57 protein-coding genes and 2 pseudogenes (2 of these 59 only partly in view) are annotated in these 56,427 nt (G+C 67.5%); 35 read left to right on the top strand and 24 right to left on the bottom strand.

What is annotated here, in order from left to right; genetic code table 11:
* A protein-coding gene (hrpB, locus tag AB0E63_RS03655) for an ATP-dependent helicase HrpB (protein WP_360360776.1) crosses the window boundary here: on the top strand, positions 1–261 show its final stretch. It extends 2,292 nt beyond the left edge of the window; 261 of the gene's 2,553 nt are visible here — the last part of the coding sequence; the start codon falls outside the window, past its left edge; the stop codon is at positions 259–261.
* Positions 262–492: 231 nt separating this feature from the next.
* Here hrpB and AB0E63_RS03650 read toward each other — a convergent pair whose 3' ends face one another.
* The 4 genes and pseudogenes from AB0E63_RS03650 to AB0E63_RS03635 all read right to left on the bottom strand — a co-directional run bounded on the left by AB0E63_RS03650 (position 493) and on the right by AB0E63_RS03635 (position 3,806).
* Positions 493–999, bottom strand: a complete 507-nt coding sequence (locus tag AB0E63_RS03650) for an aminotransferase class V-fold PLP-dependent enzyme (protein ID WP_360360774.1) — start codon at positions 997–999, stop codon at positions 493–495.
* 19 nt (positions 1,000–1,018) lie between these two features.
* A pseudogene (locus AB0E63_RS03645) lies at positions 1,019–1,228 on the bottom strand (aminotransferase class V-fold PLP-dependent enzyme); the annotation flags it as partial.
* A complete protein-coding gene (locus AB0E63_RS03640) occupies positions 1,225–2,460 on the bottom strand; it encodes an MFS transporter (protein ID WP_360360771.1) in 1,236 nt (411 codons plus the stop codon). The pseudogene AB0E63_RS03645 and the gene AB0E63_RS03640, both read right to left, overlap by 4 nt.
* Complete coding sequence (locus AB0E63_RS03635) at positions 2,457–3,806, bottom strand: MBL fold metallo-hydrolase (RefSeq protein WP_360360768.1); 1,350 nt, start codon at positions 3,804–3,806, stop codon at positions 2,457–2,459. Before AB0E63_RS03635 ends, AB0E63_RS03640 begins: the two co-directional genes overlap by 4 nt.
* Positions 3,807–3,842: 36 nt before the next feature.
* Between AB0E63_RS03635 and AB0E63_RS03630 the strand changes: the two genes are divergently transcribed.
* Both AB0E63_RS03630 and AB0E63_RS03625 read left to right on the top strand, forming a co-directional pair.
* Positions 3,843–4,499, top strand: a complete 657-nt coding sequence (locus AB0E63_RS03630; RefSeq protein WP_360360765.1) for a metalloregulator ArsR/SmtB family transcription factor — start codon at positions 3,843–3,845, stop codon at positions 4,497–4,499.
* A 129-nt stretch (positions 4,500–4,628) separates the two neighbouring features.
* Positions 4,629–4,868: a hypothetical protein gene (locus AB0E63_RS03625; RefSeq protein WP_360360762.1), complete on the top strand. Its 240-nt coding sequence runs from the start codon at positions 4,629–4,631 to the stop codon at positions 4,866–4,868.
* Between the two features lie 83 nt (positions 4,869–4,951).
* Here the strand turns inward: AB0E63_RS03625 and AB0E63_RS03620 are convergent, their stop codons facing one another.
* From AB0E63_RS03620 to AB0E63_RS03605, 4 genes are read right to left on the bottom strand one after another with little or no spacing between them, the layout of a single operon-like run.
* Positions 4,952–6,046, bottom strand: coding sequence for an ABC transporter ATP-binding protein (locus tag AB0E63_RS03620; protein ID WP_360360759.1), 1,095 nt, complete (start codon positions 6,044–6,046; stop codon positions 4,952–4,954).
* Positions 6,043–7,647 carry an iron ABC transporter permease gene (locus AB0E63_RS03615; RefSeq protein WP_360360757.1) on the bottom strand — a complete coding sequence of 535 codons (1,605 nt, stop codon included), beginning with the start codon at positions 7,645–7,647 and terminating at the stop codon, positions 6,043–6,045. Before AB0E63_RS03615 ends, AB0E63_RS03620 begins: the two co-directional genes overlap by 4 nt.
* Positions 7,631–8,659 carry an iron ABC transporter substrate-binding protein gene (locus AB0E63_RS03610; protein WP_360360754.1) on the bottom strand — a complete coding sequence of 343 codons (1,029 nt, stop codon included), beginning with the start codon at positions 8,657–8,659 and terminating at the stop codon, positions 7,631–7,633. Before AB0E63_RS03610 ends, AB0E63_RS03615 begins: the two co-directional genes overlap by 17 nt.
* 3 nt (positions 8,660–8,662) lie before the next feature.
* Positions 8,663–11,152 carry an AMP-binding protein gene (locus tag AB0E63_RS03605; RefSeq protein ID WP_360360751.1) on the bottom strand — a complete coding sequence of 830 codons (2,490 nt, stop codon included), beginning with the start codon at positions 11,150–11,152 and terminating at the stop codon, positions 8,663–8,665.
* Between the two features lie 24 nt (positions 11,153–11,176).
* Here AB0E63_RS03605 and AB0E63_RS03600 point away from each other — a divergent pair, with 24 nt between their 5' ends.
* A complete protein-coding gene (locus tag AB0E63_RS03600; RefSeq protein WP_360360748.1) occupies positions 11,177–11,743 on the top strand; it encodes a hypothetical protein in 567 nt (188 codons plus the stop codon).
* A 280-nt stretch (positions 11,744–12,023) separates the two neighbouring features.
* Here AB0E63_RS03600 and AB0E63_RS03595 read toward each other — a convergent pair whose 3' ends face one another.
* Positions 12,024–12,380, bottom strand: a complete 357-nt coding sequence (locus tag AB0E63_RS03595; protein WP_360360745.1) for a hypothetical protein — start codon at positions 12,378–12,380, stop codon at positions 12,024–12,026.
* 28 nt (positions 12,381–12,408) lie between these two features.
* On the opposite strand from AB0E63_RS03595, the gene AB0E63_RS03590 reads away from it, so the two are divergent.
* Complete coding sequence (locus tag AB0E63_RS03590; protein ID WP_360360742.1) at positions 12,409–12,882, top strand: hypothetical protein; 474 nt, start codon at positions 12,409–12,411, stop codon at positions 12,880–12,882.
* Positions 12,883–12,970: 88 nt separating this feature from the next.
* On the top strand, positions 12,971–13,240 hold the full coding sequence (locus AB0E63_RS03585; RefSeq protein WP_360360739.1) for a hypothetical protein: 270 nt from the start codon (positions 12,971–12,973) through the stop codon (positions 13,238–13,240).
* A gap of 265 nt (positions 13,241–13,505) precedes the next feature.
* Here AB0E63_RS03585 and AB0E63_RS03580 read toward each other — a convergent pair whose 3' ends face one another.
* Positions 13,506–15,155: a hypothetical protein gene (locus AB0E63_RS03580; protein WP_360360736.1), complete on the bottom strand. Its 1,650-nt coding sequence runs from the start codon at positions 15,153–15,155 to the stop codon at positions 13,506–13,508.
* Positions 15,156–15,485: 330 nt separating this feature from the next.
* Positions 15,486–16,073, bottom strand: coding sequence for a substrate-binding domain-containing protein (locus AB0E63_RS03575; protein ID WP_360360733.1), 588 nt, complete (start codon positions 16,071–16,073; stop codon positions 15,486–15,488).
* A 29-nt stretch (positions 16,074–16,102) separates the two neighbouring features.
* Here AB0E63_RS03575 and AB0E63_RS03570 point away from each other — a divergent pair, with 29 nt between their 5' ends.
* Together AB0E63_RS03570 and gtfA are read left to right on the top strand one after the other, a co-directional pair.
* Positions 16,103–16,369 carry a universal stress protein gene (locus tag AB0E63_RS03570; protein ID WP_360360730.1) on the top strand — a complete coding sequence of 89 codons (267 nt, stop codon included), beginning with the start codon at positions 16,103–16,105 and terminating at the stop codon, positions 16,367–16,369.
* 12 nt (positions 16,370–16,381) lie between these two features.
* Positions 16,382–17,857, top strand: a complete 1,476-nt coding sequence (gtfA, locus tag AB0E63_RS03565; protein WP_360360727.1) for a sucrose phosphorylase — start codon at positions 16,382–16,384, stop codon at positions 17,855–17,857.
* A gap of 253 nt (positions 17,858–18,110) precedes the next feature.
* On the opposite strand, the gene AB0E63_RS03560 is transcribed toward gtfA, so the two are convergent.
* On the bottom strand, positions 18,111–18,917 hold the full coding sequence (locus tag AB0E63_RS03560; RefSeq protein ID WP_360360724.1) for a hypothetical protein: 807 nt from the start codon (positions 18,915–18,917) through the stop codon (positions 18,111–18,113).
* Positions 18,918–19,094: 177 nt separating this feature from the next.
* Positions 19,095–19,601, bottom strand: coding sequence for a MarR family transcriptional regulator (locus AB0E63_RS03555; RefSeq protein ID WP_360360721.1), 507 nt, complete (start codon positions 19,599–19,601; stop codon positions 19,095–19,097).
* A 91-nt stretch (positions 19,602–19,692) separates the two neighbouring features.
* On the opposite strand from AB0E63_RS03555, the gene AB0E63_RS03550 reads away from it, so the two are divergent.
* Genes AB0E63_RS03550 through AB0E63_RS03525 form a run of 6 tightly spaced genes read left to right on the top strand, consistent with a single transcriptional unit; the run spans position 19,693 to position 27,008 of the window.
* Positions 19,693–21,162: an MFS transporter gene (locus AB0E63_RS03550; protein WP_360360717.1), complete on the top strand. Its 1,470-nt coding sequence runs from the start codon at positions 19,693–19,695 to the stop codon at positions 21,160–21,162.
* A 13-nt stretch (positions 21,163–21,175) separates the two neighbouring features.
* On the top strand, positions 21,176–22,552 hold the full coding sequence (locus AB0E63_RS03545; protein ID WP_360360714.1) for a cytochrome ubiquinol oxidase subunit I: 1,377 nt from the start codon (positions 21,176–21,178) through the stop codon (positions 22,550–22,552).
* Positions 22,552–23,562 (top strand): cytochrome d ubiquinol oxidase subunit II, encoded by a 1,011-nt coding sequence (locus AB0E63_RS03540; RefSeq protein WP_360360711.1) that lies wholly within the window; start codon positions 22,552–22,554, stop codon positions 23,560–23,562. The genes AB0E63_RS03545 and AB0E63_RS03540 overlap by 1 nt, the downstream gene beginning before the upstream one ends.
* Positions 23,559–23,792, top strand: coding sequence for a hypothetical protein (locus AB0E63_RS03535; RefSeq protein ID WP_360360708.1), 234 nt, complete (start codon positions 23,559–23,561; stop codon positions 23,790–23,792). The genes AB0E63_RS03540 and AB0E63_RS03535 overlap by 4 nt, the downstream gene beginning before the upstream one ends.
* On the top strand, positions 23,782–25,488 hold the full coding sequence (locus tag AB0E63_RS03530) for an ATP-binding cassette domain-containing protein (protein ID WP_360360705.1): 1,707 nt from the start codon (positions 23,782–23,784) through the stop codon (positions 25,486–25,488). The genes AB0E63_RS03535 and AB0E63_RS03530 overlap by 11 nt, the downstream gene beginning before the upstream one ends.
* Positions 25,485–27,008 carry an ATP-binding cassette domain-containing protein gene (locus AB0E63_RS03525; RefSeq protein WP_360360702.1) on the top strand — a complete coding sequence of 508 codons (1,524 nt, stop codon included), beginning with the start codon at positions 25,485–25,487 and terminating at the stop codon, positions 27,006–27,008. The genes AB0E63_RS03530 and AB0E63_RS03525 overlap by 4 nt, the downstream gene beginning before the upstream one ends.
* 24 nt (positions 27,009–27,032) lie before the next feature.
* On the opposite strand, the gene AB0E63_RS03520 is transcribed toward AB0E63_RS03525, so the two are convergent.
* Positions 27,033–27,992 carry a LysR family transcriptional regulator gene (locus tag AB0E63_RS03520; protein WP_360360699.1) on the bottom strand — a complete coding sequence of 320 codons (960 nt, stop codon included), beginning with the start codon at positions 27,990–27,992 and terminating at the stop codon, positions 27,033–27,035.
* Positions 27,993–28,087: 95 nt separating this feature from the next.
* Here AB0E63_RS03520 and AB0E63_RS03515 point away from each other — a divergent pair, with 95 nt between their 5' ends.
* From AB0E63_RS03515 to AB0E63_RS03490, 6 genes are all read left to right on the top strand, one after another.
* A complete protein-coding gene (locus AB0E63_RS03515; protein ID WP_360360696.1) occupies positions 28,088–28,834 on the top strand; it encodes a hypothetical protein in 747 nt (248 codons plus the stop codon).
* Positions 28,835–28,838: 4 nt separating this feature from the next.
* The gene (locus tag AB0E63_RS03510; protein WP_360360693.1) at positions 28,839–29,843 is read left to right on the top strand and encodes a D-2-hydroxyacid dehydrogenase family protein; all 1,005 of its coding nucleotides are present in this window, start codon (positions 28,839–28,841) and stop codon (positions 29,841–29,843) included.
* On the top strand, positions 29,840–30,628 hold the full coding sequence (locus AB0E63_RS03505) for an SDR family oxidoreductase (protein ID WP_360360690.1): 789 nt from the start codon (positions 29,840–29,842) through the stop codon (positions 30,626–30,628). The genes AB0E63_RS03510 and AB0E63_RS03505 overlap by 4 nt, the downstream gene beginning before the upstream one ends.
* Before the next feature lie 39 nt (positions 30,629–30,667).
* Positions 30,668–31,987, top strand: coding sequence for an MFS transporter (locus AB0E63_RS03500; RefSeq protein WP_360360687.1), 1,320 nt, complete (start codon positions 30,668–30,670; stop codon positions 31,985–31,987).
* Positions 31,988–32,001: 14 nt separating this feature from the next.
* Complete coding sequence (locus AB0E63_RS03495; protein WP_360360684.1) at positions 32,002–32,376, top strand: RidA family protein; 375 nt, start codon at positions 32,002–32,004, stop codon at positions 32,374–32,376.
* Between the two features lie 181 nt (positions 32,377–32,557).
* On the top strand, positions 32,558–34,066 hold the full coding sequence (locus AB0E63_RS03490; protein ID WP_360360681.1) for a CoA-acylating methylmalonate-semialdehyde dehydrogenase: 1,509 nt from the start codon (positions 32,558–32,560) through the stop codon (positions 34,064–34,066).
* 671 nt (positions 34,067–34,737) lie between these two features.
* Here AB0E63_RS03490 and AB0E63_RS03485 read toward each other — a convergent pair.
* Positions 34,738–35,403: a response regulator gene (locus AB0E63_RS03485; RefSeq protein WP_360360678.1), complete on the bottom strand. Its 666-nt coding sequence runs from the start codon at positions 35,401–35,403 to the stop codon at positions 34,738–34,740.
* Positions 35,400–35,666: an ATP-binding protein gene (locus AB0E63_RS03480; RefSeq protein WP_360360675.1), complete on the bottom strand. Its 267-nt coding sequence runs from the start codon at positions 35,664–35,666 to the stop codon at positions 35,400–35,402. The genes AB0E63_RS03485 and AB0E63_RS03480 overlap by 4 nt, the downstream gene beginning before the upstream one ends.
* Positions 35,667–35,714: 48 nt before the next feature.
* Here AB0E63_RS03480 and AB0E63_RS03475 point away from each other — a divergent pair, with 48 nt between their 5' ends.
* The 4 genes from AB0E63_RS03475 (at position 35,715) to AB0E63_RS03460 (ending at position 38,487) form a co-directional block, all read left to right on the top strand.
* Positions 35,715–35,873 carry a hypothetical protein gene (locus AB0E63_RS03475; protein WP_360360672.1) on the top strand — a complete coding sequence of 53 codons (159 nt, stop codon included), beginning with the start codon at positions 35,715–35,717 and terminating at the stop codon, positions 35,871–35,873.
* A 75-nt stretch (positions 35,874–35,948) separates the two neighbouring features.
* Positions 35,949–36,278 (top strand): hypothetical protein, encoded by a 330-nt coding sequence (locus AB0E63_RS03470; RefSeq protein ID WP_360360669.1) that lies wholly within the window; start codon positions 35,949–35,951, stop codon positions 36,276–36,278.
* A gap of 407 nt (positions 36,279–36,685) precedes the next feature.
* Entirely contained in the window at positions 36,686–37,891 is a 1,206-nt protein-coding gene (locus tag AB0E63_RS03465) for a hypothetical protein (protein ID WP_360360667.1), read from the top strand.
* 65 nt (positions 37,892–37,956) lie between these two features.
* Complete coding sequence (locus AB0E63_RS03460) at positions 37,957–38,487, top strand: transposase (RefSeq protein WP_360360664.1); 531 nt, start codon at positions 37,957–37,959, stop codon at positions 38,485–38,487.
* A gap of 456 nt (positions 38,488–38,943) precedes the next feature.
* Here AB0E63_RS03460 and AB0E63_RS03455 read toward each other — a convergent pair whose 3' ends face one another.
* The 3 genes from AB0E63_RS03455 to AB0E63_RS03445 all read right to left on the bottom strand — a co-directional run bounded on the left by AB0E63_RS03455 (position 38,944) and on the right by AB0E63_RS03445 (position 40,200).
* Complete coding sequence (locus tag AB0E63_RS03455) at positions 38,944–39,441, bottom strand: OsmC family protein (RefSeq protein ID WP_360360661.1); 498 nt, start codon at positions 39,439–39,441, stop codon at positions 38,944–38,946.
* A gap of 323 nt (positions 39,442–39,764) precedes the next feature.
* A complete protein-coding gene (locus tag AB0E63_RS03450) occupies positions 39,765–39,914 on the bottom strand; it encodes a hypothetical protein (protein ID WP_360360658.1) in 150 nt (49 codons plus the stop codon).
* On the bottom strand, positions 39,901–40,200 hold the full coding sequence (locus tag AB0E63_RS03445) for a hypothetical protein (RefSeq protein WP_360360655.1): 300 nt from the start codon (positions 40,198–40,200) through the stop codon (positions 39,901–39,903). The genes AB0E63_RS03450 and AB0E63_RS03445 overlap by 14 nt, the downstream gene beginning before the upstream one ends.
* Positions 40,201–40,296: 96 nt before the next feature.
* Here AB0E63_RS03445 and AB0E63_RS03440 point away from each other — a divergent pair, with 96 nt between their 5' ends.
* Both AB0E63_RS03440 and AB0E63_RS03435 read left to right on the top strand, forming a co-directional pair.
* Positions 40,297–43,029 (top strand): BTAD domain-containing putative transcriptional regulator, encoded by a 2,733-nt coding sequence (locus AB0E63_RS03440; RefSeq protein ID WP_360360652.1) that lies wholly within the window; start codon positions 40,297–40,299, stop codon positions 43,027–43,029.
* 286 nt (positions 43,030–43,315) lie between these two features.
* A pseudogene (locus AB0E63_RS03435) lies at positions 43,316–43,408 on the top strand (ATP-binding cassette domain-containing protein); the annotation flags it as partial.
* Positions 43,409–44,115: 707 nt separating this feature from the next.
* Here AB0E63_RS03435 and AB0E63_RS03430 read toward each other — a convergent pair.
* Positions 44,116–46,251: an MMPL family transporter gene (locus AB0E63_RS03430; protein ID WP_360360649.1), complete on the bottom strand. Its 2,136-nt coding sequence runs from the start codon at positions 46,249–46,251 to the stop codon at positions 44,116–44,118.
* Between the two features lie 539 nt (positions 46,252–46,790).
* Here AB0E63_RS03430 and AB0E63_RS03425 point away from each other — a divergent pair.
* Together AB0E63_RS03425 and AB0E63_RS03420 are read left to right on the top strand one after the other, a co-directional pair.
* A complete protein-coding gene (locus AB0E63_RS03425; RefSeq protein WP_360360646.1) occupies positions 46,791–47,123 on the top strand; it encodes a YnfA family protein in 333 nt (110 codons plus the stop codon).
* 28 nt (positions 47,124–47,151) lie between these two features.
* Positions 47,152–47,544: an ester cyclase gene (locus AB0E63_RS03420; RefSeq protein WP_360360643.1), complete on the top strand. Its 393-nt coding sequence runs from the start codon at positions 47,152–47,154 to the stop codon at positions 47,542–47,544.
* A 17-nt stretch (positions 47,545–47,561) separates the two neighbouring features.
* Here AB0E63_RS03420 and AB0E63_RS03415 read toward each other — a convergent pair whose 3' ends face one another.
* A complete protein-coding gene (locus tag AB0E63_RS03415) occupies positions 47,562–48,383 on the bottom strand; it encodes an ABC transporter permease (RefSeq protein WP_360360640.1) in 822 nt (273 codons plus the stop codon).
* Complete coding sequence (locus AB0E63_RS03410; protein ID WP_360360637.1) at positions 48,380–49,357, bottom strand: ATP-binding cassette domain-containing protein; 978 nt, start codon at positions 49,355–49,357, stop codon at positions 48,380–48,382. The genes AB0E63_RS03415 and AB0E63_RS03410 overlap by 4 nt, the downstream gene beginning before the upstream one ends.
* 57 nt (positions 49,358–49,414) lie before the next feature.
* Here AB0E63_RS03410 and AB0E63_RS03405 point away from each other — a divergent pair, with 57 nt between their 5' ends.
* From AB0E63_RS03405 to AB0E63_RS03385, 5 genes are all read left to right on the top strand, one after another.
* Positions 49,415–49,846, top strand: a complete 432-nt coding sequence (locus AB0E63_RS03405) for a helix-turn-helix transcriptional regulator (RefSeq protein ID WP_360360634.1) — start codon at positions 49,415–49,417, stop codon at positions 49,844–49,846.
* Complete coding sequence (locus AB0E63_RS03400; RefSeq protein WP_360360631.1) at positions 49,740–50,312, top strand: permease prefix domain 1-containing protein; 573 nt, start codon at positions 49,740–49,742, stop codon at positions 50,310–50,312. The genes AB0E63_RS03405 and AB0E63_RS03400 overlap by 107 nt, the downstream gene beginning before the upstream one ends.
* A 123-nt stretch (positions 50,313–50,435) precedes the next feature.
* Entirely contained in the window at positions 50,436–50,750 is a 315-nt protein-coding gene (locus tag AB0E63_RS03395; protein ID WP_360360628.1) for an MFS transporter, read from the top strand.
* Between the two features lie 36 nt (positions 50,751–50,786).
* The gene (locus AB0E63_RS03390; protein ID WP_360360625.1) at positions 50,787–51,494 is read left to right on the top strand and encodes a hypothetical protein; all 708 of its coding nucleotides are present in this window, start codon (positions 50,787–50,789) and stop codon (positions 51,492–51,494) included.
* Between the two features lie 479 nt (positions 51,495–51,973).
* On the top strand, positions 51,974–52,177 hold the full coding sequence (locus AB0E63_RS03385) for a hypothetical protein (RefSeq protein WP_360360622.1): 204 nt from the start codon (positions 51,974–51,976) through the stop codon (positions 52,175–52,177).
* Between the two features lie 178 nt (positions 52,178–52,355).
* On the opposite strand, the gene AB0E63_RS03380 is transcribed toward AB0E63_RS03385, so the two are convergent.
* The gene (locus tag AB0E63_RS03380) at positions 52,356–53,099 is read right to left on the bottom strand and encodes a GAF and ANTAR domain-containing protein (protein WP_360360619.1); all 744 of its coding nucleotides are present in this window, start codon (positions 53,097–53,099) and stop codon (positions 52,356–52,358) included.
* 437 nt (positions 53,100–53,536) lie between these two features.
* Positions 53,537–53,764, bottom strand: a complete 228-nt coding sequence (locus AB0E63_RS03375) for a hypothetical protein (RefSeq protein WP_360360616.1) — start codon at positions 53,762–53,764, stop codon at positions 53,537–53,539.
* Between the two features lie 570 nt (positions 53,765–54,334).
* Here AB0E63_RS03375 and AB0E63_RS03370 point away from each other — a divergent pair.
* A complete protein-coding gene (locus AB0E63_RS03370) occupies positions 54,335–56,116 on the top strand; it encodes an ABC transporter substrate-binding protein (protein WP_360360613.1) in 1,782 nt (593 codons plus the stop codon).
* Between the two features lie 6 nt (positions 56,117–56,122).
* On the top strand, positions 56,123–56,427 hold the 5' portion of the coding sequence (locus AB0E63_RS03365; RefSeq protein WP_360360610.1) for an ABC transporter ATP-binding protein. It continues 715 nt past the right edge of the window; 305 of the gene's 1,020 nt are visible here — the first part of the coding sequence; the start codon lies at positions 56,123–56,125; its stop codon lies off the right edge, out of view.

The following is a 56,427-nucleotide window of genomic DNA, read 5'->3' as shown; positions in this document are numbered from 1 at the left end:
CCGCCGGTGCTCGCCGTGAAGCTGCAGGAGGTATTCGGCTGGACTGCCACTCCGGCCGTCGCGGACGGTCGTGTCCCGGTCGTCCTGCACCTACTGTCGCCCGCACGGCGCCCGGTCGCGATCACGAGCGACCTCGCCTCTTTCTGGAAGCAGGGCTATCCCCAGGTCCGAGCCGACCTGCGAGCGCGCTACCCCCGCCATCCCTGGCCGGAAGATCCACTCACTGCCATCCCGACCAAGCGACTAAAACCTCGCCAGTGAATCGAGCTGCCCTGGGCAGTGTGTCTGTACTGTCTGCGCCGTTACGGGGACTCGACAATGTTGGACCACGGCATCAACGTCGACGAAGTACCGAAGGGCGCACCGCCTCGCGGAACGTGGGTGGTAGCGGGTCGGGCTTGGTCCAGTTTCGCCTCAGATTCCAGCGCAAACCGGGTGCGGGCTGATGGCCTCGCCGGTGCCGGAAGCAGCCGTCCGTCGACGGCCCGGTCCTCACCACCATGCTCCGGCGAACCCGTTCTGCATCACGGTCCGGCGTGTCACGGTGCAGAACCGTGGTGTAGGGCGGGCTGGGGTTCGCTGGCTGTGTGAGATGTCCTTCTCCTGTCGTCCTGGCGCTGGTGGGCTGGGGAGGTTGACCATGTGGTGGTGACCTCCTCGCCCCGCCCGCCGCACGTCGGTGGCCGACCGGATCCGATAGCCGGGACTAGCGCGTTGAATCCCGAACCGTAAGGCGTGCCGAACCGTCGCGCTGGTTGCGTCGGTGTGCAGCAGTGCGTCGTGGCGGTGGGCGATCGCGGCGAGCTCGGAGATCGACTGCAGGGTGCCGGTCTCGCTGTTGGCGGTCATGATCGAAACGAGCACGGTTCGGTCGGTGATGGCTGCCTCGATGACGGCGGGATGCTCGGTGACCTGGGTGATGACGTGGTCGCGCCGCCCCCTGACCGTGAGCGGCAACCGCGGCGCCGCGGATGGCGAGGGTGTCAGCCTCGGACCCACCGCCGGTGAAGATGACTTCCGCCGAGCCGGCGCCGAGCAGGTCCGCGACCTGGCCGCGAGCTTCGGTGATAGCGGCGCGCGGTTGCTTCGCGTAGGCATGGCTGCTGGACGGATTGCCGAAGTGGCGTGTGAGGTAAGGGAGCGCGGCGTCGACGACGCGGGGATCTGTGGGGGTGGTTGCGTTGTAATCGAGGTAGATCGGGCCATCGGCGAGCCCTGGATGGGTCATCGGGTGCTCCTGGGGTGGGTTTCGTACATTCGGGCGGCGACAACGAGTCCGGAGGCGGCGGTGAGGGCAGCGACGACCCAGATGGCGGTGGGGATGCCCCACAGGTCCGCGACCGCGCCGGCCAGGAGAGCGCCAACGGCGAATCCTCCGTCCCGCCAGAGCCGGTAGACGCCGACGGCGCGTGCGCGCCAGGTGGGCTGGGCGACGTCGCCGATGGCCGCCAGGAGAGTCGGGTACACCATGGCGGTGCCGAGGCCGAGCAGAGTCACTGCGACGGCCCAGGCCGCGAAGTCGGTGCCGACGGCAACTAGTGCGAGGGCGACCGCCTGGAGGAACATGCCGCCGGCGATGAGCCATTTGCGCCCGATCCGATCCGAGAGTGTGCCGGTGGCGAGTTGGGTGAAGCCCCAGACCGCGGGGTAGAGCGCGCCGAGGAGACCGATCTCGGCCAGCGTCAAGCCATGGCTGCTGAAGAAGATAGGGAACAGGCCCCAGGCGAGGCCGTCGTTGAGGTTGTTGACGAAGCCGGCTTGGGATGCCGACGACAGAGCAGGCTCTGTGAAACTTGTGCGGGTGAAGACCTCGCCGGTGGCCAGGCCGGACTGAGATGTTCCGGCCTCATGGTGGGCGTAAGCGCGGGTCTCGCGGACGGCAAGCGTAGATAGTCCGAGCCCGAGTGCGGCGTAGGCGACGCCAAGCAGGAACGGCTCGGGCCGCAGTCCGTAGGCGGCCGCGAGGAATCCCGTGGCCATGGCGGTTGCGGCGACCGCGAGATAGCCGGCGGCTTCGTTGAGGCCCATGGCGAGTCCGCGGCGGGCGGGTCCGACGAGGTCGATCTTCATGATCACGGTGGTGGACCAGGTGAGGCCCTGGTTGATGCCGAGCAGCACGTTGGCGGCGATCACCCATCCCCAGTTCGGAGCGCAGATCAGCAGCAGTGGCACGGGCAGACCGATGAGCCAGCCGGCCACAAGGACTGGTTTGCGGCCGAAGCGATCCGACCAGGTGCCGGCGAAGAAGTTGGTGATCGCCTTGACCAAGCCGAAGGCGAGGATGAAGGTGAGCGCGCCGGTGTAGGCGGTGAGGTGGAAGGTGTGTTCCGCCAGCAAGGGCAGCACGATGCGTTCCTGGCCGAGCATGCCGCCGACCAATGCGTTGACGGCGACCAGCAGCATGAACTGTGCGAGGTTCGCCCGAAGCCCAAGCTGGGGTGTCTGGGCTTTGGTGGTCATGCGAGTGATCGGCCCGTTACGGCCGCCCAGTCGTCGGCGCCGCCCTCGAGAACCTGTACGTCGCTGTGCCCAGCGTGCTGCAAGATGCTGGCGGCGGTCATCGCGCGTTCACCGTGACCGCACATGATTACCAACCGTTGTGCCGGAAGGTCAGCAACGCGGCTCGGCAGATCTCCCAGCTCGACGTGGAGAGCACCTGGGATGTGTCCGCTGTTGAATTCGCCGTCTTGTCGGACGTCAAGTACCGGCGTGGCGCCAATCTCGCCGGCGCTCAGCAGTGCTGTCGCTGCGGTGGGACCGTCCCAGGCATCCATTCCGTCGACCAGCTCACCAGCGGGTACGGCGTACCCGATCTTCAGGGCCTGCCACGCAACGTCAGTGAGGTCTTGGCCCGGATTGCGGACGATCACGTACGGCGCTGCTGGGTCCAGCAGCCAGCCGAGCCAGGAGGCGAACTGTGGCCGCAGCGGGATTGACAGTGCACCCCGGATGTGTCCGGAGGCGAAATCCCGCACGGGTCGTACATCGACGATCACCGCCCCGCGGGATGCGAGATCGGCGAGCCCGGCCGCATCGAGTCCACGCACGAGCGGGTCGTGCACCAGCGCAGGGCCGCGCCGGTTCATGTCGGCCAAGTGCAGGAAGTACGGCGGGAAGCTGCCGAGCCCAGCGAGTAGTCGCTCCACGAACGCGTCCTCGGTGGGTGCGGCCAACAGTGGATTGGTGGCCTTCTCGCGGCCGATCGTGGATACCCGCTCGCCGCTGCTCGGAGCGGAGCAGAACGAACCGGTGCCGTGCGTCGGCCAAACGCTCGTGGCGTCCGGTAAGGTGGCGAGCCGTCGCAACGACCGGTATTGCGCCCGCGTGAGTGCCTCCGTCCGGTCGGGACCGGCCAGATCGGTGCGGGCTGCGCCACCGACGATCAAGGACCCACCGGTGAACACCCCGAGCCGGGTCGTTGCATCCAGCAACTCGAAGGCCAGATGCTCACCGGTGTGGCCGGGGGTGGCGAGCGCACGCAGCGTCAGCCCGCCCAGGTCGATCTCGTCTCCGTCGTGCAGACCGACGTGGTCGAATGCGCGGTTGCCGCCCGCTGAGGCCAGCAACTGGGCACCGTCGAGCGCAGCCAGCTGGACAGCGCCGGACAGGAAATCCGCGTGCAAATGGGTGTCGGCCGCGAACGCGATGCTGAGATCCCGTCGCTCGGCTTCGGCCCGAAGCGCGCGCAGGTCCAGCGACGCGTCGACGGCGAGCGCTCGCCGGTCGCCCAGGTCGACCAGGTACGAGGAGTTCCCGAGTCCGTCGTCGACAACGGGAAAGACCAGCTTGTCGTCTGCATCACGCACTCCTACACTATTCCATGAACTATTGGAGGAGTGCCAATGGGCGATGCGATCCGCAAGGCGGAGCTGTTCGAGGGGTTCGCGAAGGTCGGGAAGGCGCTGGCCAGTGCAAAGCGGCTGGAGTTGCTGGATCTGCTCGCGCAGGGGGAGCGGTCGGTCGAGGTGCTGGCCGGCCGGGCTGGGCTGGGCCTCACCACGGCATCGAACCATCTGCAGATCCTTCGGCATGCTGGGCTGGTCTCGACCCGGAAAGACGGTACGAAGGTGTACTACCGGCTGGCCGGCGACGATGTGGCCGCGCTCTGGTCACGGCTGCGGGGCGTGGCGTCGTCCCACCTCGCCGAGGTCGACCGGGCTCGGGATGCCTATCTCGGAGATGACGAGATCGCCGAGTTGACCCGCGACGAGTTGCTGGTCCGGCTGAATGCGGGCGACGTCACGCTGATCGACGTACGCCCGGCCGAGGAATTCGCCGCAGGCCACATCCCCGGTGCGCTGTCGGTCCCGGTCGAGGAGCTCGCGGAGAAGATCGCGACGCTGCCCGGCGATGCCACGATCGTGGCGTACTGCCGCGGTGCCTATTGCGTGATGGCCCACGAAGCGGTCCGGGCTCTGGCTGCCGAAGGACGACACGCCCTCCGGCTCGCCGACGGGATGCTCGAATGGCGACTGGCCGATCTGCCGGTCGCGGTCTGAGGGAGATCGAAGCTGTCGGACTGGCAGTTGGGGGCGGGGGATGGGCATCGACAAGGTGTTGGAGCAGGCTCGTTCAGGATTCGTGCGACTCAAGCCGGAAGCGGCCTGGGCGGCGGCGCAGGAAGCGCCGTGCTTGAGCAGGTATTTGGCTCCTGCCTCGAAGTCCTCGGGGCTGAGCACCTCGAAGCCGAAGGCGTCGGCGAGTCGGCTGGTTGTGTTGAAGGCGGTGCAGACTGCCAGCGCGTCTTCGATCTGCTGGGGTGTGGCGCCGGCGGTCAGGACTTCGCGCATGTCTTCGGCACCGATCTTTTGCTCCGTGGTCAGTTTGCCGAGCATTCGCAGCGTTGTGCGGACGCTGAACCCGTCTAATGCTGATTCCAAGAGTTCGCCGGCACGGCGGGCGGCCGTGGACAACGCGTTCGATGACGAGTTGCACCGAGCTCCTCGTCAACTTAGGCCAATCGGTCGACTGAGCTGAACGTCGGCCGGGCTTGATGTGCCCAGTGTGATCCGGCTGGTTTCGGGAACGAGCGGACCTTGTCTGGTACGACGATGCCGACCAGGTCACCGGGTTGAGGTGCGTCGTGTCCGGGGACCCGCGCCACGAGGCGGGTCGTGGTGTCGGTGAGGTCGAGCCGGACCATGGCGTCCGGACCGTGATAGGCCACCGAGGCCACCTGCGCGACCAGTCCGGATGGAGCGCCGAGCACGATCTGCTCCGGCCGGACCATGACCAGCACCTGGCCGGTGGCCGATGCGGCGAGGTCGAGCTTGCCGAGGACACAGTCGACGAGGCGGCCGTCGGCAAGTCCGGGCAGCAGCATGGTTTCGCCGAGGAACGCGCCTACCTCGGGTGTGGCCGGGGTGTCGTACACCTCGGCAGGACCGCCGATCTGTGCGAATCGGCCGTCGAAGATCACCGCCACCTGGTCGGCGAACGAGAGTGCCTCGGCCTGGTCGTGGGTTACCAAGACAGTGGTCGCGCCGCGCTCGGCGAGGGCGGTCAAGGTGGCCTCGCGAGTGGCGGCGCGCAATGCGGTGTCCAGAGACGAAAACGGTTCGTCGAGCAGCACGACGGCCGGCTCGCGGGCCAGCGCCCGGGCCAGCGCGACCCGTTGTTGCTGGCCGCCGGAGAGTTCGTCGGGTCGGCGCCGGGCGAGGTTCGGGGGCAGTCCGACAAGTTCAAGCAGCGGGCCGACCTGGGTCGCGCGGCGACGTTCGGCCCGGGGGAGTCCGAACAGGATGTTGCCGGTGACATCGAGATGCGGGAATAGCGCGCCGTCCTGACGGACGTAGCCGATCCCGCGCCGCTCAGGCGTGACGAGCGTCTGTCCGTTGGTGAGGACCTTCCCGCCGATCTCGATTCGGCCGTGCGTCGGTCGGACGAATCCTGCGAGGGCTCGCAGGAGCGTGGTCTTGCCGCTGCCGGACGGCCCGAGTACGGCAGTAGTGCCGCCCAGGCGGACCTGCAGACTGACCTGGTCGAGCACGGGCGGACCGCCGTACCCGACTGTCAGGCCGGTGATGGAGATGCCGGCGGTCGTCATCGCTGCTCCAGGATCTGTCGGCGCAACAGTAGGGTGAGTGGGGCGGACAGAGCGATCATCGCCGCGGCGTACGGTGCGCTCGCGACGTAGTCCAGTTCGTCGCTCGCGGACCAGAACGCGGTGGCCAGTGTCCTCGTTCCGGTCGGGGCGAGCAACAGTGTCGCGGTCAGTTCGGTCACCGTGGCGAGGAAGACCAGCACGAAACCGGTGACCGCGGAGGGCAGCACCAGCGGGAGCACCACCCGGCTGAACGTCCCGGGCCCGGACACCCCGAGCGAACGAGATGCCTCGATCAGCTCGGTCGGCGCCGCCGCCAGACCTGATCGCCAGGTCACCATCGCCCGCGGCAGGAAGAGGATCGCGTACGCCGCCACGGCGAGTGCGGCGGTCTGATACACCGGCCGCGCCCAGTTCACCGCAAGAGTCACCAGCGCCAGCCCGATCACTACCCCGGGGAGTGCGCTGGCCACGTAGGTCACGCGCTCCAGGCCAACTGCCAGTCGCGACGGGTAGCGGTGCAGCAACCACGCACCCGGCAGGGCGGCAAGCGTCGTGGCCAAGCCAGCCATCGCCGCCAGGCCGATACTTGAGCCGGTTGCCGCGAGCAACGACCCACCGTCGACCACGCCGGTCGTGAACGCCCGGACCAGCCAGCGCAGCACGATCACCGCGGGAACGACCATCGCGAGCCCGGCCAGTACGACGAGCGCCCCGAGCGCCGGCGCGGTCCACAGACCGAGCCGGTGAGCCACCGGCCGCTGCCGCGTTCCGGGACCGAGCCGGGCGATGCGGCGACGGCCGCGCAGTGGTATCTCGATCGCCAGGAATCCCAGACACAGCACCACGAGTACGGCGGCCAGCAGACTGCCGGCGGCGTTGCTGAAGCCGACGGCGAACTGCTGCAGGATCGACGTCGTGAACGTCGGGTACCGCATCATCTGCAGTACGCCGAACTCGGCGAGCAGATGCAGCGCGACCAGCAACGCACCACCGGCCACCGCCGGTCGAAGCTGCGGAGCAACCACCCTGAGCACCGCACCGATCCCGGACGCCCCGAGTGATCGGGCCGCATCGAGATGCCCCTGATCGAGCGCCCGCAGCAGCGCGGCCGCCGGGAGGAAGACGAACGGGTAGTAGGCCAACACTGTCACGAACACCGCGCCGCCAAGCCCCTGCACCGACGGTAGCACCGACGTCCAGGCGTAGCTGCTCACAAAAGCAGGAATGGCCAGCGGCATCAGCAGCAACGTGCGCCACGCCCCAGCCCCAGGCAGTGTCGTTCGCTCGATCAACCAAGCCGCGCCACACCCGAGCACCACGGTCACCGGTACTACGAGCGCGATCAACACCAGCGTATTGCGCAGGAGTTCCGCGGTCCGCGGCCGGAACAGCAGCCGTGAGGCTTCGGCGGTGCCCGCGGACATCGCCTGCCCGAACACCACAAGCACCGGCGCCACGACCAACACGGCCACAACGACTGCGGCGAGCAGGACGAGCCACGGTGTGCGGGCAGACCGGTGGGCCCGGACGACGCGCGGTGCGTCGGCGGGTTCGTCGTACTGGACGACGGGCTTGGTGCGGCGGTCAGAGGATGCCGGCATCGGTCATCAGGTCGGTTACCTTGTCGGAGTTGAGCGTGAACGGGTCGACCGGCGGCGCTTGCAGCGTGCTCAGCGGCGGCAGCGCCGGCGCCGAGGGTGCGCCGATGCCGACCGCGTACTCCATCGAGTTCGAGTCGACGAGCACCTTCTGGCCGGCCTTGCTCGTGACGTACTGCAGGAACTTGCGGGCCTCGGCGGGCTTCTTCGAACCGGCCAGCACTCCGCCGGCCGACAGTGACACGAACGCGCCCGGGTCCTGGTTCCGGAAGTAATGCAGCTGGGTGTTGCCACTGCCCTCCTTGGTCCCGGCTTGGTCCCGGTACCAGTAGTAGTGGTAGATCACACCGCACGGGATCTCGCCCGCGTTGACAGATTTCATCGTCGCGATGTTGTTCTGCAGCGCCCGGGCGTTCGTCTTCAGCCCGTCCAGCCACTTGGTCGTCTTCTCCTCGCCCTGACCCGCGAGCATCCCGGCGACGATCGCCTGGAAGTCCGCGCCGCCCGGCGCGCAGCCCCATCGATCCTTCCACGCCGGATCGGCGAGATCCATCAAGGACTCCGGCAGCTCGGCCTCGGGGAGTTTGGACGGGTTGTAGACCAGGACCGTCGATCGGGCCGCGATCGAGATCCATGCCTTCGACGACGGGGCCAGGTTGGCCGGCACCTGGGCACGGGTCGCGTCCTCGACCGGCGCGAGCATCTTGTTGCGCTCGACCAGCGTCATCGCCGGGCTGTTCTCGGTGAGAAACACGTCGGCAGGGGAGGCGGACCCTTCCTCGACGATCTGGTGACCCATCGAGGAGTCGTTGCCCTGCCGGACCTGCACCTTGATCCCGGTCGCCTTGGTGAACGCCTCGGCCCACGCCTTGGTGAGGTTCTCGTGCTGCGCGGAGTAGACCTGCAGCGAACCGGGATCCGCGACGAACTCGTCCTTCGTCCTGGAGGACCCGCATCCCACCAGGCTCATCGTGCCCAAGGCCCCGAGGCCGGTCAGGAATGTGCGTCGACGCATGGGTCAGTCAGCCCTTCTCATAGTTGTCAGCCAGCGGAGCGCATACGTGCTGATGGCGCAGAACAGCAGACCGGCGGCGAGCGCGGCGGCGAACTGCGTCCACGGGGTGTTGAAGAACGCGAACACCTGGAACTGCACCAGATAGACGTGCAAAGAAGCCGCGGCCAGTACGCCGAGCGGCGGCACCAGCAGACCCGGCACCGGAACGGTGGGCAGCACGGCCAGCAGCACGAGCCCGACCTGGATCGTCAGGTTGCGTTCCCACTCGGGGAAGAATCCGATCGTCGCGAGAGCCGCTACGGCGGCCGCGACCAACTGGCGTTTGCGGGTGTCCGCGACCGCCATCGCGATGCCGGCGACGAACAGCCAGGCCACCGTCCCCGGCAGACCGCGCAGCGGTCCGTCGAACAGGGTGAGGACCAGATAGCGCGGCACCAGCAAGACAGCCAGCGCGGCCATCGTGGTGCGCCAGGGGTCGGCGGCGTACGCGGCGCGCAACCGCGGGATCGCCAGCAGCGCTGTTGTCACGGCGGACACCATCAGCAGCGCTTCGACGAACCAGAAGATGTTGATGTCGCGTGGTCGTACGAGCCAATGCACGAGCGCCAGGTTCGACCAGTCGACGGACCGGAAGCCGAACACCATCACCGCTGCCACGACCATCGCGGGTGCGGCGATCGTGATGGCGCTCCGCGCGGTACGCCGTACCCGATCCGACGTCTCGCGGGCGGACAAGACGTAGCGTGCGAACAGGAAGCCGGCGACCGCCAGCAAGATGTGCGCACCTCCGGCCAGCCGGATCAGTCCAACGTGGCTGCCACAGATCGTCAGCACAGCGACGCCGCGCAGCACCACAGTCGTCTCGACTCGCTGGAAGAGCGCGCGCCGACGTGGCGTACGACGCTGGGCCGCGAGTTCGACCAGGTCCCCGACCGGCCGGTGGTGCCAGTCAGGTGGCAGTTGACCAAGCAAGCGGGTCAGTCCGAGTGACGCCGCGACGTGGTTGAACGAGTCGCCGCCGAGTTCGGCGAAGGATCGGTCGAGGTCGATCTCACTGCGGCCGACCAGTGGCGCAAGTACGCTCAGCACCGAATCACTGGCGGCGGTGTCCACCGCATTCGCATGCAATGCCGCGCAACCGCGGCGGTCGGTCTTCCCGTTGGGCAGGACCGGGAGCTCGGCGACCTCGTGAACCGAGACCACGGAAAGACCGAGGCCCGACGCCGATGCCGCCTGCGCGTGGACCGCGCCGGGCTCCCGGCCGCAGCTCTGGTAGGTGACCTGCAAGTCGTCGTCGGTACCGGTCACGCAGCACGGGATGCCGTCAGCGCGCAGGGCTCGCTCGACCTGGCCGAGGTCGATCCGGATCCCCATGATCTTCACGTGATCGGACCGCCGTCCGACGATCCGGACCAGACCGTCGGCATCGATCCGGGCGAGGTCGCCGGTGCGCAGTTCGGTATGCATCCGGCCGAGGGCGAGGTCGTCCGGGTGTTCGGCGTACCCGAGCATCACGCCGGGTCCGGTGAACATGAGTTCCCCGACCTCCTCGTCGTACTGCTCCAGACCGCTACGGTCCACGCGGAACGTCGAGCCGGCGATCGGCCAGCCGACGGCGTCCGGGTATCGGCCGGCCAGCTCCGGAGGCAGCACCGCCATCCGGGCGGTCGCCTCGGTCTGGCCGTACATCACCGCCAGACCCCAGCCACCGATCCGGCCGCGAGCATCGAGCTCGCGGACCCGCGTGGCTGGCAGCGCACCGCCGGCCTGAGCAAGCAACCGCAACGACGGCACGTCGTCCAGAATCCCTTGTACGTCGAGTAGATCGACCACATGTGGTGTCGCGGGAAGCAGGCTGACCTGGTTCCGGGACAGCTCGTCGGCGAACAACGGGTCGGTCACCGACCCGTTCCACAGCACCGCTGTCGCGCCTGCTCGCAGCTGAGCGTGCAGTACGGACAGACCGAAGCAGTAGTGCAGGGGGAGCGCGGTGATCGCCCTGTCAGCCGGGGTGATCGACAGTGCGGCGGCGATTGCGTCCGCATTGCTGACGAGATTGTCGTGACTGAGCCGTACCAGCTTGGGCGATCCGGTGCTGCCGGACGTGCTCAGCAGCAACGCGAGAGCAGGATGCAGTTCGTACTGCGGCTCGAGGTCCGTTCCGGCGAAGGTGCCGTCGGGGCCGAGCGACACGTCCGGCGGGTAGGCCATCGTGATCGACGTGTGCTCCGGAGGTGTCACCAACGCGACGTGGCCGGCCTTCAGTACGGCGAGGTAGCCGAGTACGACCTCGCGTTCTGCCGCGAGCGGAACGTGCACAAGCCTTCGCCCGGTGTCGACCGACGGCAGGTCGGCAGCGAGCGCGTCGACGCGTTCGGTCAGCTCTGAATAGCTCAGCGAGCCGGACGCGTCGACGAGCGCGGGTTGGTTGGCCTCGACGGTGGCGGACACCAGGACAGCGCCAGGGGTCAGCCTGAGGGACGGCGGAAACACGAGGTGAGGCTAACCTAATACTTCGTGAGAGCTCAACGAGTCGCCCACGTGACTGTGTTCACCATCGGCCTGGCCGCGGCGGACACCGGGCTGCTCGCGTTGCTCGATGATCGCGAGCGGCAGCGGGTCACGCGATGCGCCCGCGAAGCGGATCGCGGCAGGACGTTGCTCGGCGCCGCTTTGCTGCGAGCCGTGGCGGGCGCGTGGCTCGGCGTCCCAGCTCCGACGTTGACTGTGGACCGGACCTGTTCAACCTGCGGCGGCTGGCACGGCCGGCCGACACTTCCCGGCACGGACCTGGACGTGTCGGTGTCACACAGTGGCAAGGTCGTGACGGTCGCCGCGGTCCGCGCCGGTGGCCGGGTCGGCGTCGATGTCGAGAGAGTCCACGACAGGTCGATGGCGGACGTGACCGCCTGGACGATCGCGGAAGCCCGCTTCAAGGCGGGCGGCGGACCCAACCTGACAGTCCATGAACTCCCGCCCCCAGCACCCGGCCACGTCCTGACCCTGGCCACCAACCGGCGCAGCGCCATACCGCAAGTACTCGACGGCACTGCCCTGCTCGCCCAATCGCTGACCGGTCGCTGAGCGGAGGTCAGCGCGCAATCCGGTGGCAATGGCGATTATGTCGATCTGGTGGATGTCCGGGTTGCAGCGGAAGAGGATCAGCTCGTCGCAAGCCTGCTGCGGTGCACCCCACGTTAAGAGCCCGGCTATCAGAACATGGGATGGAGTACCGGCCTTCTGAGCCCTTGAACCCCAGTGCGAGGGGGTCGGGCTCAGCGTGTCCTTCATGCCGCCGAGCGCTCCGTCTACCGCTCGCGGGAGCGCAGCCACGCGGGAAGCGCGCCCACATCGACGCGAGTCTCTAGAGGTCCTCGGCGAACGTGAGGTAGTAGCCGTTCGGGTCTTGCAGGACCAGCTCGCGTCTCCCCCATTCCCGCTCCTCGACGCCAAAGGGGAGGTCGACCTTGCCCTTGAGTTCCTCGGCCACGGCGGCCACGCTTGGCGGGTAGAGGTAGAGACAACCTGTGAGCGTCGGTGCGCCGAGCCACGGCGTATCCCCGGAGAGGAACTGCAAGACAACGCCGTTGCGAGCGACCTCGCACCAGGTGGGATTGTCATCGGGCAAGCGGTCACGTACGTCGAAGCCGGCGGCGGCGTACCACCGGATCGTCTCCACCATGTCATGCGTCTTGAGAATCGCGACGGCGCGGTCGCTCATGCGTCGATCGTAGTGCTCGACGAGAACCGTGTGCACGCACCGGGCTCGGGCGTTGGCCACGATGGCGGCAGCGTTGCGGCCCGGCGGCTGGCTGTTGATCGAGGACGCCGATACCGCTCTGCAGCCACTGGCATGCCTGGACGACAGCGGCCCTGCGCAGCGGCGGGCCAACCGGCTGCGCGACGCGGTCCGGGAGCTGCTGACGTCTCGTGGCGCGGGCCTGCGCTACGGCCGGACACTGCCGCGGGCATTGCGTGAGGCAGGCTTGGTAGATGTCGCCGCGGCTGGTTCTTTCCCGGTCGGCGGGCTGGCCTGCGACCGGCTGGAGGCGGCGACCATCCGGCACGTGCGCGGCGAACTGCTCGCGGCCGGTCTGGCCGACGATTCCGAGATCGACGCACACCTGGCCGCCATCCATGCGGGCAAACTCGACCTGACACTCGCGCCGTTGATCTCGGCCTGGGGACGCCGTCCAACCGAGCACTCACCGGCACTCGGATAGGTGCGGATCCAGGCGTTGTCCGACCTGCCCACAGCGCTGTTCGTCGCAGGGATCTGAGAGGTGTCGGGTTGCCGCGGCTGAGCTCGTCATGAAGAAGTTGCGCAAGGCATTGGCTGCCGGCGGGGATCCGGTCGAGCTGCGGGCGCAGTACAACGCGGCTGTCGGGGAGAACCGGGCTGCTGAGACGGCGTTGGCCGCGGCGCCGAGCGAGAGGCGCCTGAGTCGTGAAGAACTCGAGGGGTACGTCGACCAACTCGGCATCATCGCGAACCCTAGACCGAGCCGATCCGAAGTTCTGGGCGACCCGTTGGCCGACCGTGTGGATAAGTCTGTGTCCGAGGAGGAACACGCACCTTAACCACACGCCTCGAACTCGGTTCGCCGAAGGACAGCCCAACCCCATGACCGCAATCAGTCGAGGATGCCCGGTGGCTCGGACGGTCTGAGCAGTCGGGTTCCTGTGGGAGATCAATGGAACCGATGAAACGCCGCGGATTACCGCCGACGCCGCATACCCCGAAATGCCTGCCTCGATCGTGCTCGACGCGGTTGTGCCGGGGGACGCCGTCGCGGGTCAGGCGGATCCACCGAAGTAGCCCGTGAATCCGCCTGACATGTCTGCTTCAGCTACAGCCAGGGAACGCGAAGGATCCGATCCTGGTCTGCCAGCCGTTGTTGGAGGAGTTCCGGTAGTACTGGTTGACGTACCAGAAGGTGCAGTCGTCCACCGGGTCGACGTTCATCGATGTGTAGTCGCCCCAGCGGTTGCTGACCAGTTGCGATCCGGTGCCTGCGATCATGCTCGCCTCGGCCTGCATCGTGCCGAGTGGCGCGGTGGCGAGCCGGCCGGTGAATCGGACCCCCGGGAACACCTGCTGGCTGGAGACGCTGTAGCCCAGCGCCATGTTGCCCCTCTCGTCCATCGCGACGCTGCCCATCCAGCGGTTTACCTTGTCCGCGGGCGAGTAGGTGCTCTGCTGGTAGACGCTCCAGCCGGAGCCGGTGTTGCGCAGTTCGTACCAGCGGGTGCCGGCGAGCTTCGGCTGTGCTTCGACGGACTGGTTGGTCACCATCGCTTGATGGGTACCGAAGTTGCGATAGGCCAGCCGCCAGATCGGCCGCTGTCGATACGACAGCACGTCGATCAGGTTCTTGGTCCCCGGCTGCGGGATGCACGCGCGGGAGTTGTTGCCACGGCAGGGGAAGATCGAGTCGAACGGTGCCACCGGCAACGATCCGGTGAAGGTGAAGGTCGACGCGGTCGGCGTGGCCCAGTCGACGTGGAACTCGAACACGTTCAGTGCATCAGCTGGTGCGGCATACTGCGCTCCGTCGTCCATCGAACCGACGTAGAAGTTCGGCGTACCGGCGGGCGGCGGCTGGTTGCCATCTAGGTCTGTCGGGAGCAGGCCGTCGCCCTGCAACCATGGGGTGGTGCCCGGTGGCAGGAGGAAGCTGACCACGGCGGCGTTGGGGTTCCCGGCGTACAACTGATCCTTGTTGACGACGTAGGCGCCGTTGCCGGCGAAGTTGTCGTCCGGATCGAACTCCCTGGTGCTGATGTAGAGCCCGTCCGGCCACACGCCGTACTTGGGATAGTCGGGGAAGTTGAGGCCGGTCGGTACGGCGTACCGGAAGTAGGCGCCGAGCGGGTCGGATGTCTGCGAGACCGCGATGCAGTTCCAGTAGTTCGGGCCGAGGGCGGTGAACTGGGTGAGGATCCAGCGGTCGGCGAACTGGTCGTGCAGGACGATCGGGTCGCCGGCGCTGTCGGAGCAGTCCGGTATGGCGAAGCCCTGCCACAGCGTGCCGAGGTCAGCCGGTCCGAACAGCTTCGTGCCGAACTTGTTGTAGATCGCGAAGCTGAGGTTGACCATCTCGACGTAGTGGTTCGGACCGACGTCTCCGACCGGGTCAGGCGGTGAGACCTGCTGGATGTTGGGTACGCCCTCGAACGACTGGATCAGCGTCGGCGCGTCGCCCGCTGCCGGTGCGGTCTGTAAGGCGGCGTCCCCGGTGTACCCGGTGTCTCGCGGCACGGCGCCCCGCTCGGCGGGGCTGGTTCCGGTCCTTCGCGGTGCGACGACTCGAAGATCGCGCAGCGGCTTGCTGCGGTCGAAGGCGGCGACTTTCGACACCTTCGGCTTCTGCTGCTCCTGCCGCTCGGGAGCGCCGGAGGCGCTGGTGGCGGCGAGGGTCGATGCGGCGAGTGCAGCCACGACGATCGCGACGATGACGCCTCGGCGGCGCGAGGCTGTGGACACGGTGCGCATGGGTTCCTCCCGGTGCACGTGCGAGCGCGACCGGTCCCCGCGCGACCCCCTCGAGTCAGTCGCACCCGGGGGCGGCCACGGGTGCGTCGACGACGTACCACTCACCTCGCTAGCACCAGCGCCACGCTGGGTCAACAGGCTGCGCATGACAACCGTCGCTGCGCCAGTCAACTCAGGTGCTTGCCGCCCGGCGGACGGTGCTGCCACTGATCGGCCGAGTGTCCGAGGTCTGATCAGGTACTGCGTTCAGTCGGGCGAAGGGGTCGACGGGCCGAGGCCCCGGTGCAACTGCAAGCCGAAACCCGTGGCGAACTCTGGTCACGCGGGTGATCAGCGTTTGCGGCGGGTAGGACGTGGGGGCGCTGAGCTGGCGCGGAGGACGAGATGGGTCGGGAGGATGATGTCGGTGTCGGGCTCGTGATCCGACGGCGTCCCCAAGGATTGCAGCAGTAGTTGGGCGGCGACCGCGCCTTGCTCGTGGGCGTCTTGTGCCACGGTGGTCAGGTCGAGGACCTGTGCCAGCTCGTGATCGTCGATGCCCACGACCGACATTCTTTCGGGCACCTGGAGGCCGGCCCGGCGTAGTGCCCACAGTGCTCCCAGGGCCAGTTCGTCGTACTCCGCGAACACCGCGGTCGGCAGTACCGGTCCGGACAGGAGTTGCGCCATCGCGGCCGCGCCGCCTTCGAGCCCGTAGCGACCGGTGACCGTGAGGTCCGGATCGACCGGGAGCCCAGCGGATCTCAGGGCTTGGTCGTAGCCCTGACGGCGTTGCTCGGAGGAGGCGAAGCCGAAGCCGGGATCGTCCGGTGCGCCGGCGATGAAGCCGATCTTCTCGTGCCCTTGGTGCAGCAGGTGGTTGACCGCGGTTCGGGCCGCGGCGACCTCGTCGATGCGTACCGAGGGCGAGCCGGGCACGTGGGCCCGGCCTCGCCCTGGACCTGGCCATGATGACAGCGAGGAAGGAGGGGGCGACCGTCTCCGCCGCCCTCCTCGTCGATGGCGAGCCGTCCAGTGCGCTCACCACCACGGCCGAAGAGCGTTCCGCGGACCTGATCGTGCTTGGTGCCGTCCATGACCGCTCACTCGCGGACAGACTGCTCGGGACGGTGGCCACCGAAGTGACCAAGCGGGCCGGCTGCGACGTACTCGTCGTCCGGCCGGTCGACGAGCAGGGTGATCTGGAGGTTCCCGAGGACGCACCGCGGGTCTGACGGCAGGTGACCATGGCAGACAAGGTTGAGCTGATCGCCTACGCGGACCGCCTCGGCGGAGACCTGCCGGGCCTGCATGAAGTACTGCGCGGGCCGCTCGCGGGACTGTTCGGCGGGGTCCACGTGCTGCCGTTCTTCCCGCGGTACGACGGCGCCGACGCCGGCTTCGACCCGGTGGACCACACCGAGGTCGACGAACGGCTCGGCAGCTGGGAGGACGTCGCGCGCCTCGCGAAGGACTTCGACCTGATGGTGGACGTCATCGTCAACCATGTCTCGGCCGATTCCCCGCCGTTCGTGGATTGGCTCGCGCACGGCGGGCGGTCCGAGTACGCCGGTATGGTCCTCACCTTCGCCGGCGTCTTTCCCGACGGGGCGACCGAGGAGATGCTGCTGCGCCTGTACCGGCCGCGTCCCGGGCTGCCGTTCACGCCGTACCAGCTCGCGGACGGCACCAAGCGGCTGGTCTGGACGACGTTCACACCGCAGCAGATCGATATCGACGTACGGCAGGCGGGGACGCGCGAGTACCTGGTCAAGGTTCTCAACCGGCTCGCCGCGGCCGGGGTACGACGAGTGCGTCTGGACGCGGTCGGCTACGCCGTGAAGACGCCAGGGCTGACCTCGTTCATGACCCCGGAGACGTTCGAGTTCATCGACGACGTCACCGTCTGGTGCCGCGAGCGCGGACTCGAGGTTCTCGTCGAGGTCCACTCGTACTACCTCCGGCAGATCGAGATCGCACGGCGGGTGGACCGCGTCTACGACTTCGCCCTTCCACCGCTGGTGCTCCACGCGATCACCGCAGCGGACGCTGACCCGCTCTTGAGCTGGCTGGCCATCCGGCCACCGGGCGCGGTCACCGTGCTCGACACCCATGACGGCATCGGAGTGATCGACGTCGGCGCCGACGCCACCGACCGGTCCCAGCCCGGACTGCTCACACCCGAGCAGATCGATCGCCTGGTCGAGGCGATCCACGACGGCAGCGGAGGCACCTCACGCCGGGCGACCGGCGCCGCCGCCTCCAACGTCGATCTGTACCAGGTGAATTGCACCTTCTACGACGCCCTCGGCCGGGACGACGACCGCTACCTGCTGGCTCGGGCGGTGCAGTTCCTCACGCCCGGGATCCCGCAGGTGTACTACGTCGGACTCCTCGCCGGCTCCAACGACATGAAGCTCCTGGCACGCTCCAACGTCGGGCGCGACGTCAACCGCCACCACTACACACGCGCGGAGATCGAGCACGAGCTGCGACGCCCGGTGGTGCAGGCACTGCCTCGACTCATCCGCTTCCGCAACTCCCACCCGGCTTTCGAGGGCACGTTCTCAGCCGCGGGCGGCGGCCCTCACCTGACCTTGACGTGGACCCACCACAACGACCACGTAACCCTCGACGCGACCCTCGACACCCCGTCGGCCACCCTCACCTGGACCGAACCAGGCACCTGCCGAACTGCGCGGCTACACGAACTCCCTTTCTGACTCCTGCCCCGGCGGCACCCTGACCGGAGTGGATTCAGCTACTTCGACACCGACGGCCGCAGCGGGGGTGTGATCCTGCAGGTGCGCTCGTCCCCAGCGTCTTGAAGCGGCCGCGGCGATCTGAGGCGAACAGCTAGCGATCCGCCTCGCTGAACAGCAGCGAGTCGAGTCCTCTTCGGAGTCCGGCCTCGTCGGCGACCCGGCGAATCGCCAGCAGGGTTCCGGCGAGAACGAGACCGCCTCGGCCGGGTAGTCAGCTGGGGAAACGCGGCTGGTAGTCGCGGATTACCTCGTGGACCTTTCGGTAACCGATGATGCCGAGCAGGATCGCGGTCGCCACGGCGGCCAGGGCGCCGGTGATGGTGCGAAGCGTGGCCCCAGCGTCGGCGGCCTCGCAGATCACCGCGGCCAGCACGCCGGTGACGACGGCGTTGATAATGCCCACAATGACGGGCGATCCCGAGAGCCAGTGGGTCAGGCCGACCCGGCTGCGAAAGCTGTAGGTCTTCAACAGCCCGGGTGCGTCATCATGATGGCTTGCGACAAAGTACGGCTCCAGCTCAGGTGCGAGCTCAAGGTAGGCGTGCCGTAGCCGGTTCATGCCGATCACCAGCCAGGCGTCCTCGATATCGGCCTCGATGAGGCGGAAGTACGTTCCCACGCCGACAAGTAAGGCAACGGGGAGAACAAGTAGTGCGAACGTCTGGAAGCTCTGCCCGAATCCGGTCGCGTTCGCCACCAGTGAGAGGGCGATGACGGTGGCCGAGAGGACGGTCAGATAGGTGCCGGTCCGGCTGAAGATCTCGTTCCACGTCATACTGCGCGTGGCGAGCAAGCTCCAGTGCTCGGTCGCGAGGAATTGCGCATGCGGGCTGCCCGTGGTTTCGACGCCGTCGAGTGGTGGCGGGGTTCTGACCGATGGCTGTTGCCTCATCCGATCTCCCATGCTGGTACTGCGCCTTCCGCGACAGCCACGGACGCGCCCTGAACTGTTGATGTCGGCGCTCTTGATGACTGGCCCCTTGTTTCGAGTGTGGACGGCGATGCGTTCTACTGCCACCCCTCACAGACAACCGCACGCGTGAACGGCCGACAACCACGATGATGTCAACGCTGTGAGGTGGTCTGGTTCTCAGCGCGGCGATGGATGCAGTTGCCAATCGCAACTAGGAGTCGTCACTGGTCCCAAAAACACAAGAAGCCGCACCCGTGCCGCCGGGCGTGCGGGTGCCGGAGGCTACGCCGGTGGGTGCGCGGACGGGGTTGGTGGCCGTGTCCTCACCAGGCCGTCCTTGACAGCGGTGAGGAGGATGAGGGTCGCGTCGAGGTGGGTGGTGTCGTGGTCGGCTGCTGCGCCGACGGCGGTTGCCCACTCATGTCGCGCGAGGGCTAAGTTGCTGCGTCCGTGTTCGGTCGGGCTGACGGTGACGCCACGGCCGTCGGTCGGGTTGGCCTGCCGCTGGATGAGGCCCTTCTGTTCGAGACCGCGCAGTGTCGTGGAGAGATTGGTGCGCTGCAGTCCAGTGCCGGCGGCGATCTGGCTGGGGGCGGCAGCTTCACCCTGGAGCAGGTAGCGCATCACGATGCCCTCCGACTGGGTCAGGGAGACGGTCCGTTCGTCGGAGTAGCCGCGGTACTGGATCTCGCGGCTGATGATCAGCGCCAGATCGGCGAGCTCGGCCCAGCGCTCCTCGGCGGCTGGTCTGCGGGAGAGGCGCGCCGGCCGCGATGGGTTCTTCGTCACACCTCCAGCATAGATGGTTGTCGGCGCATAGTTATGAATGCATACTGATCTTGTCTTTATAGTTATCGAGTCATAATCAGTTGGAGTCGATATGGCCGTTACTTTTCCAGCGCGGCGGGCCGGCGCGACGTCACCGCGTGCGGAAGCGCTGTCCGGCGGGTTGCACCCCGTCGGCGTGTTCTTCCTGCTCGCCGGTGCGTTCCTGCCGATCATGGATTTCTTCATCACCAACGTCGCGCTGCCGAGCATCGACGCCTCGCTGCACGCCTCGGCGTCCCAGCTGGAGCTGGTGATCGCCGGGTACGGCGTCGCGTACGCCGCTCTGCTGGTCCTCGGTGGCCGGCTCGGTGATCGCTTCGGCCGTCGCCGCATGTTCCTCGGCGCACTCGTCGGGTTCATCGTGGCTTCGGCGGTGTGTGGTTTCGCGCCGACCGTCGGCGTACTGATCGCCGCCCGCATCGTGCAGGGCGCGACCGCCGCTCTCCTCATTCCGCAGGTACTCGCGACCTTCCATCACACCCTCGAGCACGAACGCAAGGCACGGGCTCTGGCCCTGTACGGCGCGACGTCCGGGATCGCAGCCGTGGTCGGGCAACTCGTCGGCGGGCTGCTGGTCAGCGCCGACATCGCCGGAACGTCGTGGCGGCCGATCTTCTTGGTCAACGTACCGATCGGCCTGGTGGTGCTGGTCGTCGCGGCCCGGATCGTGCCCAGCACTCATTCGGAGCATCCGGTCGGCGTCGACCTGCCCGGCACCGTGTTGTTCGCCGCCACGCTGACCGCAGTACTGATCCCGCTCACCGAGGGACACTCGCTGGGCTGGCCGTGGTGGACCTGGGCGATGATCGGCCTCGCGGTCGTTCTCGGCGCCGCCACCGCCGTGGTGGAGCGGCGTACGGAGCGACAGGGCCAGATCCCACTGCTACCACCGTCGCTGCTCAAGCTGCCGTCGATGTCGCGTGGTCTGGTGATGGTGTTCGCATTCAGCATCGGCTTCGGCGCGTTCATGTTCGTGTTCGCCCTGACCGTCCAGGACGGCTTACACGAGGACGCACTCCATGGCGGCCTGGCGATCCTGCCGATGGCGTTGATGTTCTTCCTCGGCTCGCTGTTTGCGCCGCGGGTGATCGGTCGCTTCGGGCGGGCGGCCTTGTCGGTGGGCGCGGTCGTTCAACTGGCCGGCCTCGCCTCACTAGTTGCCGTCGTCGTCGGCCGCTGGCCACACGTCACCCTCTGGGACATGGCCATCCCGCTCGCGCTGGCCGGCGCCGGGCAGTCCATGCTCTTCGCCGGCCTGTTCCGCAGCGTGCTCGCCGATGTCCCGACGCACCTCGGCGGTGTCGGCAGCGGCGTACTGATCACCCTTCAGCAGAGCGGACTCGCGCTCGGGGTAGCCACCCTCGGCACGCTCTACCTCGCCCGCGCCGAGCACAACACCGCACATGCCTTCGCCACCGTCGAAGTCGTGCAGATGGTCATCATCGCCCTGCTGGCCATCGGCGCCGCCGCACTGCCGCGGTTCACCAAGGCGGCCGTGGACGCGCCCGTACTCGACGCCTGACCGGAGAGTCGACATGAGTCTGATCGATCTGTCGCGGTGGCAGTTCGTCATCACCGTGATGTTCCACATGACGTTTCCGGCGATCACGGTCGGGCTGTCGATCCTGCTGAGCGTCCTCTACGGGATGTACTGGAAGACCAGCGAGGCGGTCTATCTGCAGCTGTTCCGGTTCTGGCGCCGCGTCTTCGCGGTCGGGTTCGCGATCGGAGTCGTGGCCGGCATCGTCATCACCTTCGAGATGGGGCTGAACTGGGGCGGGTACGCCGCGAAGACCGGTCCGGTCATCGGCCCGATCATCGGCATGGAGGTCGTCACGGCGTTCTTCGTGGAGGCTGGGTTCATCGGCGTCCTGCTGTACGGCGACGGACGGGTCCGGCACGCGACGATGTTCGCCTCGTCGGTGATGGTGTCGCTCGGCACGATCCTGTCCTCGACCTGGATCGTCGCCGCGAACTCCTGGATGCAGACGCCGGCCGGGTTCGTCGTACGCGACGGGCGGTTCGAGCCGACCGACTGGGTGAACGCGATCTTCAACCCGTCGTTCGTCTGGCGGTGGCCGCACATGGTGCTCGCCGTACTCATCTCCGCCGCGTTCTTCGTGGCCGGCATCGGTGCGTACTACCTGGTCAAGGGCCGGGCTCTGACGTTCGCCCGCCAGTCGGTGTCGATCGCACTGGGTGTGGCGGCGATGCTGGTGCCGGTGCAGATCTTCGTCGGTGACCACACCGCCGGCGCGGTCCTGCCGCACCAGCTGTCCAAACTGGAGGCCCTCGAAGGCAACTGGACCGAAGGCAACACCGGCTTCGTGCTCTTTGCGATCCCCGACCAGCAGGCGCAGCGCAACCTCGTGGAGCTGAACATCCCGTGCCTTGGCAGCGCGATCAACCGGGACCTCACCTGCAAGACGGCGATCCCCAGGCTTGAGCTGACGCCGAAGGCCGATCGGCCGGATATGGCCGCGGTCTTCTGGGGCTTCCGGGTGATGTTCCTGGCCGCGCTACTGATGTTCGGTACTGTCTTCTACGCGACTGTCCTGCGCTTTCGCCGAAAACTGTGGATCTCCAGACGCTTCCACCGGTTCCTACTCTGGACGACACCTGTGGGCATCCTTGCGATCCTGGGCGGCTGGGCCACGGCCGAGACGGGGCGCCAACCGTGGGTGGTGTTCGGTCAGCTGCGCACCGCGGACGCCGTGTCGCACCTGGCGCCCGGCGAGCTCGTGTTCTCCGTGGTCGGCTTTTCGTTGCTGTACGTCGTGATGCTGGTCGCGTACGTCGCCTACATCGTGCACACGGTGCGGATCGGTCCCGACCAGGTCGATCCCGATGAACGCCACCCGGTTCTCGACACGGTCCCGATGGCCGGGCTTGCCGGCGGGAGGATGAACTGATGGCCACGATCTGGTTCTTGCTCATCCTGCTGTGTCTGCTGATGTACGTCGTACTGGACGGCTATGACCTGGGTATCGGCATCGCCTCCTTGATCGAACCGGACGCGACCTGTCGGCACGAGATGGTCGAACAGGTCGCCCAGGCCTGGGACGGCAACGAGACCTGGCTGGTCCTGCTCGGCGTGTGTCTGTGGGCAGGTTTCCCGGCGGCGTTCGGTGCGATGCTCCCGCATGCGTATCTGCCGGAGATCGTCATGTTGTTCGGGCTGATCGTTCGCGGGGTCAGCGTGGAGATGGCCTCCCAGGCCCATCCCGCTCCCCGGTGGGAGAAGGCCTTCGGCGTTGGCTCACTGACCGCGGCGCTTGCTCAAGGCGTAGCCGTTGCGACCTTGACCGCGCAACTCGGCGTGGTGCACGGAGCGTTCTCCGGCTCGCCGTTCGGCGCGATCAGTTGGTTCTCCGCGCTGTCCGCGGTGACAGTCGTCTGTGGCTACCTGGCTTTGGGGTACGCCTACACGAAGTGGAAGGCAATCGGGCAACTCCGTGCCCGAGCGGGACGTCGCGGCACGGTCTGCGCCGGGGTCGCATCGCTCCTAGCTGCTATTTGCCTCCTGGAGGTCGGCAGTACAGCAACTCCGCTGAGCCTGCACGGTCCTGCGCGGATCATCGCCTTCGCCGGGCTCCTGCTGTTCGCCCTTGCCGGTGTGGTGATGAGCGTGATGACCTTGCGGCCTTCTTCGCAGTACGACGGCATCCCCTTCGTGGGCCTGGTCACCGCCGTGGTGGCGCTGGTCATCGCCCTGGTGGTGGCCCGCTATCCGGTGCTGGCGTCACCTCATCTGACGCTCGCCAACACAGCGGCTCCGTCCGGCACGCTGGCGTTTCTCGCGGTGGGGATCGGGCTGAATGTGCCGCTGATCCTTTTCTACAACTGGTTCGCTCACCACGCCTTCCGAGGCAAGGCGCCGGCCAACCATCTCTCGAACGGAACGGCAGGAGGCGCTCGATGAGCGCTCGAACCCAGGTCGCGCACGTGCGCCGATTGCTCGCTCGCACGGTGCTCGCCGTCGGCGGAGTTGTCGTCGGCTGGTTGCTGTACTGCGTGTGTCAGGGAATGTTCTCCGGCTATCCCAAGCATTACGGCCGCCGCCTGCTCAGCATCGCGTGCATGGTTCTCATTGCCCTGACCGGCGGGATCGCCTGGATCATCGATGAACACCGGATGCACGATGACGACTGACCGGGCCGGGACGTCAACAGTGGAGGCGGGCGAGTGGCTCGCCACTGCCGCGTCGTCCGGCTATCGGTGGCTGCTGTCCGCGGCCGGCTGCCAGGCATTGGAGACGGCGTTCACCATCGCCCAGTGGGTGGGTCTGGCACTGATCGCAGGTGATGTTCTTCACGGCGATCGGCCGACCTGGCGGGGACTGGGTGTCCTGTTCGGTGGCGGCCTTCTCGCGGCGGGAACGACCTGGAGCGCGGCACGATTCCAGGCCGCCGGCCGCCTCCGGATCGCCTACGCGATGCGGCGGCGACTGGTCGCCGGACTGCTACCGGCCAGCCGGCGGCACACGGAGCCAGATCCCGCGGCGGCTGCACTCGCAGCAGTGGAGTTGACCGACGACATCGCCGACTTCCACGCGCAGGCCCTACCACAGCGAACGTCTGCCCCTGTATCGATGGCGCTGATTCTCGTCACCACAGCGGTGGCGCAGTGGCCCGCCGCCGTGATCCTGCTGCTGGCGAGCTTGCTCCTCCCACTGAACCTGAGGCTCGCGGGTCTGTTCGCCAAGGAAGGGGCCGACGCGCGGATGGCGGCCACCACCAGGCTCGGCGCGGTCGTCCTCGACAGCTTCCGTGGCATGCCCACGCTTCGAAATGTCGGGGCGTTGGCGCGGCGCCGTACCGAACTGGCTCGCACAGCCGACGACTTGAATGCGATGACCATCGCCGTTGTACGACGGGCCGCGCTGTCCGGCGCGGTGATGGATGTCGTGATCACGTTCTCCATCGCGGCCAACGCGACGTACGTCGGCCTGTCGCTGCTCGGCTACGTGCGGATCGGTGCTGCGCCCAGCATGACACTGTTCCGTGGCCTGCTCGCTCTGCTGATCTGCCCGATGTACTTCCGGCCGATGCGGGCCATGGCTGCCGCGTACCACCGCAAGGAACGAGCACTGGCGGCGGTTCCGGCGATCCGGGGGCTCCTCGTCGAGCCGGAATCCTCTGTGGTGGCGGGCGATCGCGTACCGCCGTCGGGTGCGCCCGTGACTGTTGTCCTGGGCAACGTCTCTCTCCGGTTCCCCGCCACAGAGGAGCCCACACTGCGAGACGTGAACCTGACCGCTCATGTGGGAGGCTGGACGGTTGTGGCCGGGCCTTCCGGTGCCGGCAAGACCACCTTGCTGTCGCTGATCGCCGGAGTACGCACGCCGAGTCATGGGTCCGTCCAGTGGCTGACCCCGAGCGGAGCGTCGGCGCCACGGTTCGGTGGCTGTGCCTGGATCGGCCAGCAGACGGTGCTGCTGCCGGGATCGATCGGCGACAACATCCGGATCGGACGACCGAACGCCAGCCGTGCGGACGTCGAGCGCGCGATCGTCGCGGCCGGGTTGGCTGAGGTCGTCGCACGACTTCCGCAGGGCCTGGACACGCCGCTGGGGGAGGGCGGCTCGGGTCTGTCGACCGGCGAGGCACGACGCATCGCGATCGCCCGCGCGTTCCTCAGCGATGCGGGTCTGTGGGTCCTCGACGAGCCGACCGCGCATCTCGACGCGGACACCGAGGCGCAGATCATTGTTGCCCTACGCAACGCCACCCGTGGCCGCACCGTCGTCGTGGCCACGCACTCGACGGCTCTCGCCCGCTCCGCGGACCTCCTGCTCGGTCTGACCGATGGGACGATCCGCACCGACCAGGAGGCGATGCGGGTATGAGAACGAAGGCGCTCGCACCCATCGGCCTGCTGCTGGCCGTTCTCGCCGAGGCCTGCTCCGTCGGTCTGCTCGGACTTTCGGGATGGTTCATCGCCGCTTCAGCCGTTGCTGGAGCCAGCACCTACAGCGTGTTTTCCTATCTCGCGCCAAGCGGTGGGGTGCGCGGGCTCGCGCTCGTCCGGATTGCGACTGGCTATGCCAACCGGGTGGTCCTGCACGCGGCCGCCCTCCGGCGGACGAGTGCCGCCAGGCTCGACGTCTACGACCAGGCCGCAGGAGCCGAAGGCGCTGCCTGGTCCGGTCAGTCGCTGGACCGGGTCATGGCTGACGCAGACACCATCGGCATGGCGGTCATCCAGGCCACTGCGCCCGTAGTCGTCGGCGCCGTGATGACAGGAGGCGGCTGCGCTGCGATCGTGCTCGCCGGCTATCCGCTCGTGGCGCTGGCACTGGTCGTCGCCGTGATCGCCTGCGCAGTGCTCGCCGCAGCCACAGCTCGCCGGATGGATGAGACCGGCCACACCCGCGGTCTGCTGCGGACCGAACTGGTTACTGCGGTCGAGGCATGGCCCGAGATGGCGTCGTTAGGAGCCTCAGACCAGCTTGTGCACCGCACACTGCGCCGCCTGGACGCCTTCGAGAGCACGCGAAACAGCCACATTGTGACCACGGCTGGTGCTCTGGGCGGCGTCCGCGCAGTGGCGGCCATCGGGCTGCTGTTCGCGGTTCTGCTCGCCGCACCGGCCGGTGGCTCGGTCGCGAGTTTGGTCTTCGTTGCTTTGCTGGCGGCTGGAGTCATGGCCAATGCAGAGCGTCTGGTGGACGCCGCGACGGCGTGGGTCCAATCGCGCCGGGCCGAGGCTCACCTCGCGCCGGTCGGCGAAGATGTGTGCCGCCGGCCGGAGGTCGCCAAGACGTTCCGTGTCGAGTACGACGGTCACGGCCTCGCCGTGTCGAGTTACCAACTGCCCGCCACACCAATGCGGCATGCTCGCGAGATTGGATTCAGGGTCAGTGCCGGCCAGAGCCTCGTCATAACCGGCCCGTCCGGCACCGGAAAGACCACGCTCATCACAGCCGTCGCCACAGCGCTCCGGCGACAGCCCGGTTCGGCCGTCGTCACCGCTGTACTGGCCGATGACTACCTGTTCACCGGGACGGTCGCCGACAACTTCTGCCTGGCCAACCCGAGCGCGAATGCCGCCGAGGTCGCCGACCTGCTCACCGCCATGGCCCTCGACCACGCCGGGGTGGGACCGCAGACCAGTCTGGGCGTCGGTGGGCGCAGCCTGTCCGGCGGCGAGCAGCGCCGACTCCACCTCGCTCGCGCCCTCGCTACCCAACCCGACGTACTCCTCATCGACGAGCCGACGACGGGCCTGGACACAGACACCGCCAGCCAGGTCCTGTACGCCGTACGGCGCTGGCTACCCCAGGCGATCCTGATCATGTCCATGCATCAGCCGCCGGCAGACACGGGACCTCTCGGGCCCGACTGGACCACGGTGTCAGTCGGATGAGCGCGCCGTACAAGATCCGGCCGGCTATCCGCAGATGTCGGCAACGAGCGAGCGGAACCACTGGTGAGCGGGGTGGACATGGAGCCGCTCATGCCACACGAGCTTGTAGATCAGCTTCTCGGTCTCGAAGGGCAGGTCGCGGACCACCAAGTCGTGCTGCTCGACGAGCATCCGGCCCGGCCCCTCGAGGAAGCCGCTCGGCACACAGGTCAGCAAGTCGCTCTCGCCGACGATCCGCAAGGCATGAGCGAAGTGGTTGACGACTGCGACGATCGTCCTTGTGCGACCATCCAGGCTGAGCCATCCGTCGACCACGCCTAGGTCCGAGCCTGACGGGGTCGCCAGCACGTGCGAAGCCGCCGCGAACTGCTCCAGGGTCATCTCTTGCGACAACGTGTGCCCGCGTTGCATCACGCACACGTAGCGATCCGTGCGAAGGCTCTGCACATGGATGGCACGAGGAAGCGCTGGAAACATGCCGACTGCGCAGTCCAGTGTGCCCCGTTCGATTCCGTCCAGCGAGCTGGCATTCGTGTGGAACGAGAACGCGATGCGGGCATAGGGCGACGTGGCCCTCAGTCTTGAGGTGATGCCGCAGACCGCTTCCGCCGCCAAGCTGTCGGTGACCGCGATCCGGAAGCTGGTGGGATCCGTGCGCGGATCGAACTGCTGGGGTGCGATCGAGGCTCGGATCACCGCCAGTGAGCGATGGAGCTCGGGCCAGATGGCGAGCATCCGCGCTGTCGGCTGCACGCCGTCCGCGACCTTGAGGAACAGCTGGTCCTGCGTCAGCTTTCGTGCGCGCCGAAGCGCGTTGCTGACGGCCGGCTGGCTCATCGACAGACTGGCCGCGGCGCGCGTCACGTTGCGTTCCATCATGACGGCTTCGATGACCGTGAGCAGGTTGAGATCAAGCCGCGCGTTATTCGTCTGAGTGATAATGCTCCCCCCAGACTGTCTATTGGACCATTCGAGGCTGCTCAAGCCACGCTATCAGCCATCGAACGCTATGACGGGCCTCACACAACGGCCGACATCTTGGCCGACTGGCGCCCTCGAACCCGTGAGGAATTTTCTCCATGAATTACGCTCCCGCCGGAGACGTGTTGCCCAAGCTGACTGGGAAGATCAGCCCCGACCGGATCCGCCTGCTGCGCACCCCGCGCCCGCCGGATGGCCTGGTCGAGAGATTCAAGCGCATCACCGACGCGACCAGCGTCGTCTCGGACGTCATGGACGAGCTGGGCATCACCGGGGTGATCGGTGCCTCGATCCTCAAGCCGACCATGCCATCCGCGAGCATCGTCGGGCCCGCGTTGACCGTGCGCAACATCATGCAGCGGGAGCACGTCTACGAATCGGCGCGGAGCCACGTCAACCGGATGGCGGAGTTCGAGGCGCACAACCTGGCGTTGCCCGGCGACGTGGTCGTGATCGATGGCGTCGCGGGCATTTCCAACATGGGTGGCATCTCGGCGCAGACCGGCAAGCGGCAGAGCGAAGCCGGCGCCATCATCTCCGGCGGCATCCGCGATCTCGGCCATTCGCGGCGGGTCGGTTACCCGGTGTGGGCCACGGAGATCACCCCGGTGACAGGCAAGTGGCGCATCGAGACCGTTGAGATCAATGGCGACGTGCAGATCGCGGGCGTCCGCGTCTCGCCCGGCGACATCGTCATCGCCGACGAGACCGGCGTGTGCTTCATCCCGATCGCGCGGGCGGCCGAGGTGCTGGAACGCGCGCTGGCCAAGACCGCCTTCGAGGAGGCGAAGTGCGCGGCGATCGACGCCGGCACTGCGGTCGCCGATCTCCCGACGAATGCGTGACGCCATGACCAGCCCCGTGCGGAAGCTCCGTGTCTCCGTCCTCGACGACTACCAGGACGTCGTCCGTACGCTCGACTGCTTCAGCAAGCTCCAGGGCCACGACGTCACGGTGTGGCACGACGCCGTTGCCGACGTGGACATCCTGGCTGAGCGGCTGTCCGACGCCGACGTGCTGGTCCTGCTGCGCGAGCGCACCAAAGTCGGCGAAGCCCTGCTCAGCCGCCTGCCGAACTTGAAGCTGATCAGCCAGAACGGTCACGTACCGCACATCGACCTCGCCGCGTGCACGCGGCATGGCGTGGTCGTGTCCTCGGCCGTGACCGCACGTCCGTCCTACCCCACGGTGGAGTTCACGTGGGGCCTGATCCTGGCCGCGATGCGCAACATCCCGCTCGAGAGTGCTGCGCTACGCGGCGGCAGCTGGCAGAGCACCCTCGGGCTGGGGCTGCGCGGCCGGACGCTGGGAATCTACGGCTTCGGCAGGCTCGGCTCGATGGTGGCGCGGATCGGCGTCGCGTTCGGAATGGAACTGCTCATCTGGGGACGGCAGGGCTCCCTGGAACGGGCGAGGGCCGAAGGCTTCCGGGTTGCCGCGAGCAAGCAGGCCCTGTTCGAGCAGTCGGACGTGCTCAGCCTGCACCTGCGCCTGAACGCGGAGAGCACGGGCCTGATCGGGTCCGACGACCTGGCCCTGATGAAGCCGACGGCGTTGCTGGTGAACACCAGCCGGGCGGAGCTGATCCAACCCGGTGCGCTCGTCGCGGCGTTGCGCGACGGCAGGCCCGGAAAGGCGGCGGTCGACGTGTTCGAGCACGAGCCACTGACCGATCCGACCGACCCGCTCCTGCAGCTGCCGAACGTCCTGTGCACACCGCATCTCGGCTATGTCGAACGCGACAACTACGAGTTCGGCTATGGCAATGCCTTCGACCAGATCGTGGCCTTCGCCCAGGGGACCCCGATCAACGTCCACAACCCCGACGTGCTGGAACAGGACCTGCTGAGATGAACCTCGAACTTGACGGAAAGGTCGTTCTGGTCACCGGCGGCAGCAAGGGTATCGGCCTGGCCTGCACCCGCGCCTTCGGCAACGAAGGGGCCCGCGTGGTCATCGTGTCACGCAGCCGCGACAATCTGGCCGCCGCCGTGAAGACCTCGGCCAAGGACGGCGTGGCGGTCACGGCGTTCCAGGCCGACCTGTCCGATGGGGCTGCGGCCGAAGAGGTCGTAGCGGCCGCCGAGGAGCAGGTCGGGCCGATTGCCGTCCTGGTCAACTGCGCCGGCGGCGCCACGCGCGTGCCCCCGAACGAGCTGACGCCGGACCGGTGGCGGGTGGCGATGGACGCGAAGTTCTTCACGTACATGAACGTCATGGACCACATCCTGCCGCGGATGGTGGCGCGGCAGTCCGGCGCGATCGTCAACATCATCGGCACCGGCGGCAAGATCGCCTCGCCGATCCACCTCCCCGGCGGGGCAGCGAACGCGGCACTGATGCTGGCGTCCGCCGGACTGGCAGCTGCTTGGGGCCACGCCGGCGTCCGCGTCAACGTCATCAACCCCGCGGCGACCATGACCGACCGGGTGCAGATGTCCCTGGAGGCCCAGTCGCGCATGACCGGAAGGCCGCCCGAGGAGCTCTTGCGTGAGAACCAGGCGCGCATCCCGCTCGGGAGGTACGCGAAACCTGAGGAAGTCGCCGATGCGGCGCTGTACCTGGCCAGCGCCCGGGCGTCGTACGTGACCGGCGCTTCGCTGACGATGGACGGAGGTCTGACACCACTTGTCGTTTGAGGGGGAGCCGTAGACGATCAAAATTCTTGGAGGAACTGAATGTTCGGTTGGTATCGAGAACTGACCAAGCGCGAACGCAACACGTTCTGGGGATGCTTCGCGGGATGGGCGGTCGATGCGATGGATGCGCAGCTCTTCAGCTTCGTGCTCCCCGTGCTCATCGCAGCCTGGGGCATGACGACGGCGCAGGCCGGCTACCTGGCCACGGCGACACTGCTCTCGGCGGCCATCGGTGGCTGGACGTGTGGCCTTCTGGCGGACCGATTCGGCCGCGTCCGCATCATGCAGTTCACGATTCTCTGGTTCTCGGTGTTCACGTTCATCGCGGGCTTCACGCAGAACTTCGAGCAGCTCCTCACCGTGCGCGTGCTGCAGGGACTGGGGTTCGGTGGCGAGTGGGCGGCCGGTGCGGTGCTGATGGGCGAGATCATCCGGCCTGCGCATCGCGGCAAGGCTGTGGGTTCCGTCCAGAGTGGCTTCGGCATCGGCTGGAGCTTGGCGGCGCTCTTGGCCGGTGTGGTCCTGGCCCACGTTCCGTCGGAGTACGGCTGGCGCGCGCTCCTGATGATCGGCGTACTGCCCGGCCTCCTGGTGCTGTTCCTGCGCCGCAGACTCGAGGAGCCGGAGCTGTACCAGCAGACGCGCGCTGCCATGTCGGCCAACGGCCGCCGCCCCGGGCTCGGGGCGATCTTCGGGCCGGGGACGCGATCGACCACGATCTTGGCGTCACTGCTGGCCTTCGGCGTGATCGGCGTCGGTGGGGCGATCGTCAACTGGCTGCCGACCTTCATGAAGACCGTACGGCACCTGTCGCCCGGCCAGGCGGGGTTCTACGTGTTCCTGGTGACCGGCGGTTCCTTCTTCGGGTTCCTGGCGAGCGCGTACCTGGGAGACGCACTCGGCCGGCGGCGGACGTTCCAGCTGTTCCTGGTCTGCTCCTGGCTCGTGACGGTCGCGTACATGTTCTTGCCGCTATCTGGCTGGGGACTGATCGTGATGGGTGTGCCGTTCGGCTTCTTCACGATCGGTAACTACGCGTCGCTGGGCCCATTCTTCACGGAGCTGTTCCCGACCGCGATCCGCGGCAGCGGGCAGAGCTTCGCCTACAACTTCGGCAAGGCGGCCGGCGCCGTCGCGGTCTCCTGCATCGGCATTCTTGCCCAGTGGATCACTCTGGCCGAGGCCATCGGGCTGGTCGCGCTGTTGGGCTACAGCATCGCGATCCTGGCCACGGTGCGGCTTCCGGAGACGAAGGGGCTCAACCTCACGCCAGGTTTCGGCACCGCTGCGGACCAGGACGATCGGGCGAACGCCGCGGCGCCCACCGCGTCCGCTGCGGCGGAGGGAGTGAAGCCGTGAGCCGTCGGAGGAGTGTGATCGTCAAGGAGCTCGCCCACAAGCACCCCGTGCCCAACGCCTGTCGGATCGGAAACCTGCTCGTATCGGGCGCGATCCATGGCGTGAACCCCGGCACGCACGCCCTGCCGGAGGACCTGACCGCCCAGTGCGTCAACGTCTTCGCCAACATGAAGGCCATCGTCGAGGCTGCCGGCGGCACCACGGAGAACATCATCAAGGTGACCGTCTACCTGCGCGACCGCGACAACCGCGAGCCGGTGAATGCGGAATGGGTCAGCATGTTCCCGGACCCCGCGTCGCGGCCTGCGCGGCACTCTCAACCCTTGCTGGTGGACGGCCCGTCGCTGGTTCAGTGCGACTTCATGGCATTGGTCGGAGAGGCGCCGTGACCTGACGAACCCAGAGAACGTCCGAGCGGGCGGCTGTGGCCACTGAGCCTGTCCACAACTGCCCGGTCGGTGCGTTCGACGGCCGTGACGCCTCCGGTCGGTCAAGCGCTGCACGGTCAACGTGCAGACCGCGCCCCATGGTCTCGCCCTGAGGCCGTTCCATCACTGCAAGGAGATCTCCATGTCGACAGCGCCACCCTCCCGCATCACCCATCTCGTTGCCGGCATGCCCTGGACAGGCACGGCCGAGCGCACCAGTGAGGTCTTCAACCCGGCAACCGGCGAGGTCTCCGGCGTTGTCGACCTCGCGTCGGCCGACCTCGTCGCCGAGGTCGTCGAGATCGCGAAGCAGGCCTGGCAGGAGAGCTGGGGAAACATCTCCCAGGCCAAGCGGAGCCAGGTGCTCTTCGCGTTCCGCGAACTGCTCAACCGCGACAAGGAGCGCATCGCCGCCCTGATCACCGCTGAGCACGGCAAGGTGCTCAGTGACGCGCTGGGTGAGGTGACCAGGGGTCTCGAGGTGGCGGAGTTCGCCTGTGGCATTCCGACTCTGATGAAGGGCGGGTTCACCGAAAACGCCTCGACCCGGGTCGACGTCTACTCGATCCGCCAGAGTCTCGGCGTGGTCGCGGTCATCTCGCCGTTCAACTTCCCCGCCATGGTCCCGCTCTGGTTCGTGCCGATCGCCATCGCGTGCGGTAATGCCGTGGTCCTCAAGCCCAGCGAGAAGGACCCGAGCGCCACCATCGCGGTGGCCGAGCTGTGGAAAGCGGCGGGGCTCCCCGACGGCATCCTCAATGTCGTCAACGGCGACAAGGAGGCCGTCGACGCCCTGCTCACCCACCCCGACGTCAAGGCCGTGTCGTTCGTCGGCTCGACCCCGATCGCGCGCTACGTCTACGAGACGGGCGCCGCGCACGGCAAGCGAGTCCAGGCGCTCGGCGGAGCCAAGAATCACATGCTGGTGCTGCCCGACGCCGACCTCGACCTTGCCGCGGACGCGGCGATCAACGCGGGCTTCGGCTCCGCCGGAGAGCGCTGCATGGCGATCTCGGCCCTGGTTGCGGTCGACGTGATCGCCGACGAGCTGATCGAGAAGATCAAAGACCGGATGGGCAAGCTGCGGACCGGCGACGGCACCCGCGGCTGCGACATGGGCCCGCTGGTCACCGGACCGCACCTCGACAAGGTCACGTCGTACGTCGAGGCCGGGGTCGAGGCCGGGGCCGAGCTGGTGGTGGACGGCCGCAACGGCCAGTACGACGCCGACGGCGAGGGCTTCTTCCTGGCGCCGACGCTCTTCGACAAGGTCAGGCCGGGAATGTCGATCTACGACGAGGAGATCTTCGGGCCGGTGCTGTCGGTCGTCCGGGTCGCGACGTACGACGACGGGCTGGAGCTCATCAACGCCAACCCCTACGGCAACGGCACCGCGATCTTCACCAACGACGGCGGAGCCGCGCGCCGCTTCCAGAACGAGGTCGAGGTCGGGATGGTCGGCGTCAACGTGCCGATCCCGGTGCCGGTGTCCTACTACTCGTTCGGCGGCTGGAAGAACAGCCTCTTCGGCGACAGCCACGCCCACGGGGCCGAGGGCGTGCAGTTCTTCACCCGTGGCAAGGTCGTCACCTCGCGGTGGCTCGACCCCAGCCACGGAGGTCTGAACCTCGGCTTCCCCCAGAACGACTAGCACAGCCACCCGCGGAGACCGACCCTTCGAGCACACCAAGGTCGCCGACGCTCCACGTCTGCGACACAGCCTCAGCTCGTCCATCCAGCGAAACTACCGGCAGCTGATCAACCTCCCTGGACATCACCGATAGCGGGTATCCAGCCTTCGCCTTCGGGCCTCGTAGCTTGCGGCGTCCGAGGAGAACGCTTCATGGCTGCCGTGATGTCCTTCTTGCGCAGGGCGTCGGCCAGTCTGGCGACGACGCGGCGCATCAGGGGAGGAGCGGTCTCTCTGACGGTGGACTCCCGGAAGCTCGTCGGCCATTTGGCGGAGTTGGGGTGTCCTGCTGCACCCGTGCCGTCCTTGGTTCCGCGTACGGCGGTCGAGCGGCGGCAGCCGAGTTTCGCCGGGAGATGGAGCAGCGGGAGGCGGAGATCAAGATCGGCCGGCGAGAAGACCAGGGCCGGCGGTGAGGCGGACGGCGTACCAGATCCGTTGCCTGTCGCCATCGTTGCCTCAAGCATCGAGTAGGTAGCTACGGGGGCGGGGGTCCAACGGCACGAGACTGGCCTGAGCCGGCTGGAGCGGCCCAGACCTCTCGGCGACTCCGGCGCCCAAGCCAACTGGGCGGACCGCGTCGCCGGCCCATGGCTCGAGTCCAGGATCCGCCGCCGGCCGGGCCGCCCAGCTCACAGTGCGGTAATCCAGACGTACTGATGTTCTGGTCGTCCGGTCGAGCCGTACCGGAGGCTGAGCGTCGCGCGTCCGTCGTCTGCGAGCGCAGCCAGGTAGCGCTGCGCGGTGGCTCGGGAAATACCGAGTTCGTCGGCCACGTCGGCGGCCGTCCGGGGGTTGTCGGCCCGCCGCAACGCTTCCGTCACCAGCCGGGCGGTCACCGGCGACTGCCCTTTCGGCGTCGGTGGCTTGTCTGCCTCGTGCAGGGCATCGATGGCCCGATCGACGGCCTGCTGGCTCAGTTCGTTCGGCTGGTCGCCGAGCAGGGTGCGATACCGCACATAGGCCCGCAGCCGCGAGGTCAATTGCTCCGAACTGAATGGTTTGATCAGGTAGTTCACCGCGCCCGCGGCGAACGCCGCCCGCACGGAGGTCGCAGACGAATCCGCGGTGACCATGAAGATGTCGACGCGTAGCTCCGCTGCGAGGTCGATCCCGGGTCGGTCGGGCAGGTAGTTGTCGAGCAGCACGAGGTCAGGCTTCAGATCCGCAACCGACCGCACCGCATCCGCTGCGGTGTGGGCCACGCCGATGACCTTCAGACCTGCGACCTGCCCGACGTACCACGAGTGCACCTCAGCGACCCGGAAGTCGTCGTCGACCACGAGTACGCCGATCACGAGGACGCTCCGTCCAGTACGTCGGGAAGATGGGCAACGAACACGGTCTGCGTACCGCCACGGCCTGGGTTGGTCAGTTCGACCTCGCCGCCGAGATCTCGCGCTGTCTGCCGGGCGATCGCCAGGCCGAGCCCGCGATCGGCGCCGCGAGTCGAGATGCCTTCGACGAAGATTGCCTCGCACTGATCGGGGGATACTCCGTCGCCGGTGTTGGCAACCGAGATCACGAGTTTGGTTCCGTCGGACAGCAGGTCGACTTCCACCGCGGCCGGGCGATGGATCGATGCGTGGGCCGGCGTGGAGGAGCAACCGTGACCGCGCTCGTCCGAGCCGAGCTCCGCAAGCTCACGACCACCAGGCTCTGGCTGTGGATGCTGGTCCTCGGCCTGGCCACGGTCGGCGGGACCACGAGCGCCGCGATCGGTTTCGCCGAGCCGGGACCGCTCGGCCTCGACACCGCTCCCGGGTAACGCACCGTCTTCGCGCAGGCCACCGCGACGCTGGTCGCGGCCGGGATCCTCGGCATCATCGCGGTCACCGGCGAGTTGGCGCACCAGACGGCCACGCCGACGTTCCTCGCGACGCCTCGCCGGGGGAGGGTGGTCGTCGCGAAGCTCGTCACCTACGCCGTGGCGGGGCTCGGGTACGCCGCGGCCTGCACCGTCGTCCTCCTCGCGGTGGCCCTCCCGTGGTTCGCCGCCAAGCATGTCGACATCGTGCTCTCCGGCACCGACCTCGCCCGGACCCTCGGCGGGGTCGGCATCGAGGTGGCGCTGTACGCCGTGCTCGGGGTCGCTGTGGGCCGCCTGATGCGCAACCAGATCGCGGTGATCGTGGGTTCGTCGTGTACATCTTCGTCGTTGGCCCGATCCTGAGTGGGGTCGAGGCCACCGCCGAGGTGGCGCAGTACTGCCCTACCAGGCCGGCAACGCGCTGGGCCGGCTCACTTCCTCGGTCGACGCGGCGATGCCTGGGCAGGCCGCGGGCGGGCTGGTGCTGCTTGCCTGGGCGCTCGCTTCGCCGCTCTGGGCACCCGCGTGGCCATCCGCCGCGACATCGCATAGCGAAACCGATAGGCGTGACCGCAGCAAGAACGGGGCGCACACGGCGATCAGCCGCGCTCGCTCTTCGGCATGACCGCGCGAACAGTGGCTGCGCACCGCTGCCGCTACCAAGAAGCGTTCAGCGCCGGCCGACCGCAGTCACTCGGTACACGGGGGCATGGACAACGCGTGCTCCCAGGTCGAGGATGCAAGGAATCATCGAGCCTTGGGAGGGGCGTATGAGGATGACGAGGCGGCGGGTCATGGCAGTCGGGTGCTCGATCGGGCTGCTGCTGGGACCCCTGGGGGTGGCTGGTCCGGCGCAGGCGCAGGATCCGCCGGCCAAGCCGGTCACGGTGATGACGCGCAATATCTACCTCGGCGCGGACATCAACCGGCCGGTCGAGGCGGCTCTCCGCGGGGCGGCGCAACCCGGGGCGAACCAGCTCACGATCGTCACCGCCCTGGCGAATGCGACCCAGGTGACCCGCGCGATCGTCGACCGCACCGACTTCGCCGTGCGCGGACGGCTGCTGGCCGACGAGATCGTCGATGCACGGCCGGACCTGATCGGGCTTCAGGAGGTCGCCCTGTGGCGGCACGGGCCGTTGCAGCTGAATCAGGTGGGGGTGCCGAACGCGGGGACCGTCGACTACGACTTCCTGCAGATCCTGCTCGACGAGCTGGCCGAGCGCGGCACGCCGTACGTCGCGGCCAGCATCGCGAACCGGGCAGATGTCGAGTCGCCGAGCTTCACCGGCTCGATCGCCGTGCCCGGTGGCAACCCTCGCGACATCCGCCTGACGATGCGCGACGTCGTCCTGATGCGCGCGTCGAGCAGCCTCACCACGTTGGACGAGGGCCAGGACATCTACGACGTGAACCTGCAGGTCGGCGTTGCCGGAGTGGACTTCGACTTCGACCGCGGCTACCAGTGGGTCGACGTCCGGGCGGGCGCGCAGCGGTTCCGATTCGTGAACACGCACCTCGAGGCGTTCAGCTCCGACATCGCGCTGGCCCAGGCCAACGAGTTGGTCACCGAGGCGACGTCGCCGAACCGGAGCACGGTGTTCGTCTGCGACTGCAACTCCGACCCCGTGAACAGCTCGATCAAGCCGATCGACCATGTGCCGCACAAGGCGCCGTACGAACTGATCACTGGCGCCGGCGGCTACACCGACCTGTGGAAGGACTCCGGCCGGCCCGCGGACTTGCCCGGCTTCGACGCCGGCGACACCTCCGGCCTCAACGAGACGGTGGACGAGGCGGCCCCCGGATCATGGACGCACCGCATCGACATGGTGTTCGGCCGTACTGCGGACGGGGACGCGCTCACCACCGACCGTGGCCAGGTGACCGGCCGCGACGGCGACCCGCGCGACCCGACGACCGGGCTGTGGCCGTCCGACCACGCCGGCGTCGTGATGCGCGTCCGAGGGCTGTGAGCAGCTGACCGGAGCTGTTTGCCACCGGCAACGGGCGCAAGACCGACCCGGTCGATGCCCGCTCGGTGGCGCTGGCCGCGTTGTACGCCCCGGCCGACCCGGGGCTGCGGCGAGTCGAGGTCGATGACGACCTGGTCGTGATGGGACTGCTGGTCGACCGCCGCGACGAGCTCGGCAGGGCCTGGACCCAAACCTTGAACCGGCTGCACCGGTTGCTGCTGGAGCTGGTTCCCGGCGGCGCCAAGCAGTACTTGTCGGCACCGCAGGCCAGGACCTTGATCGCGACCACCAGGCCGCGAGACCTGGTCGGCAAGACCCGGCGCCGGCTCGCGGTCGAGCTGCTCACCGAACTCGAGGCCATCGACCAGAAGATCAAGGTGGCCGAAAAGGACCTCGCGGCACTGGTCACCGAGCGCGGCTCCACCCTGATGGACCTGACCGGCATTGGACCCACCGGGGCGGCGCGGCTGCTGGCCGATGTCGGCGACATCCACCGGTTCGCCGACAAGTACCGCGCGCCCTCAAACGACGTCTGTCGAACGTCGTGTACGCACGGATGGCCGCCGACCAGAACAGCCGCGAGCACGCTCAGGTGACGGGCCCAGGAGGGCACCAGGGCAACGACTCTGTCTCCAGCGCGGCCGGCTCACAGCCCCATACCGGCTCTTCGGACAAGCCACTTCCCGGACCCGCCATCAGCCAGCGTAGAACCCTCGTCCCCGCGATGTCTTGACCTAAAGGGGTGCCATGAGCGGACGTCGCGATGCGATGGCGCAGAGCGTGGTCACTGCTCGTCGGTGGGCCAGACGAGGTGGGCCTGGAGTGGTGCAGTCTGCGAGGGCCTGGTGTGGGCGCAGGGTCCTGCAGGTCTGCCGGAACGGCGCCGAAGAACCGTTCGACCACGCCGTTGGTTTGCGGGCTCCTCAGCACGGTCCGCACGTGCCGCAGCAGCGGGTCGTCGCTGGCGAAGGCCTCGGCGAACGACTCACCCCGGCAATCCTTCCCGACCGACAACCCTTGCCCCTGCCGAACAGTCTGACTTGGGAACTGAGTCAAGAAGGTGGCAGCACTTGATCTTGTCGCTGGCCGCGGAGCCGGTGCACCGTTGCTCCGGCCCGGATGGCGCGAGGGATCTCGGCTACGTCGTCAACGAGGTCCAACAGCCGGGCAAGCTCTTGGGCGGTCGCAGACGAACTCAGCTCGACCGAATAGGTGATGCCAGTCGATGTCCACGTCTCGGCGTCGAAGCCTCCGGCAGCCGATACCCGCACTCCGTCGACCTGGATCCCGAGTGTGGCGGCCTCTCGATATACGTCGTTGAGAACGCACCCAGCCGCTGCTAGGTGTAACAGGTGGGCTCCGCTGAACGCCGCGTCGACGATCACGCCCTCGGACGTCCAGCGATGCGGGAACTGGATTGCATGGGTGTCATTCGATCTCAACGAGCCTGCGCTCACCACGACGTCGAACTGGTTCATCGGCACCCCTTTTGCGCTGTTCGACCTGGTCATTGTCACCCTCGCAGCGATCCCTACGAGTACTGCGAGCACGCGTCGCCACCGACCGGATGCGGCCTGGGACGTCGATGTCACAAGCCCGCGGCGGATATCTGCCGCCGGCCTCGCGCGTGCCCGGGCCGACGTAGGAGGCCTTCGGCAACGGCGCGGGCTTCAGGTGTCCACGCCGGCGGGCGCAGCGTCTGACGGTCGAGCTTGATCACGACTCGGCGACCTTCGGCGAAGACGGTTGTGCCGTCGGAGGAACAGACAGAAGGTGTGCACCGCGCAGGACGTACCCGTGTGCTCGAGCCAGAAGTGAACGGCCACAGCACATGGCCCGCGGATCGGGCCGCGGTAACTGATGCTGAACTCCTTCACGACGTTGAACGCGTCTGCGGTGGTGGGCCTGCCTTCACCAAGGTGTGGCCGTGGTGTCTCCAGAAGGTGGCCAACGCCCGCTCGATCAGCAACGCGTACCGGGCGTTGTGGGCCATCCCCAGCGGGGCGAGGTCATCGAAGTGCACCTTGCTCGCCTCGCAGTACGAGGACGACGTCGGCGACGTCACGCACCGACTCCTCTACGCGGTAGACGTGGCAGATCGAGCGGGCCAGCTCGCCGCCCATGAACCGCTCCATCGACACAGCGGAATCCCAAACGTAGATGCCGCCGTACTCACCGCTGCGGAACCGGAGATAGTACTTCTGCAGTAGCCCTGGGATGGCAAGGTACTCGGGCGCGCGGACATGGAAGAGCTCTCTTATGCGCTCGTCCGACAGCGCCGAACGGAAGCGGACGATGTGGATGACCATGGTTTCCTCCTCGGTGATTGCACCACCAGCCTGACCGCAGCTTCTGGTCCCGCGCTGGAGTATCTCTGGAGGCGTCGGCATCCGTACGCTTCGAACGTGGAGTACGAAGTGCTCGGACCGATGCGAGTGCTCGACAACAACGGCGCCGAGGTACAGCTGTCCGCACCCAAGTTGCGGACCTTGCTGGCTCTGTTGTTGGTAAACCGCGGCCGGCACGTAAGTGTTGACCGGATCGCGGACACTCTGTGGGGCGACGTACCGCCCCGGTCTGCTCCCAACCTCATCCACGGCTACATACGGGACCTGCGCCGGTGTCTCGGCGCCCAGGAGGTCACGACGGTCCCGGGAGGATACCGGCTCGACGTCAGCCCGGTCTCGGTTGATGCGGCGCGCTTCGAGGATCTGGTCCGCGCCCGCAGGTATCAAGAGGCGCTGGCACTGTGGCGTGGAGCGGCCCTTGAGGAATGGATCGACCAGCCCTGGGCGCGGGCGACCGCAGCGCGCCTGGAGGAGGTGCGCCGCCTTTCCGCCGTGGAGGCTCGCTTGGCCCAGGAGCTCGACGCGGGCCTCGGAGCCGCAGTGGTTGCCGAGCTCGCGGTGCTCGTCGACGAGCACCCCATGCGTGAGCGGTTGCGCGTCCTACAGGTAAAGGCCCTCTACGCGGCTGGCCGGCAAGCTGACGCACTCGCGGCGTACGCGCGGGCCCGCCGGTATCTCGCTGACGAGGAGGGGCTGGAACCGGGACCCGAGTTGCGTGCGGTGGAGGCCGCCGTACTCGCACAAGACTCGTCCCTGACCGCCGCTCCAGCCCGCCCCGCGGCGGCTCCACCGTCACCGGTGACCCGGTTGATTGGTCGCGACAGCGATCTTGCCACGCTGCGGTCAGCGCTGACGGTGTCTCGTCTCGTGACGCTGACCGGACCGGGTGGGATTGGCAAGACCAGGCTCGCGGTCGAGGCCGCCGCCGCGCTAGCCCCACGCGGGGCGGTGTGGTTTGTTGAACTCGCCCCGGTCCTGGCTGGCAGCGATGTCGCCACGAGTGTGGCTCGAGCACTTCAGTTAGCCGAGTCCCCCGGGCATGAGATCGATCTCATGTGCGACTACCTGTCCCGGCGGCGAGGCTTGCTGGTCCTGGATACCTGCGAACACGTTGTTGAGGTGGTGGCGGGGCTGGCGACCAGCCTGCTGTCCCGCTGCCCGGACCTGTGGATCCTTGCGACCACCCGCCAGCCGCTGCGGGCTCCCGGCGAGCAGATCGTTCAACTGAGCGGGCTCGACGAGACTGCGGGCGCCGAGCTGTTCACATCACGCGCCCGGGCGGCGAACCCAACGGCCGAGCTCAACGTCGAGGGTGTGCGGGCCATCGTCGGCAGGCTGGAGGGACTTCCGCTCGCGCTCGAGCTGGCTGCGGCCAGAACCGCCGCAGTTTCGCTGGAGCAGCTCGTCAGCAGTCTGGATCAGCCGCTGGACGCGCTCGCGGCTGATGCACTCGCGGGTGACCCGAGGCATCGCACAATGCGGGCGGTGATCGGCTGGAGCCACGATCTACTTGATGCGCGAGATCGGGAGGCTTTCGCTGCTCTGTCCGTGTTCGTGGGTTCCTTCGACCGTGAGGCCGCCGGCGCGGTTGTCGGCGACGACGGGTCGGACGCGGTCGACCACCTGCTCGGGCGTTCGTTGCTCACGCGAGATTTCGATCTGATCGGGCGGGCTCGTTACCGCTTCCTCGACCCGGTGCGACACTTCGCCCGAGAGAGGGCGACAGCGACAACGCGCGGCGGCTCGCGGCGGCGACACGTCGAGTATCACGTGAGTCTCGCAGCACGAATCAACGACCGGATCCAGACAGCGGAGGCGACGGCGTGGGCCGCGGTCGCTCGCGCCAGCGCCGAAGACCTGCGAAAGGCGACCACCCACGCCATCGCCGAGCGCTGGGCATCCGCCGGTCGCCTCGTCGCCGACTTGTACTGGCCGTGGTTCCTCGCCGGCCAACTCTCGGAACTCCGATCATGGGCGAATGCCGTCCTCGGCACCGAGACCAACCCTCATATCCGCGTTCGCCTGTTGCGGATTCTCGCTTCGACCGCCCTCGCCCAAGGCGACGCGGCCATAGCTATTGACCATGCGCGCCGGCAGCTCGACGCCGCGACCGCCCTGCAGGACCCGGAGCTCGTCGCTCTCGCCGAGAACCTACTCGGGATGGCCGCCTGGGCACAGGGCGACTACACCGCCGCCCATGAACATCACGTCGCTGCCATGAGTAGCGCACGCAACTCCGGCCGGCTGTGGACGCTTGCCCTTGTCACCGCACTGGCCGGTCGGTCCGCCCACGCGAAAGGAGACCAGGACGCGGGCGAACAGTTGCTTCGGGAGGCTCAAGCCCTGGCGGAGGAGGTCGGCGAGCCGATGGTGCTCGGCAGCGCCCTGGACTACCGAGCGCATGCGGAGTTCGCGTTGGGTCGCACCGCGGAGGCGTCCGCGCTGGCATCGGGGAGCCTCGCGGCGTACCAGAGCATCGGTTATCAGGAGGGGCTCGCCTCGGCCGGCACGTTGGCGGCTCAACTCGCTGTCTTGGCCGGTGATCACGAACGGGCGGAGACGCTGCTAAGTCAGGCGCTCGACGTGTCCCGGCGTCTGCGTCATCTCGGTGGTACGGCTTCCGTCCTGGAGGCGATGGCCGTGCTCGACCACGACCGAGGCGATCACCAACGAGCCCGCCTACACCTTGACGAAGCCCGCGCCCTCAGGCAGCAGACCGGAACCGTACCCACTCCGGCTCTGCGCGATGAACTCAGCCGTGTTGAGCGGTCACTCGCCCTCGAACGATGAACGCGGTCCTGCATCGATGCGTTTCTCCCTGAGGTTCCCGACTCCTCCCTCGGTCAATACGTACCCGTTCGATCCGACCACCGCGTGATCGACGCTAGCCACCCTCTGCGCCAGACGCATTCTGGAGTAGCAACCATCCGCCGATGCTGCCCTGACGCAGGATCTCCACGGCGTAGCGGCGCGATGGAACACGCCAAGTCGATTGATGGGGCGGGCATAACAAGCTTCAAGTACGCCGAAGAAGATTGTCCGGTTCATACCTTGGCCGCGTGCGGACTGGGGTTGCGGCGAACAGCGCCGACTCCACCTCGCCCGCGCCCTCGCCACGCGACCCGACGTACTGCTCGTCGACGAGCCGAGGACAGGCCTGGATACAGACACCGCCAGACGGGTCCTGTACACCGTACGGCGCCGGCTGCCTCGGACGGTCCTGGTCGTGGCAATGCACGGGCCGCCGGCGGATACGCAACCTTTCGGCCCTCGCTGCACCGCCGTGTCCGTCGGATGAGCCGAGGGGAGGTCACATATCCGACCTCTGGCCGCGGTTGGACAATCGCCCAGTCCGCTCTGATCGCCGACCTCGGGTGGCTGTGGGCACGAACCAGGTTCTTGTCAGCGTCCCGTGGCTGTCAGTTGACCGTCGGCGAGACCTTCAGACGTGTCGACGCTAGGAGCAGGATGTAGCCAAGAGGCCTCTCGCGATGGTCAGCTTGGCTAGCTACACCACGCTTTACATCACCGCTGTCCGCACGCTGGGTGCGGACAGGTTGGAGAGCATCATCGCGGTCCGGTTCGACGGGGGGATACACCGGTGCTGAGGAGTCCTCGGTCGCTGACCTTGTTCGCCGGCTTGGCCGCAGCGATGTCCGAGCCTATATATTCGGCGACCCGATGGTGGCCGTGGACCCGAGGTCTTGGTAGACCATCACGAAGGCCGGCCCTATCTCCGGAGCCGTGTTGACGACAACCAGGAGCGGGACTGCCGCTTGACGCTGCCGCGCTGGGAGTCCGGCAAAGGTCCCAGGCCCGCACACCGACGCCGCGTGGCCCGGTGGTAGTCAGCTGCCCAGAGCGATCCCGGTCGAATCAGCTCTCCAGGACGCGCGCCTCGGCCGGCTCCTCGACTGTGTCGGCGGCCCGGTCCCCGTGGCCGGGCCACCACGCGGCGTGCCCGATGAGCGCGGTTAGCGCCGGGGTCATGAAGAGCGCCATCACGAACGCGGCCATGGCGATGCCGACGGAGAACGAGAAGCCCAAAGACTTGAAGAACGTGCCCTCGGCGAGCATCAGCGAGGCGAAGGTGCCGGCGAGGATCAGGCCGGCGGCCGCGACCGTCGGACCGGCATGCTCGATCGCCTTCGCCGCTGCGGGCCGTGGCTCGAGCCCTCCCCGTGCCTCTTCTCTCAGGCGCGCCACCATCAAGATGTTGTAGTCGGTGCCCAAGGCCACCACGAAGAGGTAGATGTAGATCGGCAGGATGAAGATCAGCCCCTGCTGTCCCAGCAGGTGTTGGAAGACCAGCACGGTCGCGCCCAGGCTGGCGGTGAAGCCGAGGCCCACCGAGAGGATGAGGTAGAACGGCGCGACGAGGCTGCGCAGCAGCAACGCCAAGATGATCATGATCAGCACTGCCGCGACCGGGAACACGACCGAGTAGTCGCGCGCCATCGCGTCGTCGAGGTCGACGAAGATCGACGTGGTGCCGCCGACGAAAGCCTCGGTCCCGTCCGGTGCGGCCGAGTGCGCGGTGTCGCGTACGGGACCCTCGACGTTGGCCATCGCCGCGTCGGAGGTGGGGTCGTCGGAGAGGACGACGGTGAACACCGCGACGTCATTGGTGCGGGCGGTCAGCGCCGCCGACGCGACGCCCTCTGCGGTGCCTAGCTTGGCGGCGTACGCGTTGAGCTCGGCGTCGTCGAGCGGTTGGCCGTTTGTCGAGCGCAACAGCACCGTCGTGGGGTCGGCGGCACCACTGGGCTGGCCCTTCTGGAAGGTGATCAGCGCCTGGCCCGACTCCGTCTGCTCGGTGCTGCTGTCGGAGAAGTTGAAGGTCGGGTTGAACCCCAGGGCGAACAATGACAGGACGGCGAGCGACCCCGCCGAGACGCCGGCGTAGCGGACCGGGTGCGCGGCGACCGACCGCCCGATGGCGCGGAACCGGGTGGCCTCGGGCTCGACCATCCACTTCTTCGACGGCCAGGAAATGACTCTTGGCCCCAGGACTGCGACGACCGCGGGGACCAGCGTCAACGCCGCGAGCACGGCCAGCGCGACCGCGATCGCCAGCGCGGGCCCGATCGAGCGGAAAATGCTCAGGGACGACAGCACCATCGCCATGAAGGCGATGATGACCGCCCCGCCGGCCGAGGCGATCGCCTCACCGGCCCGCTCGACCGCGTGGGACACTGCGCCTCGACCGTCGAAGCCCAGCCGCAGGGCTTCCCGGTAGCGGAACAGGAAGAACAGGATGTAGTCGGTCCCGATGCCGAACAGCACGATGAACAAGATCACCGAAATGGAACTGTCGGCCTTGAGGTCGAACGCCTCGTTCGCCACCGCGATGAGCCCGGCGGCGGTCGTCCCGACCAGGGCGACGGTCACGATTGGCAGGGCGCACGCGATGACGCTGCGGAAGATCAGCGCGAGCAGGACCACGATGAGCAACAGGGTCACGATGCTGACCACGACGAGCGCCTGCTCGGAGGACTCCTGGGAGTCCAGCGACTGGGCCGCCGGGCCTGTCACGCCGGAGCGGAGGTCGGTCCCCTCAACCAGTGGCTCGAGGTCGGCGCGCAGGCTCCGGGCGTCCTCGATAGCCGCCGGGTCGAAGGCGTTCTTGCCTGGCTTGACCTGCACGAAGATCGCCTGCACCAACCCGTTGTCCGGAGGTGGCGCGGCGGCCGCAGTGCCCAGGTTGTCGTAGCCTTTGGTGTTGAGCTGCGCGGCGATGGAGGACACCTTGGCCTGGTCGTCCTTGGTCAGCTCGCTGCCATCCTCCCGGTCGAAGACCACGATCGCGCCGATCTCACCGCGCTCGGGAAAGGCTTCCTGCTGGATGGTGAGCGCCTTGACGGACTCGTAGTGCCCGGGCAGGAACTCCGACTGGTCCTGCGTGGACTGCAGGGCGGGAGCTGTCATCGCGATGACCACGGCCGCCACGATCCAGGCGGCGATGACCCACCAGCGGGCGCGGACCACGAACCTTCCCAGAGCAGCGACCATGGTCCGGACGCTACTCGCCTGATCGGCTCGCGGACCGGACGGACACCGTGCGTGCTCGCGAACGAGCGTTCCGGTTGCTTCGCTGGGCGCGGGCCGCGCCAGAACCGGCGGAGTCGGTGAGCATGGTCCCGACTCAGGTGAGGACTCCGAGGCCTCGTTCTAGAGCCTCGACGGCCGGGTAGGAAGGTCGGCCGTCCTGCCGCTGGTCACTGTAGTCTTCGCGCTGCGCTGTGATCGCTGAGAAGGAATCAGAAAGCGTGCAGCTGCTCTCGAGGAACAGCGCCTGAAGCCGGCCGGTCAGTTTGCAGCGGCGACGCAGCATGCGAACTCACCCTGGCTCAAACTGGAGGTAGAACACTGCAGCGGAGGGCCGGCCCGGTCCGCAGAATCCGATGGCGGCGGTGCCGACAAACACGCCGACCGGGCCTCTGCGCCGACAGCCAGCGCGAGGCGGTGCCCCGGGTGCGGGGAGCGTCTTCGGACGCGGTCGCTGCAGAGCCGGTGCTGTCCTGCTCGCTGTGCTCACTACGGTTGGTGTCATGACCGTCGCGAAATCCATTGCCCTGTTCGTGCTGGCCGCCCTTACCGAGATCGGTGGCGCCTGGCTGATCTGGCAGGGCTGGCGCGAACACCGCGGGCTGTGGTGGATCGCCGGCGGGATCCTTGCCCTCGGCGCGTACGGTTTCGTTGCAACGTTCCAGCCCGACCCGAACTTCGGCCGGATCCTGGCCGCCTACGGCGGCATCTTCGTCGCCGGATCGCTCGCGTGGGGTGTGCTTCTCGACGGGTTCCGTCCTGACCGTTACGACGTTGGCGGCGCGGTGGTCTGCCTGGCCGGCGTCGCCATCATCATGTACGTCCCCCGGGGCTGAACACTCGCGTCAGCCGAAAGGGCCTGCGATGTCCGAGCACACCATCCGCAACAAGGCGATCGTCGAGCGCCTCGTCGATGAAGTCCTGAACGGCGGCAACCTGGACCTGATCGACCAGCTCTACACGCCCGAACTCTCCCCCGGTGCACGTGCCTGGATCGCGCCGTTCCGCGCCTCGTTCCCCGACGTCCAGATGGAAATCGTCGAACTGATTGCCGAAGGCAACACCGTCGTCGGCCGCTTCACCTGCACCGCCACGCACACCGGCACCTGGCATGGACACCCACCCACCGGGCACCGATTCAACAAGATCGACGAGGTCAACCTCTACCGGTTCCACAACGGCTTGATCAACGAAACCTGGACCCTCGAAGACAACCTCGAACGGCTGACCCAGCTCGGCCTCCTGCCAACGGACTGACTCCGATCGCCTCGGCCTCAATCAGCCGTGGTGCGTCGGTAGCGGTGCACCGCTACCGGAACGGTCACCAGGAGGAGACCGGTGATCCAGGCCAGTGCTTGCCATACCGGCTTGGCGGTTGGTCCGCCGAGGACGAGTGCGCGGAGAGCGTCGACGGTGATCGTGATCGGGTTGACCTTTGCGAATGCCTCCAGCCAACCTGGCATGGTCGCCACTGGGACGAAGGTCGAGCTGGTGAATACGAGCGCTATGACCGGCATCAACCCGGCCAGCCCGGCCGACTCGGGGTCGTGTACGAGCAACCCGATGAGGGCGTTGATCCACGAGAAGAGAACACCGACTAGTACCGCGAGCCCGATCGCGGCAGCGGCGTTCGCCGCACCGGCGTGGAATCGGAAGCCGATCGCGTACCCGACGCCGGTCATCAGCAACAGGACGAAGACGTTGCGGACGGCATCGGCCAGCGTCCGTCCGGCCAGCACCGCCGACCGGGTCATCGGCAGCGCGCGGAAGCGATCGATCATGCCGGTGGCCAGGTCGTCGGCGATCGCCACGCCGGTCTGCGAGGCTCCGAAGGCGATCGCCAAGACGAAGATCCCGGGCAGTAGGTAGTCGACATACTGGTCCACACCGGGTGGGTGAATCGCGCCTCCGAAGACGTAGGTGAACAGCAGTACGAACATCACCGGCTGCACCGTCGCGAACGCGATCAAGGTCGGCACCCGCACCAGCCGGCGCAGATTTCGCCCGGTCACCACAGCCACATCGCCCAGCAACCACCTGAGCCCGCTGATGTCGCGGACCGACGCGACCTGCATCTCGGAGATCGCGATCGTCACCGCCGGCTCCCGGACTGTGCCGTGGCTGACGCACTTGCGGGTTCTCCGGTGAGGGCGAGAAACACATCGTCAAGAGATGGGCGGCGCAGCGCGAGGTCGGTGATCTGTACGTCGGCAGCCGTCAAGCGGGACATGACTTCGCCGAGCAGATCACGCCAGTTCGCTACCGGCAGGACGACTCGTCCGTCGATCTTGTCGACGATCGGCGAACCCGATCCGAGGTCGCCAAGTGCTGCCGCCAGGAGTTGCGGATCGATGCCTGGCGCCGGTCGCAGCTCGAGCCGGTCACCACCCACCTGAGCCTTGAGCTCGTCGGCTGTTCCAGCGGCGATCACGCGGCCGGCGTCGATGACCACGATGCTGTCCGCGAGTTGGTCGGCCTCTTCCAAGTACTGCGTGGTGAGCAGGACGGTGGTTCCCTCGGCAGTCAATGCCCGGATCGTTGCCCACAGCCCGATCCGGCCGCGAGGGTCCAATCCGGTGGTCGGCTCGTCGAGGAACAGTACTGAAGGCTTTGCCACCAAGCTCGCTGCCACGTCGAGCCTGCGGCGCATCCCGCCGGAGTAGCCGCGAACGACTCGGTCGGCCGCGGACATGAGATCGCACGCATCCAGCAGTTCGATCGCCCTGCGAGCGGCGTCGATGCGGCCCAGACCGGACAGTCGGCCGATCATCTGCAGGTTCTCCCGACCCGTCAGGTAGGCGTCGACCGCGGCGTACTGACCGGACAGGCCGATCAATCGGCGGACCGCCTTGGGTTGCCTGACGACGTCCATACCTGCCACACGGACAGAGCCTGCGTCAGGCCGGAGCAGCGTCGCCAGGATTCGCACCATCGTGGTCTTTCCGGCACCGTTCGGGCCGAGCAGTCCGAGTACTGCGCCGGCCGGAGCGCGCAGGTCGACCCCAGACAGTGCGTCAACCGCGCCGAATCGCTTCACCACCCCGTCGGCCGCGATCGCGAGCTCGCTCATCACGCACCACCTATAGCTAGCATTACTACCTATCCGATTGGTGTAGCATAGCTACCTATGAGGGTGGACGCGCAAGTGCTGAAGGGTCATCTCGACGTACTTCTGCTCGCCACCTTGGGTGATGGGCCGCGACACGGCTATGCGATCAAGGAAGCGCTACGGGACGGCAGCGATGGCCGCTTCGACCTGCCCACCGGCACCGTCTATCCCGCGCTGCACCGCCTCGAACGAGCAGGACTGATCAGCGGATCATGGTCGGTGGTGGACGGCCGGCGGCGCCGCAGCTACCAACTCACGGCAGACGGCCGGCGCAAGCTCGCGGGGGAACGGGCCATTGGCGCGAGTTCGCACAGACTGTCACCAGGCTGCTGGAGCCGGAGCCATGGCCGACCGCGACCTGATCGACGGCTACCTGGCCGAGCTCGCTCGGCGTCTGCCACCCGACGCGGTCGAGGAGTTGGCGGACGGCCTGGAGGAGACAGTCGATGACTACCTTCGGCGGGGCCTCGCGCCCGCGGCGGCCGTCGCCGCCGCGATCGAGGAGTTCGGTCGGCCGGCTGAGGTCACTTCGGCCTTTGCCCGCCAGTCCGCTGGGCGACGTACCGCATTCGCGCTACTGGCAACGAGCCCCGCGTTCGCCGTCCTGTGGGGATTTACCCTGATCAGCACCAAGGCCTGGACATGGCACATCCCGCTCGCCGCCGCCGTCTCCTTCGGAGCCGTCCTTGTCGCCGTTGTGGCGACCCTCGTAACAGTTGTCAGAAGCAACAATCCTTCGACAACGCGCCGCGCCGCACCCGCCGGCCTCGGGCTGATCCTGCTCGACCTGAGCATGCTCATCGCGCTCGTCGCCGCCGCGCCCTCGCCAACCTGGACGATGGCATGCGCAATTCCAGCCAGCCTCACACGCGTCGCTCTCACAGCACGCAACCTCCCACGACTCTTCGCGCCATAGCCGGGAGTGTGTGGCAGTCTGCGAGGACTTCGCCGAGCGTGTCTTCCGCGCCCTGCATGGGACAGCGGGCGGCCAAGGATGACCAGCCCGACGCCTTCCACAACTGCAGCGCCGGGAAGCCGGATGTGGCCGCTGTATGCGGCCGCGTTCACCACGGCATTCGGTGCGCATGCGGTCGCAGCGAACCTCGGTGGGTTCTCCGAGGATGCGGTCACATCTCTGCTGACGCTGGGAGCGCTGCTGGCCCTGTATGACGGTGTCGAGGTGCTGCTGAAGCCGGTGTTCGGCACCATCGCCGACCGGATCGGCGCGCGTCCGGTGCTGCTGGCCGGGCTCGTCGGCTTCGCGCTGGCGTCTGCGCTGTACGTGATCGCCGACAGTCCCGGCCCGGCTGTGGGCGCCCGCCTTGGCCAGGGTGCCGCGGCGTCGGCCCGGTGACTGGCGCGGCGGCGGGTCTGGGGCGGGTCGCGACCGGTGAACGAATGGATTGCGGAACTGTTCAGTCCCGAAAATCTTGATCGGACTGTTGCACTTCTGGCGGGTGCGCAGAGCGAGGAGGATCCTGCGGATGCGGCGGAGCGAAGGTTCCGGCAGAGGATCGCGATCGCGGATGCGACGATGGTGCGGCTTCAACGTGCTCTGGAGGCTGGTTGGGATCCCGAGGCATTGACGAGTCAGTACAACGCTGCAACGGCAGAGAAGAAGGCTGGCCTGGCGGGACTGGAGGCGTTGGAGCCGGCCGAGCGGCTGAGTGCGGCGGACATCCGTGCGATGGTGCAGGAGCTGGGCGCTGTGAAGGCGGTGCTGGACCAGGCGGATCGAGGGGATCTGGCTGACCTGTACGGCGCCTTGAAGCTGGAAGTCTCCTACAACTACAAAACGCGGGTGGCTGATGTTTCCATCAGGCCTGCCCCGCGTGTGGTTAGTGTGTGTCCGAGGAGGAACACGCACCTTAACCACACGCCTCGAGCTCGACGCTACGACGGTAGGTCGCACCCCGTAACCGCTGATCTGGGGGCAAGGCTGATCGGATGGTTGCCAGGGGCTCGCGGTGTTACCGCGGACCTGTGCCTTCTCGAAGTTTCGCCGCGCAGTGCGCGCGCAGCTCTGCTCCGGCTTCCGCTCTCGATGGTCGAGGCGTCGGACTGGAATGCGATGACCTCGGTCATGACCTCGACGTAGTCCCTGGACGGCTGATGGGGTTGTCACCGGGCGCGGTGTTGTCTATCGTGGCGCCTGGTTGGGACAACAGCCAGGCGGCCAAGTATGCCGCCGGTGTCGACGGAGATCGAGAGTCCCACCACCTCCAGGTCATCTGCCGTACTGCGCTGTGCCCGCGCTCGGCCTGATCATTCGTGGTCCGGATTCGCCATCGCCACACCGGTGCATATCCCGCCGCCGAGCCAGCACACGAACGCTCAGGGGTGAGAACAGTGGCGTGGATTCATTTGCTGCGGTGATCGGCGCAGAGGCAACAACGAGCTGATCAGCGGGGTGGGCTGACGGGCACAGCGGTGATGGCGCCGCGAACGAGATTCACGTACGTCGACAGGCAGGGGCGCCCGATCAACCGCAGTACTTGGCTGGCCTTGTCTGCCAGGCGTGAGTACGCGGTGATCGAGTGCGACTGCGTGGGCGGGAGTGGTCACCACGTTCAGATCATGACGATCTGGTTGGGGTTGTGGCTGCCTACGCCGATGCCACCGATCTTCGAGACCGTGGTCCAATGCGCAGGGAGCAGCCGGCCGCGTCGATGGAAATGGGTGAGCCTGGTGGAGGCACAAGCCGGCCATGAGCAGATCGTCGGCGAGCTGACCCCTCGCCGTGGCGTGTTCGCCGAGGAGGAAGCAGCTCGGAACCTGTAACCGGGGGAGGGGCAATTGTCACAGATGCACCGTCTGTGTGCGGCCAGGACGGCAGGCTGGGTCACAGCGAGCGTTTCCCCTCTGCGCGGTACACACAGGCGCCAGGACGTGTGCGGCCAGAGGCGCGGGCCGGGTCACGTCCTGGCGTTGCTCCCGGAGCGAGCCATCCACAGGCGAGTCAGCCGCTCACTGAGCCGTTGGAGTCATCGGCCGGATCAAATGTGCGACTATCGACCGGCGGTTGTCCGGTGAGTCTGGTGATGATGTCGGCGGCGACGTCGCGCAGTTTGCGGTTGGTGTTCTGCGAATGGCGGCGCAGCAGTTCGAAGGCCGTCCTGGAATCGCATTTCTGCTGTCCCATCAGCAGGCCGAGTGCCTGGTCGATCACCGATCGCGAGAGCAATGCCCGCTCCAGTTGCTCGCTCAGCTGTGACTGCTGCACCGCTCGTGCCGCGAACGCCAACGTGGTGGCAGCCTGGTCGGCGACGGCCGCGGCCCGCTCCCGGTCCGCTTCGCTGAACGAGTTCGTCTGGTCGTATCCGTAGAGATTCAAGACGCCGATGATCTGGTCGTCGACGATCAGCGGGAAGCTGAGGGACGCGGTCACCCCGAGCTCGAGCGCAGAATCACGGTAGCGGCTCCACCGGTACTCGCTCGCCTGGTCCGTGACGTCGACCACCTCGCCGTTCTCCAAGACGTCCAGGCAAGGCCCTTCCCCGAGTTCGTACTGTTGCTCGTCGATCAACGCGGCCCGTGGATCACTGGCCACGATCGTGTGAGGCTGCCCGTCGTACCGAGTCGTCATGCCGCACGAGGCCGGCGGGCCCACCACCTTGGCCGCCATGCCCGCCAGCTTGACGAGCAAGTCCTCCAGCCCGGGGCCACTCAGCAGCAACGAATGCACCGAGCCCAGCACATCCATCAGAGGCTCGTCACTTCGCCCATCTGTTGCCACGGTGCCACCCGTTCTGACCGGCCTGTTCCCGGCTACCGATCGGGCCCACGGGCGGAGGGTGGACTGCAACTGATGAACAGAGACGGCAGTTCAAACGCTACGCCGTATTCCGGCGATGGTCGCGGGGTGCGGTCTGTGGGATCGGCCGGCCGACGGCCAGGAGTTCAGCACGCGCAAGAACGCTGTGCGCAGGGTGATGGCGAGACAGCAAGGACCTGCGAGACGTCCAGGGGCGGAGGAGTCCACCGGATGAGCACGCCGGTGCCGTTCAGGGCGGGGTCGGTCGACTCGTGCCGCAGGTCGTCGTACGCCCGCGCGTATCCGTCGTACGACGGATCGCCGTAGCCGGACCCGGTGTTCCGGGTTGTGGCTTGGTGGTTCTCGGATTGCCGTCGGAGTCAGGATCAATCGGCGTGGTTGGTCGGTTTCTGGTCGTACTCCTGTGGTGGTTTGGTGGAGACGTGTTGATGGTCCGTGGGGTCGTAATGCGCCGCGGTCTCACCCGAGCCGTGGCGTCGCGTCGACTTGGCGGCGGTCACCGCTTCAAGACCGACGAGGTACAGAGTCCATAGCAGGTAGCCGACCGCTGCCATGACGATGATGATGAGCGGAATCGCGATCGCCGCACCCATGAGGAGCCTCCAGTCCAGGGGAACACTTCCGGGTACCCGGTACCCGGTGACCAGCGCCCGCATGCGGTTGCTCGATCAACTCTGGTTCCAGTCAGAGCGGCGCGGGTCAGAGGTCGTTGGGCCGTCAGCGCCTCCTGCAGCCCCGCTCTGCCACCGCCGCACTGAGCTGGTGGCCATCCGCTCAGCCTGCGCCCGGCCAACCAGGCACGCCCAGCGTGCGCGGTCTCCGGTCGGGCCGGATCAATCGGTCACGGTGTGCCCGCCGAGCAGGTCGCCGCCGCCCACCACAAGCACCCGTCCGCCACTGGTCACCCTGGACGCCTCCTCGGGCACCACAACCCCACCATTACTCCCGACCTCCGGGTCCGGGCAGGCTCGCGTGGAACGGCGTCCGGTCACCGACTCGCTACGGTCCGCGTCGGGCTGGTCACGTGCGCGTGGCGAGGGGATAACAGTTGGGCCGCTCTCATTGCCGTGGTGAGGCGTTCTGCGTACGAAGCAGGTATAAGGCGATCCACGAGCCCGCCCTCCTTACCGCCGACGCGCCCTGCTTCGCCAGAAGGAGGAGAAATGTCTCGGCAGAAGTTGTCCATCGTTGCGATTTGCGCGTTCACTCTGGCGGCGGCCGCCTGCGGTGGCGGTACGACGACCCAGTCCGGTACCGGAGGCGAGGCCGTCACTGGCGGCACGCTCAACATGCTCGGCGCGGGCGACATCGACTACATGGACCCGAACATCAGCTACTACTCGATCGGCTACCTGGGTCTGCGGATGTGGAGCAGGCAGCTGTTCACCTACCCGGCGGAGAACGGCAAGACGACGGCCCCGGTTGCGGACCTGGCCACCGAGGTCCCGAGTACGTCGAACGGCGGAGTCAGCGCCGATGGGAAGACGTACACGATCAAGATCAGGTCGGGCGCGCAGTGGAACACCAGTCCGGCTCGCCAGGTCACCGCGGCCGATGTGGTCCGGGGCGTGAAGCGGACATGCAACCCGGTCCAGCCGTTCGGTGGCATCCCCGACTTCGCGTCCCTGCTAGAGGGGTACCAGGCGTTCTGCGATGGCTTCGCCAACGTCGGCAAAACGGCCGCGGCGATCGGCGCGTACGTCGAGAGCACGGACCTGCCCGCCGTGAAGGCGCAGGACGACACGACCGTGGTGTTCACGCTGACCCAGCCGGCGACGTACTTCGTCGACATGCTCACGATGCCCGCGTTCTCGCCGGCGCCGAAGGAGTTCAACTCCTACCTGCCGGCCAGTGCCGAGCTCGCCCAGCACACCGTGTCTGACGGGCCGTACCAGATCGAGTCCTATACGCCGACGAAGTCGATCGTGTTCACCCGCAACCCGGCCTGGCAGGCGTCGAGCGACCCGGTGCGCAAGGCGTACGTCGACAAGATCGCGATCAACCAGACGGTCAGCCAGGACTCCACCCAGCAGCAGTTGCAGACCGGCACACCGACGGCCGACATGGAGTTCGACAACTTCCCGCCTCCGTCGCAGCTGCCGAAGCTGATCAGCACCAAGGACCCCAACCTCAACCTCGGTGAGACCTCGTCGACCAACCCGTACGTCGTCTTCAACACCGTCTCACCGAACAACAACAAGGCGATGGCCAATCCGCAGCTGCGGCAGGCGCTGATGTACGGCATCAACCGCGCGAACATCATCCAGGTGCTCGGCGGGCCGAACGTCAACAAGGCGCTGACCCACGTGCTGCCGCAGGGCATCGTCGGATACAAGGAGATCGACCTCTATCCGTACGACGCCGGCAAGGCGAAGGAGCTGCTCACCGCCGCCGGGTTCCCGAACGGGCTGACGCTGAAGTTCCTGTACCGCAACGCGTCGGAGGGCAGCAGCAAGACGTTCCAGACGGTCCAGCAGGACCTGTCGAAGATCGGCATCAAGGTGGTCGGCGTACCGTCACCGAACGCGGACTTCTACACGAAGTACCTGCAGGTCCCGAGTGTCGCCCGGCGTGGGGTCTGGGACCTGTCGCTGGCCGGCTGGGGTTCCGACTGGTACGGCAACGCGGCGCTGTCGTTCTTTGCTCCGCTGTTCGCCGGGTCCAGGGCGTTCCCGCCGATCGGCAGCAACTTCGGCCTGTACGAGAGCCCGGCGACGAACGCGCTGATCCTGCAGGCGGCGACGGCGAAGACCACGGACGAGGCCACGGCGCTGTGGGGCCAGGCCGACGAGCAGGTGATGAAGGACGCGCCGTTCTTCCCGATCACCAATCCGATCCAGGCGAACTACCGCGCCTCCCAGGTGCACAACGCGATCTACATCCCCGCGATCCAGAACTTCGACCCGACGAACGTCTGGCTGAGCAAGGACAAGCAAGGCGGCTGACCGGCGATGCCGCTCCTGCTGAGCGTCCGGGATCTGCACGTCTCCTTCGACACCTCGGACGGCGTGGTGCAAGCCGTCCGGGGGCTGTCGTTCGACGTACGCCGCGGTGAGACCCTCGCCATCGTGGGTGAGTCCGGGTCGGGCAAGAGTGTGGCCACCCAGACCATCACCGGACTCACTCGCGGCGCCCGGATCTCCGGCGAGGCGATCTTCGACGGCACCGACCTACTCGCCGCCGACCCGGCGACGCTGCGCCGGATCCGCGGCGCCCGGATCGGGATGATCTTCCAGGACCCGCTGTCCAGCCTGCA

It is taken from the genome of Kribbella sp. NPDC026596 (assembly GCF_040638415.1).
Taxonomy (GTDB): Bacteria; Actinomycetota; Actinomycetes; order Propionibacteriales; family Kribbellaceae; genus Kribbella.
This window is presented reverse-complemented; position numbering and strand designations above follow the sequence as displayed.

Coding starts and splice junctions, on each gene's coding strand:
- AB0E63_RS03500 (WP_360360687.1), top strand. CDS start 30,668: ATGTTCGGTTGGTATCGAGAACTGACCAAGCGCGAACGCAACACGTTC.
- AB0E63_RS03540 (WP_360360711.1), top strand. CDS start 22,552: ATGGCCACGATCTGGTTCTTGCTCATCCTGCTGTGTCTGCTGATGTAC.
- AB0E63_RS03430 (WP_360360649.1), bottom strand. CDS start 46,251: ATGGTCGCTGCTCTGGGAAGGTTCGTGGTCCGCGCCCGCTGGTGGGTC.
- AB0E63_RS03580 (WP_360360736.1), bottom strand. CDS start 15,155: ATGCGCACCGTGTCCACAGCCTCGCGCCGCCGAGGCGTCATCGTCGCG.
- AB0E63_RS03595 (WP_360360745.1), bottom strand. CDS start 12,380: ATGAGCGACCGCGCCGTCGCGATTCTCAAGACGCATGACATGGTGGAG.
- AB0E63_RS03385 (WP_360360622.1), top strand. CDS start 51,974: ATGACGATCTGGTTGGGGTTGTGGCTGCCTACGCCGATGCCACCGATC.
- AB0E63_RS03550 (WP_360360717.1), top strand. CDS start 19,693: ATGGCCGTTACTTTTCCAGCGCGGCGGGCCGGCGCGACGTCACCGCGT.
- AB0E63_RS03380 (WP_360360619.1), bottom strand. CDS start 53,099: ATGGATGTGCTGGGCTCGGTGCATTCGTTGCTGCTGAGTGGCCCCGGG.
- AB0E63_RS03445 (WP_360360655.1), bottom strand. CDS start 40,200: ATGGTCATCCACATCGTCCGCTTCCGTTCGGCGCTGTCGGACGAGCGC.
- AB0E63_RS03465 (WP_360360667.1), top strand. CDS start 36,686: ATGAGGATGACGAGGCGGCGGGTCATGGCAGTCGGGTGCTCGATCGGG.
- AB0E63_RS03615 (WP_360360757.1), bottom strand. CDS start 7,647: ATGCCGGCATCCTCTGACCGCCGCACCAAGCCCGTCGTCCAGTACGAC.
- AB0E63_RS03510 (WP_360360693.1), top strand. CDS start 28,839: ATGACCAGCCCCGTGCGGAAGCTCCGTGTCTCCGTCCTCGACGACTAC.
- AB0E63_RS03490 (WP_360360681.1), top strand. CDS start 32,558: ATGTCGACAGCGCCACCCTCCCGCATCACCCATCTCGTTGCCGGCATG.
- AB0E63_RS03640 (WP_360360771.1), bottom strand. CDS start 2,460: ATGACCACCAAAGCCCAGACACCCCAGCTTGGGCTTCGGGCGAACCTC.
- AB0E63_RS03610 (WP_360360754.1), bottom strand. CDS start 8,659: ATGCGTCGACGCACATTCCTGACCGGCCTCGGGGCCTTGGGCACGATG.
- AB0E63_RS03375 (WP_360360616.1), bottom strand. CDS start 53,764: ATGGGTGCGGCGATCGCGATTCCGCTCATCATCATCGTCATGGCAGCG.
- gtfA (WP_360360727.1), top strand. CDS start 16,382: ATGGCAGACAAGGTTGAGCTGATCGCCTACGCGGACCGCCTCGGCGGA.
- AB0E63_RS03535 (WP_360360708.1), top strand. CDS start 23,559: ATGAGCGCTCGAACCCAGGTCGCGCACGTGCGCCGATTGCTCGCTCGC.
- AB0E63_RS03370 (WP_360360613.1), top strand. CDS start 54,335: ATGTCTCGGCAGAAGTTGTCCATCGTTGCGATTTGCGCGTTCACTCTG.
- AB0E63_RS03395 (WP_360360628.1), top strand. CDS start 50,436: ATGTGGCCGCTGTATGCGGCCGCGTTCACCACGGCATTCGGTGCGCAT.
- AB0E63_RS03530 (WP_360360705.1), top strand. CDS start 23,782: ATGACGACTGACCGGGCCGGGACGTCAACAGTGGAGGCGGGCGAGTGG.
- AB0E63_RS03420 (WP_360360643.1), top strand. CDS start 47,152: ATGTCCGAGCACACCATCCGCAACAAGGCGATCGTCGAGCGCCTCGTC.
- AB0E63_RS03400 (WP_360360631.1), top strand. CDS start 49,740: ATGGCCGACCGCGACCTGATCGACGGCTACCTGGCCGAGCTCGCTCGG.
- AB0E63_RS03515 (WP_360360696.1), top strand. CDS start 28,088: ATGAATTACGCTCCCGCCGGAGACGTGTTGCCCAAGCTGACTGGGAAG.
- AB0E63_RS03585 (WP_360360739.1), top strand. CDS start 12,971: ATGAAGAAGTTGCGCAAGGCATTGGCTGCCGGCGGGGATCCGGTCGAG.
- AB0E63_RS03630 (WP_360360765.1), top strand. CDS start 3,843: ATGGGCGATGCGATCCGCAAGGCGGAGCTGTTCGAGGGGTTCGCGAAG.
- AB0E63_RS03410 (WP_360360637.1), bottom strand. CDS start 49,357: ATGAGCGAGCTCGCGATCGCGGCCGACGGGGTGGTGAAGCGATTCGGC.
- AB0E63_RS03570 (WP_360360730.1), top strand. CDS start 16,103: ATGATGACAGCGAGGAAGGAGGGGGCGACCGTCTCCGCCGCCCTCCTC.
- AB0E63_RS03545 (WP_360360714.1), top strand. CDS start 21,176: ATGAGTCTGATCGATCTGTCGCGGTGGCAGTTCGTCATCACCGTGATG.
- AB0E63_RS03425 (WP_360360646.1), top strand. CDS start 46,791: ATGACCGTCGCGAAATCCATTGCCCTGTTCGTGCTGGCCGCCCTTACC.
- AB0E63_RS03525 (WP_360360702.1), top strand. CDS start 25,485: ATGAGAACGAAGGCGCTCGCACCCATCGGCCTGCTGCTGGCCGTTCTC.
- AB0E63_RS03620 (WP_360360759.1), bottom strand. CDS start 6,046: ATGACGACCGCCGGCATCTCCATCACCGGCCTGACAGTCGGGTACGGC.
- AB0E63_RS03405 (WP_360360634.1), top strand. CDS start 49,415: ATGAGGGTGGACGCGCAAGTGCTGAAGGGTCATCTCGACGTACTTCTG.
- AB0E63_RS03505 (WP_360360690.1), top strand. CDS start 29,840: ATGAACCTCGAACTTGACGGAAAGGTCGTTCTGGTCACCGGCGGCAGC.